This is a genomic window from Pseudomonas sp. JV449, assembly GCF_032424295.1.
In the GTDB taxonomy this organism is placed as follows: Bacteria; Pseudomonadota; Gammaproteobacteria; order Pseudomonadales; family Pseudomonadaceae; genus Aquipseudomonas; species Aquipseudomonas marginalis.
This window is the reverse complement of sequence record NZ_VYKD01000005.1, coordinates 798880-856550: the sequence shown is the minus strand read 5'-3', so window position 1 is coordinate 856550 and position 57671 is coordinate 798880. Positions and strand designations below refer to the sequence as shown.

The window sequence follows — 57671 nt, the reverse complement described above, 5'->3', positions numbered from 1 at the left end:
TGAGCACAAGTTATGCGCTCCTGAATCAATCATTCAGAATCGTGAGTTGTTTGTCTCCTTGCTACCGCAGAATAAGTAATCTAAAGGCTTAGCAACCGGCGAAGCATCCCGTGATTATGGCTCTCGTCGCCTACGCTGCTGCTCATGCACCCAATCTACAATCTCTCCGTCAGGGGAATATCCACTGACGGACTCACGCAATAACTGACGCACCAGTAAATAATTATCATCGTTCACAGCACTGATCAGTTCGCTCAGTTTATTTTTGAGGGTTTCCCAAGAGAGATAGTCTTCATTTGCACTCATGATCATTGGGTGTCTTGTTGCAACGACGTCATCACCAATGAGAAGCTCCTCATACAGCTTTTCTCCTGGGCGCAGCCCGGTGAATTCGATGGCGATATCGCCGTGCGGATTTTTATCTGAACTAACACTTAATCCCGATAGGTGGATCATCTTTTCTGCCAGTTCCACAATTTTTACGGGCTCACCCATATCCAGGACAAACACATCCCCTCCCATTCCCATAGAACCCGCTTGGATAACCAATTGAGCTGCCTCAGGGATCGTCATGAAATAACGCGTAATTTTTGGATGGGTTACCGTTAGAGGTCCGCCAGATTTAATTTGCTTGTAGAATAGTGGAATCACAGACCCCGAAGACCCCAATACGTTTCCGAATCGAACCATCGTAAACCGAGTTTTATTAACCCTTGATACGTTACTCGAATCGCCAAAAAGTACCGGCGCAACTTCTTTACTCAACGCTTGTAATGTCAGCTCTGCGAGTCTTTTGGTACTGCCCATAATATTCGTGGGTCTGACAGCCTTGTCCGTCGAGATCAAAACAAAATTGGCGACCCCAGCCTCCAGAGCCGCCTGAGCAGTGTTGAGGGTGCCAATCACATTATTTAGAATACCTTCCGCAATATTATGTTCTACCATCGGCACATGCTTATAAGCTGCAGCATGATACACCGTGACCACACTCCAGCGTTTCATGACATCAAGGAGCTTCTCCTGGTTTCGCACAGAGCCGAGAATGGGGAGCAATTTTATTGATCTGGATTCCCTTATTACCCGCTGCTCCAGCTCTGACAAGATGCTATAGAGATTAAACTCACTATGATCAAACAGAATCAGCGATGTAGGTCCTAAAGATAAAATTTGCCGGCATAGTTCGGAGCCAATAGACCCTCCTGCACCGGTAACCATAACAACCTGGCCTTTAATGCAGTGTGCGAGCAGGTCTTCTTGGGGAGGGACAGAATCGCGACCGAGTAGATCGGCAATATCCACCTCTTGAATATCATCAACTTTGACCAAACCACTCGCAAGATCCATAAAACCAGGCACGCTCCGTACATGGAATGGAAACCTTTCGAGGTAACTTAAAATTTCACGACGCCTGGCACGAGAACAAGAAGGAATGGCCAAGAGAACCTCCCCCACTCCCGTCTCATCAATCATGCGTTGAATATTTTTTGGTTTGTATACCTGCAACCCGGAAATCACACGATCGGAGATACTGGCATCATCATCGATAAAGGCTACAGGACGCATAAGTCGCCCCATTCTTAAAGCAGCAACAAGTTGGTTGCCAGCGGCTCCCGCGCCATAGATGGCCACTTTGGGCAAGCCATCCTCACGATTAGTGAAAGGAACGTGCTGTGCGGCCGCGAACCAATCCCCAAGAAAATATTGACGCATGGCTAAACGCAGGCCACCGATCATAACCATGCTCAACCACCAGTAATTGAACACTATCGAGCGTGGGACTACAGTTTGGTGGTTGCTGTACACATACACGGCTAATGCCAGTACCAACGCCGAAAGAGTAACAGCCTTTATTATTATAATAAGTGCATCATTACCGAAGTAACGCATCACCGCACGATACATTCCGAGTCGCACAAACAAGGGAATCGCTATCACTGGCGCACTGAGAAACAACCAAAGGTGGACTACAAATGGATTGCTTAGCTCGTCAATTCCCAAGCGTATTACGAACGCCATCCATAGGGCGAACCAAATCAACAGGATGTCAGTCGCTACCTGGAGAAACCGTTTTTGCCGGCGGGACATTCCCACCAGATATGCTCTTATCTTATCCATAACCCTTTGAATTACCTCAGTCCCTAGTAACGACTCAAAAACCAGCACCCTACGTATAGCTCATCTATTTAAAATCGCAGCCGGTACCTATTATGAAGGCGTTTCCAATTCACCGGCATGAAACTTCACGGCTAATATCACCAACGGCACATACGCTATCACCAGGCCAATAAGCCCGTTAAACCCCATGCCGACACACACAGCAATCGGGAGCAGCCAGAGTAAATTGATGAGCATAACGGTGATTGTAACTGGCATATGACGCCCAACTTTACGTGCAGCATACTGATATGCATGACTGCGGTGGGCCTCGTAGATTTTGTCTCCACGCAGTAAACGCCGGCCCAAAGTAAAGGTCGCATCAACGATAAATACGCCCAGCAAAATCAACCAAACCCAAAGCAACTCATTGGCCACCCATGCGGCCTGTAAAGAAAACACTCCAATCACGACACCTAGAAACCCGCTGCCGGCGTCTCCCATAAAGATGCGCGCGGGCGGAAAATTCCAATATAAGAAACCCAGCACTGCAATTGCCAGTAGCCCAGGAGCTATTATGAGTGCGTCGTGCCCAGCCAGCCAATAGACCAAGCTCGCCCCTGTGCAAGCACAAACTGCCTCAATGCTGGCGATGCCGTCGATTCCGTCCATGAAGTTATAGAGATTGAGCATCCAGACCAAGTACATGGCCGCCAACAGGTGTCCAAGCCAACCAAGGCTCAGATCAACCCCCGCAACGTTTAATGTGGGTAACCCCCCCATCCATAACAGTGCCCATGCCGCCGCTGCAAAATGCGCTAGTAAACGCCAACGCGCAGCGACATGCCCGTGATCATCGAGAAAACCGACCAAGGCAATCAATAATCCACTGCCCAGCAAAGGCAGTGCAGTAGCCCAACCTATAAGCCCCATAGATACCATCACACCCAATGCCACCAGGTAAGTAACGACAATGGCGACACCACCACCTCGTGGCGTAGGCACCGAGTGAGAACTGCGACAGTTGGGTATATCCATCAGGCTGCGTGTCAACGCATAGCGGCGTAGAACCCAAGTCAAAAATAACGACGCTATAAGCACCGTTGCAAACACCAACCAAATGGACATGTACGATCAGTTCCTGAAACAGAATGCTGGCAAAAAGAGATGCATCACTCGTCGCCGAGCCAATTCAAGCCGGTAGGGTTATTCGAAAATCGCCTATTTGCCTACTTTTTAACGTGCAAAAAATGCTGAGCAGCCTTTAACAAAGCTTGATCAACACTCACAGGCGCGACCCAGCCCAGAAGTTTCTGGGTTTTACCAATATCGACCTGCAGCGAGCCACAGAGGCGCTGAGAAAGTGCTTTGCGCCCCAGCAACGAGGCCCCGCACTCCAATATCCATGCTGGCACCGGTAATAAGCGTGCCGGAGTCCCCAGTGCAGCAGCCATTCTACGCAACAACTGAGTGGTAGAAAGATCCTCACCGTCACTGACCAGAAACGTCTCATTCGCGGCCAATGGGTGCTCGGCGCACGTCAGGATAAGGTCCACAAGATTATCCAAGGCGACCAGACTGCGCTGGTTATGGATGGCCCCAAAGGGCAGAGGTACACCTTTACTCAACCAGCGCATCATATTGAGAAAGTTGGCCTTCACTCCTGGTCCGTAGACAAGTGTCGGACGGATGATGACAACCTCCATTCCTGTCTGCGCAGCCAATAGCCTAAGAGCCTGTTCAGCCTCCATCTTGGAGATGCCATAAGGATCCACCGGAGCAGGCTCTGCATCAGCGGTGTAAGGCGCGCCCCGTCGCGTGCCTTCACCATTGACCTTGATCGAACTGACAAAGATAAAGCGCTTGGCTCCCGCCTGTGCAGCCTGCCTGGCGAGTTGCAGTGTCCCGTCGACGTTAACCTTGCGAAACTCCGCTAATGGATCAGCACTAGCGTCACTCATCACATGGACGCGCGCTGCACAGTGAACCACAACAGCACAATCGGTTACTGCCTCACTCCAGTCACACGCGGCATCAATCGCGTTTATCTTCACCATCCTAGTCGTACCGGGTAAATCGGAAAGGGCTTTACGGACAGCAATGACCGGCTCGAAGCGCCTATCCTGTACTACACGATCAAGCACGGCTCGCCCGACAAAACCAGATGCACCTGTCAACAACATAATTCTCATGATTTATTGCCCTGTCTCAAAGTGGCTTTTCTGAAAAGCGACTCAAGACGCTCGAACAACTTGGCTTTGGAGAAATGTTCAAGGTAGTAATCCCTACCAGACAGCCCCATACGCTCAAGCTCTGGGGCAGTTAAAGTGCCCATGGTGCGCACGATTTCGGCCAGCCCTCGGGCATCGCCTGAACCACAGGCCATACCGGCACCTGACTCAACAACCACTCTAGCGGCCTCACCATCAATCATCGCAATAATGGGCTTGCCCGAGGCCAGATAGGCCTGAACTTTGCCTGGGATAGTCCTTTCAAAAACCTCGTTGGTTTTTAATGACACCAGCAATGCGTCCGCCACAGAGAAAAGTGCAGGCATTTTTTCGAGTGGATGACGCCCCAACAACAAGACATTGCTCATCTGATGTTCAGATATGTGCTTGGTAAGCCATTCACTGGCCCGGCCATCTCCTACAATCACCCATCGGACCTGAAGATCTCCCTTGAGTGCTTTGGCCGCTTCCAGTATCGCCGGGAAGTCCTGAGCCTCGCCAAGGTTACCGGCGAACAAGATAGTGAAGACGGACTCATCACGTTGAAGCAGTTCGGAGGCTACCTGTACCTCCCCGGCAAAGTCGTCCTCGGCCCAACTTGGGAAGTACACAAGGCGATCGGCCGAAATCGAGCGGGTACAGTACTTTCTGACGTTTTCATCAAAGGCACGTGACTGCAACAATAGGTAGTCGGTGCGATTGTAGATCCAGGACACCACCTTGCCGACCATGCCAAGCAATTTCGGATGTTTGATAATGCCGACCGCGCTCAAGGTTTCCGGCCACAAATCCAAGACCCACACAAATACCGGCACTTTTTTCAGGCGCCCAATCACCAGTGCGGGAATTGCCGCCATAATAGGAGATACGGCATACACGAAGATTGAGTCGAATGACTGACCGCGCAGCTTATAGCTGCCGACTATTGAGGCACTCGTAAAAAAAGAAAAGTAGTTCAAGGCTAGGGTGATGCTGCGCCTGCCTCGCGCCAGCATCGGCACGCGCACAACCCGAGCACCTCGATAATTAGAGAACTGCGCAGGGTCCCCACGGAAATCAGCATAGACCTTGCCTTCCGGATAGTTGGGCACGCCGGTGAGCACAGTCACCTCGTGCCCCATGGCGATAAACCCTTCGACCATGTTGTTGATTCGCATGTTTTCCGGCCAAAAATACTGAGTGACCACCAGAATCTTCAGCGGCTTTTCTTGAGCGAACCTATCCAATCAATATTGCTTCCATACTGTACGCATAACGTAATCACGATAGCTGTGGATAATCCTCACCACTTTTTCGGCAACATTCGGCATGCTGTAATCCGATACGAGGCGAAGCGTGCGCTCGTGACCACTCCCTTGACGTTCCAGGAGTTGCAAGGCTTGCATGACACGGTCCACTTCTAGGCCAACCATCATCACCGCCGCCTCCTCCATGCCTTCAGGCCGTTCGTGGGCTTCACGTATGTTCAGCGCCGTAAAATTGAGGATCGACGATTCTTCATTAATGGTGCCGCTATCTGACAGCACGGCTTTGGAGGTCAACTGCAGTTTGTTGTAATCCTTGAAACCCAGTGGCTTGAGCAGTTGCACGTTCTTGTGAAAGATGACGCCCATTGCGTCTACCCGCTTTTGAGTACGCGGGTGGGTGGTCACAATTACCGGCAGTTCGTAATGGGCTGCAACAGTGTTAAGGACGTCTACCAGCTTTAGAAAGTTCTTGTCCGAATCGATGTTCTCCTCACGGTGAGCACTCACGACAAAAAATTTGCCTGCGTCCAGGCCAAGACGCTCCAATACGCTCGAAGCTTCGATTCCCTCGCGGTAATAATTGAGCACCTCGTACATGGGGCTCCCGGTTTTGATCACCATATCCGGCGGCAGACCTTCACGCAGTAAATAATCGCGGGCAATACTGCTATAGGTCAGGTTTATATCCGCCGTATGGTCAACGATGCGCCGGTTAATCTCTTCCGGCACGCGCATATCAAAACAACGATTACCGGCTTCCATGTGGAACGTCGGGATTTTACGACGCTTGGCTGGAATGACCGCCATGCAACTGTTGGTGTCACCAAGCACCAATAGAGCTTCTGGCTGCTCGTGTTCCAGGACGCGATCTACGGCAATAATCACGTTACCGATAGTCTGTGCACCACTGGCGCCTGCTGCGTTGAGAAAGTGATCGGGCTTACGGATGCCAAGATCTTGGAAAAAAATCTCGTTTAGCTCGTAATCATAATTTTGTCCGGTATGTACGAGGATATGCTCACAGTGCTCGTCCAGCTTCGCCATCACTCGCGACAAGCGAATGATCTCGGGGCGTGTGCCCACAACCGTGACGACTTTTAGCTTTTTCATCTCAACACTCTTCCAAATTCATAAACGTCTGGATCATCAACCTAACCATCGGCTTCACACCTTGACTTCAGGCTTGAGTTCCAACCGGCAGAGCAAAAGTATCCGGTCGCTCGCGGTCGAAAATCTCGTTTGCCCAAAGCATTACGATCATTTCGTCATCACCTACGTTGGTAATATCGTGAGTCCAACCAGGTACAGTCTCTACGATCCGAGGCTCATCGCCGCTAGTGAATAATTCGTAAAAGTCGCCAGAAATGATATGGCGAAAACGGAAACAGGCCAGGCCTTTGATTACCAGGAATTTTTCGGTTTTGCTGTGGTGGTAATGGCCGCCGCGTGTGATGCCAGGATAAGCGGTAAAGTAAGAGAACTGCCCACTGTCTTTGGTCTTCAACATTTCCACAAAAACGCCACGTGGGTCTCCGTACTTAGGAACGTCATAAGCGAACTGTTCGACAGGCAGGTAGCTCACGTAGGTCGAATAGAGCGCCCGCACTAGCCCTGTGCCAACAGCTTCACTGATCAGCGTGTCACGGCTTTTACGGAAGGTATGCAACTGATCCGCCAACTCCCCTACGGTAATGCTGTATACCGGACTTACCTGCGGATTTGAGTCAGCGAATGATCCGCCGTCCATAGCACTGACGAAACAATCAATAACATCATCGATGTAGACCAGGCTGATCACTGACTTAGGGTCATTGATCTGAACCGGCAAGCCCCGAGTGATGTTATGGCAAAAAGTTGCGACAGCTGAGTTGTAATCGGGACGTGCCCATTTGCCAAATACATTGGGTAAACGCAGCACCTGAATGCGAGAACCGTGACTGGTGTGTAGATCCTGCAATAACTGCTCAGCAGCGAGTTTGCTGACGCCATATGGATTATCTCGATCAGCTTGGATCGACGACGTGTAAAGAACAGGTATTGGCTTGCCGCTCACCTTAATTGCTTCGCAAAGAGCAAGAGTCAAATCGGTGTTTCCAGTTTTAAACTCTTGCGGCAATAGCGGTCGATTGACCCCTGCCAAGTGAAAAATAAAATCGGATTCGGCCACCATGAGAGGTAACTGGGCGATGCTGTTATCTCGGGTAAAGGGCACTACCTCGATATCTTTACGCTCGCTCAAGTGCGCTATCAGATTCTTACCAACAAAACCATTAGCCCCGGTGACCAATACCTTCATTACTTACTCCTCCGGCGTAGCATGCTCGCCACGTTGGATAGCCTGCATAAACTCAAGTTTGAGCAAGAGGCGCTGCATACCTGCCACATCCAACCTTTCGGTATTGTGGGAGTTATAGTCTTCCGTACGAGAGATTTTCTCTTCACCAAGCTCCACAAACTTGGAGTAGTTCAGGTCACGTAAATCTGGCGGAATACGATAGTAGTCGCCCTTATCTTCAGCGCACGCCATTTCTTCGCGACTCAAAAGCGCCTCGAACAACTTCTCGCCGTGACGCGTGCCAATGACTTGAATAGGGTGCTCGGGCTTACCAACCATAGCGGTCAGTGCCTTGGCCAAAGTCTCGACGGTTGCCGCAGGTGCTTTTTGCACGAAAAGATCACCGTTACGGCCATGCGCGAATGCGTACAACACCAAATCGACGGCGTCCGCCAGTGTCATCATGAACCGAGTCATATTCGGATCAGTCAGGGTTAATGCCTGTTCTGAACGGATTTGCTCGATGAACAAGGGAATCACCGAGCCACGCGAAGCCATGACGTTACCGTAACGAGTGCCACAAATAACGGTTCTTTTATCATCGACATTACGGGATTTGGCAACCATTACCTTTTCCATCATAGCCTTGGATATACCCATGGCATTGATGGGATAGACAGCCTTGTCCGTACTCAAGCAAACCACACGCTTGACTGCGTTCTGGATTGCAGCTTCAAGAACATTTTCGGTGCCAATGACATTGGTCTTGACTGCCTCCATTGGGTGAAACTCGCAGGATGGGACCTGTTTGAGCGCTGCTGCGTGGAAAATGTAGTCCACTCCACGGGTGGCAGTGAGCACACTCTGATAATCGCGCACATCGCCAATATAGAATTTCAGCTTGGCATTAGCGTAGCGCTTACGCATATCGTCTTGCTTCTTCTCATCGCGGCTGAAGATGCGAATTTCAGCGATATCGCTGCCAAGGAAGCGTTTAAGCACTGCGTTACCGAATGAGCCGGTACCGCCAGTGATAAGGAGCGTTTTTCCGCTGAACATAATGAGTCCTAGGGCAATCCGCACAGCACGACAAGCTTCTAGCCGGCAACTCACCTCAAGACCAGCAGACCGACAAGCCCCCTCGACTCCCCCTGAAAACACGCTACAGATAAGAGTTAATGGGCTCAAGGAAAACGTCGAAGCTTGCCAGCATGCAGACTGAAAATCAGCGTTGTGTTGTGCAGTTAAAGATGAAGGGGGTGACGAAATTGATGAGTATTTTAAGCTCTACATCCTTAAAGTCAAAAACGAACACAAATAGATGACGTGCAAGCTCGCACCCTCATCTTGATCGCAAAACAAAAAGGCCTGCCAACTCGAAGAAAATCCACAGAGACGTCTGCTGCACAGTCTTTTGAATAGGAGACTACAGAACTGCCTGACTCCTCCCACCGACAACGAAAATGACTAGTTTTTTCGATCAGATCTCTTGATACGCGCAATTAAACAGAGCACCGGCCCAACGATCAAACCGAGCATTAATGACAGCGCCATGAACACTGACACTGGAAGCTCAGCCGTAGACCAGCCAAAAAACGACAATGACGTACTTCGCTGGTTCTCCAAGACAAATGCAATTATGAGAAATGTTAAAACCAGCACAACGAACGCTATCAAAACGTGCTTAAACCTACGCATAAGCCCCTCCCAACCCAAAACGTCTCAGACCCCCTCCTCCTCATCCTCATTCACCCGATCCCGCAATTCCTTCCCCGGCTTGAAATGAGGCACAAATTTCCCATCCAGACTCACCGACTGCCCAGTCTTAGGATTCCGCCCTACCCTTGGCGCGCGGTAGTGCAGCGAAAAACTGCCAAACCCACGGATCTCAATTCGATCCCCGGTCGCGAGGCACTGGGACATTTGCTCAAGCATGGTCTTGATAGCCAGCTCCACATCCTTGGATGAAAGCAGCCCTTGATGGGTGACAATTCGTTCGATCAACTCCGACTTCGTCATATTTTTCCCTTCTTTTTCAAGCAGCTAGGAAAAGCGCTTCGAAGGTTTTAGCATGACTTGATGAATTTGAACAGCCCATCTACCAACTTATCTGCCGTTTGAATAACGCCGCCATGAGCGACCCACACTCTCAATTGCAGATCACGAGCATGGTACGAGTGACCGCTCCTGCAGGGTTCCAACCGAACAAGTAATCACCCTCTTCGTCGTTGGCGTCGCTGGACCTGGTGATGACCTTATAGCCCTGCAGCCTGCATTCGCGGGCGGCGCGTTTCTCGCACTTATCCCAGTTGTTGCCCAACCCCGAGCAATCGACCTCAATGCCGCTGACACCGCGCCTCGCGTGAGTTTTGGCGCTGGTAACGGAACAGCCTGCAAGCATTACTACTGCGAACACCACGATAAGCCTGTTCATCGAAATTCTTAAAAACACGGGAGCGCCTTTATCAATACTCTATTCAGCTCTGACACCAAGGCGTCTGCCTTGGTTCTTGCGTGTTGATTCAGCGAATTTCAGGCACAAAAAAGGGCGACCGAAGTCGCCCTTTTTTACAGCCTTACAGAACTTAGTTCTGTTTAGCCATTGCTTCGCGCAGCAGGGAGGCCATGGTGGTCTCGCCTGTTGCAGCTTCCGGAGCCGATTTCAGGCTCTGGATGGCTTCTTTCTCTTCCACTTCGTCTTTCGACTTGATGGAGAGTTGGATCACGCGGCTCTTGCGATCGACGCTGATGATCTTGGCTTCTACTTCCTGGCCTTCTTTCAGAACGTTGCGCGCGTCTTCAACGCGGTCACGGCTGATTTCGGAGGCTTTCAGAGTCGCTTCGATATCGTCGGCCAGAACGATGATGGCGCCTTTGGCGTCAACTTCTTTCACAGTGCCTTTAACGATTGCGCCTTTGTCGTTCTCTTGAACGTACTCGGAGAACGGATCGCTTTCCAGTTGCTTGATACCCAGGGAGATGCGCTCGCGCTCTGGGTCAACCGACAGGATAACGGTGTCCAGCTCGTCGCCCTTCTTGAAACGACGAACAGCTTCTTCGCCAACTTCGTTCCAGGAGATGTCGGACAGGTGAACCAGGCCGTCGATGCCGCCGTCCAGACCAATGAAGATACCGAAATCGGTGATCGACTTGATGGTGCCGGAGATTTTATCGCCCTTGTTGAACTGGCCAGAGAAATCTTCCCATGGGTTAGATTTGCACTGCTTGATGCCCAGGGAGATACGACGACGCTCTTCGTCGATGTCCAGAACCATGACTTCCACTTCGTCGCCGACTTGTACGACTTTCGAAGGGTGGATGTTCTTGTTGGTCCAGTCCATTTCGGAAACGTGTACCAGGCCTTCAACGCCTTCTTCCAGCTCAGCGAAGCAGCCGTAGTCGGTCAGGTTGGTAACACGTGCGGTGACGCGAGTGCTTTCTGGGTAACGGGCTTTGATAGCGACCCATGGATCTTCACCCAGTTGCTTCAGGCCCAGGGAAACACGGTTGCGCTCGCGATCGTATTTCAGAACCTTGACATCGATCTCGTCGCCAACATTGACGATTTCAGAAGGATGCTTGATACGCTTCCAAGCCATGTCGGTAATGTGCAGCAGGCCATCGACGCCACCCAGATCGACGAATGCGCCGTAATCGGTGAGGTTCTTGACGATACCTTTGACTTGTTGGCCTTCCTGCAGGGATTCCAGCAGAGCTTCACGCTCGGCGGAGTTCTCTGCTTCCAGGACGCTGCGACGGGAAACGACAACGTTGTTGCGCTTCTGGTCGAGCTTGATGACCTTGAATTCGAGTTCCTTGCCTTCCAGGTGCGTGGTGTCCCGCACAGGACGAACGTCGACCAAAGAACCTGGCAGGAACGCACGGATGCCGTTAACGTCGACAGTGAAGCCGCCTTTAACCTTACCGTTGATAACGCCCTTGACCACTTCTTCAGCTGCGAAGGCTGCTTCGAGAACAATCCAGCATTCAGCGCGCTTGGCTTTTTCACGGGACAGCTTGGTTTCACCGAAACCGTCTTCAACCGAGTCCAGAGCAACGTGAACTTCGTCACCGACATTGATTGTCAGATCACCAGCATCGTTGTAGAACTGTTCCAGCGGGATCAGAGCTTCAGACTTCAGACCAGCGTGAACGGTTACCCAGCGAGCTTGGTAATCGATATCAACGATAACACCGGTGATGATGGAGCCTGCCTGAAGGTTCAGGGTTTTTAGGCTTTCTTCAAAGAGTTCCGCAAAGCTTTCGCTCATTTTAATTCCTGTTGATAAGGGCGAAGAATACGCCCATCTCCACACCCCAGACGGTGTGGGTCAGTTTCAGTTAAAAGAAGCCACCGCAGGACTATGACTGGTCCCCTGCGGCCTTCTTGATCACCCGGCGATATCGCGAATGGCGATTTCACTCAAGATGCGTTCCAGCACCTGCTCGATGGACAACTCCGTGGAATCCAGCTGTATGGCATCAGCCGCCGGCTTGAGCGGGGCTACTGCGCGCTGGGTATCACGCTCATCGCGTGCACGGATCTCATCTAGCAGACTCGACAGACTAACACCATCGACTTTGCCCTTCAACTGCAAGTAGCGGCGGCGAGCCCGCTCCTCGGCGCTGGCGGTCAGGAAAATCTTCAGCGGCGCCTCGGGAAACACCACCGTGCCCATGTCGCGGCCATCGGCCACCAGCCCCGGCGGCTCCTGGAAAGCCCGCTGACGCTGCAACAGCGCATCACGCACCGCAGGCAGCGCGGCAACCTGGGAGGCCCAGGAGCCGACCTGCTCGTTACGCAGGTCATCGGTCACATCGTCCCCTTCCAGGATGATGCGCTGGGGATGACCTTCCGTCGCGCCGACGAACTGCACATCGAGGTGCGCGGCCAGCAGCTTCAGGGATTCTTCGTTGGTCAGGTCGACGCCATGGTTGCGTGCGGCAAACGCCAGCAGGCGGTACAACGCGCCGGAATCCAGCAGGCACCAGCCCAGGCGCTTGGCCAGGATGCCGGCGATCGTGCCTTTGCCCGAGCCGCTTGGCCCGTCGATGGTAATCACCGGTGCTTTGATATTCACAATTGAGCCTCTTGGGCAACACGGATGCCGACTTGGGCACACAGTGTAAGAAAGTTCGGAAAAGACGTAGCAACATTGGCGCAGTCATGGATACGAATCGGCGCAGCCGCCCGCAGGGAAGCCACGCTGAAGGCCATGGCAATCCGGTGATCGCCATGGGCATGGACTTCACCACCGCCCATCAGGCCACCGTCAATGATAATCCCATCGGCGGTCGGTTCACACTTCACTCCCAACACCTGCAGACCGTCGGCCATGACCTGGATACGGTCGGACTCCTTAACACGCAACTCTTCGGCGCCCCGCAAAATGGTCCGGCCTTCAGCGCAGGCGGCCGCGACGAACAACACCGGGAATTCATCAATAGCCAGGGGCACCAGCGCTTCTGGAATCTCGATACCCTTCAATACAGCTGCCCGCACCCGCAGGTCAGCGACAGGCTCGCCACCCACTTCGCGCGGGTTTTCCAAGGTGATATCGGCCCCCATCAACCGCAGGATATCGATCACCCCGGTGCGGGTCGGGTTGATGCCGACATGCTCCAGCAACAACTCGGAGCCCGCGGCAATCGAAGCCGCCACCAGGAAGAATGCCGAAGAGGAGATGTCCCCCGGCACTTCAATATGGGCAGCCGTCAGTACATGACCCGATTCCACCGATGCGGTAGCGCCTTCCACCGCAACCGGGTAACCAAAACCGCGCAACATACGCTCGGTATGGTCACGGGTCGGCGCAGGCTCGGTCACTGCGGTTTGACCTTCGGCATACAGCCCCGCCAGCAACAGGCACGATTTGACCTGGGCACTGGCCATCGGCATTGCATAGCTCATGCCTTTGAGCGCCTGGCCGCCACGAATGGTCAGCGGCGGACGCCCTTCCGGCCCGGTCTCGATCACCGCACCCATGTCCCGCAATGGCTTGGCCACGCGGTTCATCGGGCGCTTGGACAGGGAAGCATCGCCGGTCAACACGCTGTCAAAGCGTTGTGCCGCCAACAAACCGGACAGCAGGCGCATGGACGTACCGGAATTGCCCAGGTAAATCGGCCCCGGCGCCGGCTTCAAGCCGTGCAAGCCCACACCGTGAATGGTCACGCGCCCATGGTGCGGCCCTTCAATCACCACACCCATGTCGCGAAACGCCTGCAGGGTCGCCAGGGCGTCTTCACCCTCAAGGAACCCTTCCACCTCCGTCACGCCCTCGGCCAACGAGCCGAGCATGATCGAGCGATGGGAGATCGACTTGTCACCCGGCACCCGGATACGCCCGCTCAAGCGGCCGCCCGGGTTGGCGAGGAAAGTCAGGTCATCGGCGTTCACAGCGGTTTCCATATAGGCCCGGCGAGCCAGGATCTTGCTGAAATGCTCACGCGCCACACGCGCACGGGTGAACACGCCCAATAATTGATGGCCATCCCCGGCATCGACCGCGTCGCGCAAGGCGTCGAGGTCACTGCGGAAGGTGTCCAGGGTGCGCAACACCGCTTCGCGATTGGCGAGAAAGATGTCGTGCCACATCACCGGATCGCTGCCGGCAATCCGCGTGAAATCGCGGAAGCCACCGGCGGCGTAACGGAAAATCTCGAGGTTTTCGTTGCGCTTGGCCAGGGAGTCCACCAGGCCGAATGCCAACAGATGGGGCAAATGACTGGTCGCCGCCAGCACTTCGTCGTGGCGTTCGACCTGCATATGCTCCACGTCCGCCCCCAGCTCACGCCAGAGACGATCCACCACCGCCAGCGCGGCCGGATCGGTTTGTTCCAGCGGCGTCAGGATCACTTTATGGCGGCGGAACAGCTGCGCATTGGACGCTTCCACCCCGCTCTGCTCGGAACCGGCAATCGGATGGCCCGGCACAAAACGCGACGGCATGCCGCCAAAAGCCTGTTGCGCGGCCCGCACCACATTGCCCTTGGCACTGCCGACGTCGGTCAGGATCGCCTGGCCCAGGTCCATGCCGGCCAATACCGCCAGCAGTTTCTCCATGGCCAGGATCGGCACAGCGAGCTGGATGACGTCAGCCCCCTGGCACGCCAGCGCCAGGTCCGCCTCGCAGCGATCCACCACACCCAACTCCACCGCCAGCTTGCGCGATTGCGGGTCCAGGTCCACACCGACTACTTCGCCGCACAGCCCGCTTTCGCGCAGGCCTTTGGCGAAGGAGCCACCGATCAAGCCCAGGCCGACCACCACCAGGCGACCGATCATAGGCACGGCAGGTTGCAATGCAGTGACATCAACCACGAGCCAGGACCTTGGCCAGCGCCTCCAGGAAGCGGCTGTTTTCAGCCGGCAAGCCGATGGTGATCCGCAGGTGGTTCGGCATGCCGTAGTTGGCCACCGGCCGCACGATCACACCTTCGCGCAGCAGCCCCTGGAATACCGGGGCGGCCACTTGACCAAGGTCGACACAGATGAAGTTGCCCTTGGAGGGAATCCAGCCCAGGCCCAACGCACGGAAGCCATCCTGCAACTGCAGCATGCCGCTTGCGTTGATGCGGCGACCTTCTTCCAGGTACTCGGCATCCTTCACCGCCGCACAGGCTGCCGCCAGGGCGAGGCTGTTGACGTTGAACGGTTGGCGCACGCGGTTCAGCACATCGGCCACCACCGCTGTCGACAAGCCATAGCCAACCCGCAGCGAGGCCAGGCCATAGGCCTTGGAGAAGGTGCGCGACACCAGCAGGTTCGGGTAGGCCGCCAGGAAATCCAGGCCGTTCGGCAGGTCGCTGCCTTCGGCGTACTCGATGTAGGCCTCGTCCAACACCACCAGTACATGCTCAGGCACGTCCTGCAGGAAGTCGTTGAGCGCCTGCGCATCGAACCAGGTGCCGGTCGGGTTGTTCGGGTTGGCGATAAACACGACGCGGGTCTGGGCGTCGATGGCGGCCAGCATGGCCGGCAGGTCATGGCCCCAGTCCTTGGCAGGAATCACGCGGGCGTCGGCACCGACCGCCTGGGTGACGATCGGGTAGACCGCAAACGCGTGCTCGCTGAACACGGCGTTCAGGCCCGGCGCCAGGTAGGCACGCCCGACCAGCTCGAGTATGTCATTGGAACCGTTGCCCAGGGTGACCTGGTTCAGCTCGACCCGGCATGTTTCTGCCAACAGGGACTTGAGGGCGAAGCCATTGCCGTCCGGGTAACGCGTCAACTCGGCCAATTCTTCGCGAATCGCCGCCAATACCTTGGGGCTTGGGCCCAGTGGGTTCTCGTTACTCGCCAGCTTGACGATCTTGGAGGGGTCCAGGTTCAACTCACGCGCCAGCTCGTCCACAGGCTTGCCCGGAACGTAAGGCGACAGTTGTTGCACGCCCGGCTGGGCCAGGGCGAGGAAGTTGCCACTCATGTTAAAGCCTCACAAAACCGCTTTCGGGTAAGAGCCCAGCACCTTGAGTGCCACGGCTTCCTGACTGATCTTCTCCAGCACGCCCTTGACCAGCGGATCGCGGTGGTGGCCAATGAAGTCGATAAAGAACACGTAAGTCCATTTACCGCTGCGCGAAGGACGTGTCTCGATGCGCGTCAGGTCAATCCCGTTGTCGTGGAACGGCACCAGCAGCTCATGCAGCGCGCCGGGCTTGTTGCTCATGGAGACGATGATCGAAGTCTTGTCGTCGCCGGTCGGCGGCACTTCCTGGCTGCCGATCATCAGGAAACGCGTGGAGTTGTCCGGGCGATCCTCGATTTTCTCGGCCAGGCGCGTCAGGCCATACAGGCCTGCCGCCATATCACCGGCGATCGCCGCCGAATTCCATTCACCCTTGACCCGCTTGGCCGCTTCGGCGTTGCTGGACACCGCCACGCGCTCGACATTCGGGTAATGCGCATCCAGCCACTTGCGGCACTGGGCCAGGGACTGCGCGTGGGAATAGATGCGGCTGATGCTGTCGGTCTTGGTGTTCTCACCCACCAACAAGTGATGGTGGATGCGCAGCTCGACTTCGCCGCAGATCACCATGTCGTGCTCAAGGAAGCTGTCCAGCGTGTGGTTGACCGCGCCTTCGGTGGAGTTTTCCACCGGTACCACGCCAAAGTTCACCGCGCCGGCCGCCACTTCACGGAACACCTCGTCGATGGCCGCCATCGGCTTGCTGATCACCGCATGGCCGAAGTGCTTCATGGCCGCCGCCTGGGTGAAGGTGCCTTCCGGGCCGAGGTAGGCCACTTTCAGCGGCTGCTCGAGCGCCAGGCACGACGACATGATTTCACGGAACAACCGCGCCATCTCTTCGTTGCCCAGCGGGCCCTTGTTACGCTCCATGACGCGCTTGAGCACCTGGGCTTCACGCTCCGGCCGGTAGAACACCGGCACTTCGCCCTCCGCCAGGGACGCCATCTTCACCCGTGCCACTTCCTGGGCGCAGCGCGCACGCTCACTGATCAGCTCCAGGACTTTCTCGTCCAGGCTGTCAATGCGTACACGCAGGGCCTTGAGTTCTTGTTCAGACATTAGCCGTGTTCCTTTTCGAACTCTGCCATGTAGGCAACCAGCGCATTGATCGCGTGAATGTCCACAGCGTTGTAGATGGAGGCGCGCATGCCACCTACCGAACGGTGACCCTTGAGGTTCAGCAGGCCACGGGCGTCGGCACCGGCCAGGAATGGCTTGTCCAGGCGGTCATCGGCCAGGCGGAACGGCACGTTCATCCACGAGCGGTCGGTGAGGTTGATCGGGTTGCTGTACAGGCCGCTGGCGTCGATGAAGTCGTACAGGGTGCGCTTCTTCTCTTCGTTGAGCTTGCCCATGGCCGCCACGCCGCCCTGCTCCTTCAGCCACTCGAACACCAGGCCCGACAGATACCAGGCGAAGGCCGGCGGGGTGTTGTACATCGAGCCGTTGTCGGCCGCGACCTTGTAGTTGAGCATGGTCGGGCACAGTGAACGGGCGCGACCCAGCAGGTCCTCACGCACGATATTGACCAGGATGCCGCTCGGGCCGATGTTCTTCTGCGCGCCGGCGTAGATCATGCCGTAGCGCGACACATCGATAGGCCGCGAGAGGATGTCCGAGGACATGTCGCACACCAGCGGAACGTCGCCGACTTCCGGCACCCAGTCGAACTCCAGGCCGCCAATGGTTTCGTTCGCGACGTAGTGCACGTAGGCCGCGTCCTTGGACAGCTTCCATTCGTTCTGACCGGGAATGGCGAAGTAGTCGTAGGGCTTGGCGGTGCCGGCCACGTTGACGTGACCATAGCGCGAGGCCTCTTCAATGGCCTTCTGCCCCCAGATACCGGTGTCGATGTAGTCGGCAGTGCCGCCTTCCGGCAGCAGGTTCAGCGGGATCTGGGCGAACTGCTGGCTCGCGCCGCCTTGCAGGAACAGCACTTTGTAGTTGGATGGAATGTCGAGCAAGTCGCGCAGATCCTGCTCGGCCTTGGTGGCAATGGACACGAACTCATCGCTGCGATGGCTCATTTCCATCACGGAGAGGCCTTTTCCATGCCAGTCGAGGAGTTCACCCTGCGCACGCTGCAGGACTGCTTCAGGAAGCGCCGCGGGACCGGCACAGAAGTTATAGGCTCTCTTGCTCACATCCAATCTCTCTGATCTGGTGGGACTGAAATCAAACACGGTAGGAGCGAGCTTGCTCGCGAAAAACCCGAGAGCGCAAGGGCACATCAGGCAGCTCGCGTTATCGTTGACGATTTTCGCGAGCAAGCTCGCTCCTACAGGGGGCGGCGTTGTTCTTTCAAAGGGGACAAACAACAAGGGGGCGAATCTTCATCCGCCCCCTGTGTGTCCGCTTATTCCTGCGGTTCTTCTTCGTCTGCGGCAGCATCGAGGGTTGGCTCGTCGACGCTGTCATCGCCGGTTGCGATCACCTCGCCTTCGAACTCCTCACCTTCCAGCTCTTCGCCTTCGACTTCCGATGGTTCCTGGACACGCTCCAGGCCGACCAGTTTTTCGTCCTTGGCCAGTTTGATCAAGGTCACACCCTGGGTGTTACGGCCCAGGCTCGACACTTCGGCCACACGGGTACGCACCAGGGTGCCCTGGTCGGAAATCAGCATGATTTCCTCGCCATCGAGCACCTGGACCGCGCCGACCAGACGGCCGTTGCGGTCGTTGCTGACCATGGCGATAACGCCCTGGCCGCCACGCTTGTACTCCGGGAACTCGCTGATGGCGGTGCGTTTGCCATAACCACGCTCGGAAGCGGTGAGGATCTGGCTGCCTTCTTCCGGGATCAGCATCGAAATCAGCTTCTGCCCTTCCGGCAGGCGCATGCCGCGCACACCGCGGGCGGTACGGCCCATGGCGCGAACGTCGGATTCCTTGAAGCGAGTGACCTTGCCGCCGTCGGAGAACAGCATGACTTCACGCTCGCCATCGGTAATGGCCGCGCTGATCAGCACGTCGCCTTCGTCCAGCTCCAGGGCGATCAGGCCCACGCTGCGCTGGCGGCTGAAGGATTCCAGCGGGGTCTTCTTCACGGTGCCTTTGGCGGTGGCCATGAAGATGAAGTGACCTTCGGTGTATTCCTCGACCGGCAGCATGGTGGTGATGTATTCATCACTGTCCAGCGGCAGCAGGTTGACCAACGGACGACCACGGGCAGCGCGGGAGGCTTCCGGGATTTCGTAGGTCTTGAGCCAGTACACCTTGCCCTTGCTGGAGAACAGCAGCAGCGTGGTGTGGCTGTTGGCGACAAGCAGGTGGGCGATGTAGTCCTCATCCTTCACGCCGGTAGCCGATTTACCTTTACCACCACGACGCTGGGCCTGGTACGCAGCCAATGGCTGGGTCTTGGCATAGCCACCGTGGGAGATGGTCACCACGCGCTCTTCTTCCGGGATCATGTCACCCAGGGTCAGGTCGAGGCGCGCATCGAGGATTTCGGTGCGGCGCACGTCGCCGTATTCGGCGCGGATCACTTCCAGTTCTTCGCGGATCACTTCCATCAGGCGCACGGCGCTGTTGAGGATGCGGATCAGCTCGCCGATCTGGTTGAGGATCTCCTGGTACTCGGCCAGCAGCTTCTCGTGCTCCAGGCCGGTCAGGCGGTGCAGGCGCAGCTCCAGGATAGCCTGGGCCTGTTCCGGCGACAGGAAGTACTTGCCATCGCGCAGGCCGTATTGCGGGTCCAGGGTCTCCGGGCGGCACGAGTCGGCACCGGCACGTTCAACCATCGCCACCACGGCGCTGGATTCCCATGGCATCTTGATCAGGGCTTCCTTGGCTTCCGACGGCGTCGGCGAGGCCTTGATCAGGGCGATGACCGGGTCGATGTTCGACAGCGCTACAGCCTGGCCTTCCAGGATGTGACCGCGTTCACGAGCCTTGCGCAATTCGAACACGGTACGGCGGGTCACCACTTCGCGACGGTGACGTACGAAGGCTTCCAGCAGGTCCTTGAGGTTCAGGATGCGTGGGCGGCCGTCGATCAGTGCGACCACGTTGATACCAAACACGCTTTGCAGCTGGGTCTGGGCGTAGAGGTTGTTGAGGATCACCTCAGGCACTTCGCCACGACGCAGCTCGATCACCACGCGCATACCGTCTTTGTCGGATTCGTCGCGCAGCTCGGTGATGCCTTCGAGTTTCTTCTCTTTAACCAGCTCGGCGATCTTCTCGATCAGACGCGCCTTGTTCAACTGGTACGGGAGTTCGGTGATGACGATCTGCTGGCGGCCACCGACCTTGTCGATGTCCTCGATGATCGAGCGGGCGCGCATGTAAATACGGCCGCGACCGGTGCGGTAGGCTTCGATGATGCCGGCGCGACCGTTGATGATCGCAGCGGTCGGGAAGTCCGGGCCCGGGATGTATTGCATCAGCTCATCGACGGTCAGCTCAGGGTTGTCGATAAGGGCCAGGCAACCGTCGATGACTTCACCGAGGTTGTGCGGCGGGATGTTGGTGGCCATGCCCACGGCGATACCGCTGGAACCGTTGACCAGCAGGTTGGGGATCCGGGTCGGCATGACCGCCGGGATCATTTCGGTGCCGTCGTAGTTCGGCACCCAGTCCACGGTTTCTTTATGCAGGTCGGCCAGCAGCTCGTGCGCCAGCTTGGTCATGCGCACTTCGGTGTATCGCATGGCCGCGGCGTTGTCGCCGTCGACCGAACCGAAGTTGCCCTGGCCGTCTACCAGCAGGTAGCGCAGGGAAAACGGCTGGGCCATCCGAACGATGGTGTCGTACACCGCAGTGTCGCCGTGAGGGTGATACTTACCGATCACGTCACCGACAACACGGGCAGATTTCTTGTACGGCTTGTTCCAGTCGTTACCCAGCTCGCTCATTGCGAACAGCACACGCCGGTGCACGGGCTTCAAGCCATCGCGCGCATCAGGCAGTGCCCGACCGACAATTACGCTCATCGCGTAGTCGAGGTAGGACTGTTTCAGCTCGTCTTCGATATTGACCGGGAGGATTTCTTTGGCCAGTTCGCCCATGAGAAGCCTGATTCCTTTTTCGGGTGAAACCTCGTCGCGTCCATATGGGACGAACGAAGCTCGCCGTCGCCGGCACACTGCCTGACAACGACTTACGACAAATCAACGAGTTATGACACGGATCTGCACGTTATGGACAACCCCTGGGGGCGGCCCTGGAAACCGCCGGATGTTATCACAATCGCCGCCACGCACCTATCCCCCTGATGCGCATGGAGACTAGTAATTTGACGGATGACAGGCTTGAAGAGGACCAGAGGGGCTCAGAGATGGGGTGGTGCTTTTTTTTGAGGGCGGATCCGAGGGTTTTATTGACTTTCCGGGCCAATCGGGGGCAAGCCCCCTCCCACACTTTAATTGTGAACAGTCAAAATGTGGCAGGGGGCTTGCCCACGATAGCCATTTCACAGACACCACAGCCCTCAATGCAGCCGCTTACGGCACATCAGCTTGGCCAATTTCGCCGTATCCGGCCGCTCAACCACGCCCTTCTCAGTCACGATCACATCGATCAGGTCGGCCGGGGTCACATCAAATACCGGATTAAACGCATTGACCTCCAAGCGCTGCCCCATGACCTCCAGCAGTTCACCGGGATCGCGCTCCTCCAGGGCCACATCGTCACCAGTGGCCATCATCAGGTCCAGGCTCGAACTCGGCGCCACCACCATGAAACGCACGCCGTGGTGCATGGCGCACACCGCCAATTGATAGGTGCCGATCTTGCTGATCACATCGCCATTGGCGGCAATGCAATCGGCGCCGACGATCACCCAGGTGATGCCCTTGGTCTTGAGGAGATGCGCGCCGGCGGAGTCGGCATTCACGGTGACCGGGATCCCCTCGCCCGCCAGTTCCCAGGCGGTCAGCCGCGAGCCTTGCAGCCATGGGCGGGTTTCATTGGCGTAGACGTGCTCGACCAAGCCTTCCAGGAACGCCGCGCGAATCACCCCGAGGGCCGTGCCGACACCGCCGGTTGCCAAGGCGCCGGCGTTGCCATGGGTCAAGATCGCCTGGGCATTGCCCTGATGCTTGCGAATCCGCTCAACGCCCAACTGGGCCATGACGAGGTTGGCTTCCCGGTCGCTTTCATGGATAGCGATCGCTTCGGCCTCCAGCACCGCCAGCGGATCGGCGTGCTTCTTGACGCGATCCAGGCGATCGCGCATGCGCTTGAGCGCCCAGAACAGGTTCGAGGCGGTCGGACGGGTATCGGCCAGTAGTGCGTAGTCCTCTTCCCAGGCGGCCTGCCAGTCACCGCCCTCGGCGATACGCTCGCGAGCGGCGAGCACCAGGCCATAGGCCGCGCTGATGCCGATCGCCGATGCGCCACGCACCACCATGGCGCGAATGGCCGCAGCCACTGCATCGACCGTGGAGCAGGCCACCCAGTGTTCCTGGGACGGCAGGGCGCGTTGATCGAGCAGGTGCAGCGTGCCATCACGCCAATCGATGGCCTTCACTTTCTCCGCTGCCAACAGTCGATCGCGCATCCGTCACCCCGTACTCATCAACAAAAGCCGCCGATTATAGCGATCCGCCAGCCAGGACGCTCGGGTATACTTCGCGCTTCTTTTATAGCTGCCCGGGAAGAAGCCTGCGATGACCTCCACTGCCGCCCCGCTCGACTTATTGCTACTGCCAACCTGGCTGGTACCTGTCGAACCCGCCGGCGTGGTGCTCAAGGACCATGGCGTGGGCATCCGCAATGGGCGTATCGCCTTTATCGGTCCACGGGCTGCGGCGTTGAAGCTGTCGGCCACTGAAGTGCGCGAACTGCCGGGCATGCTGCTCAGTCCCGGCCTGATCAACGCCCACGGGCATGCGGCGATGAGCCTGTTTCGCGGCCTGGCCGATGACCTGCCCTTGATGACCTGGCTGGAAAAACACATCTGGCCCGCCGAAGCCAAGTGGGTCGACGAGGCCTTCGTGCGTGACGGCACCGACCTGGCCATTGCCGAGCAGCTCAAGGGCGGCATCACCTGCTTCTCGGACATGTACTTCTACCCCAAGGTCGCCAGCGATTGCGTGCACAACAGCGGCATGCGTGCGCAGATCGCGATTCCGATCCTCGACTTCCCGATTCCCGGCGCCGGCACCGCCGATGAGGCGATCCGCCAGGGCATCGAGCTGTTCGGCGACCTCAAGCACCATCCGCGCATCAAGATCACCTTCGGCCCCCACGCGCCCTACACGGTGTGCGATGCCAACCTGGAAAAGATCCGGGTCATCGCCGAAGAGCTGGACGCCGCGATCCATATGCATGTGCATGAAACCGCTTTCGAGGTACAACAGGCCGTCGAACAGACCGGCGAGCGGCCGTTGGCGCGCCTGGGACGCCTCGGCTTGCTGGGCCCGCGCTTCCAGGCCGTTCATATGACCCAAATCAGCGAGGACGACCTGGCTTTGCTGGTAGAAAGCAACACCAGCGTGATCCATTGCCCGGAATCGAACCTGAAACTGGCCAGTGGCTTCTGCCCGGTGGAGCGTCTATGGCAGGCGGGCGTCAATGTGGCCATCGGCACCGATGGCGCCGCCAGTAACAACGACCTGGACCTGCTGGGTGAAACCCGTACCGCCGCGATGCTGGCCAAGGCCGTCGCGGGTTCGGCCACCGCCCTGGACGCCCACCGTGCGCTGCGCATGGCTACGCTCAACGGTGCGCGTGCCATGGGCCTGGAAAGTGAAATCGGCTCCCTGGAAGTGGGCAAGGCGGCGGATATGGTCGCCTTCGATCTGACGGGGCTGGCGCAACAACCGATCTACGATCCGGTCTCACAGCTTATATATGCCACCGGACGCGATTGCGTGAAACACCTTTGGGTCGCCGGCAAGCAGTTGCTCGACGACCGGCAACTCACCCGCATGGATGAACAACAGTTGACCGCCACGGCCATTGCCTGGGGAAAACGCATCGGCGGGCACACCGAATAACGCTGGCTCTGAACCTGCGTGTTCAGGACCGACAAACCGATTTATCAGATTTAGAGGATTCACCATGAGCAACGTCGACCACGCCGAAATCGCCAAGTTTGAAGCCCTGGCCCACCGCTGGTGGGACCGCGAAAGCGAGTTCAAACCCCTGCACGACATCAACCCGCTGCGGGTCAACTGGATTGACGAACGCGTCAACCTGGCCGGCAAGAAGGTGCTGGACGTCGGTTGCGGCGGCGGCATCCTCAGCGAAGCCATGGCCCAGCGCGGCGCCACCGTGATGGGGATCGACATGGGCGAAGCGCCGCTGGCCGTGGCCCAGTTGCATCAGCTGGAATCCGGCGTGAGCGTGGAATATCGCCAGATCACCGCCGAAGCCCTGGCCGAGGAAATGCCTGAGCAGTTCGACGTGGTCACCTGCCTGGAAATGCTGGAGCACGTGCCAGACCCATCGTCGGTGATCCGCGCCTGCTTCCGCATGGTCAAGCCGGGCGGCCAGGTGTTCTTCTCTACCATCAACCGCAACCCCAAGGCCTACCTGTTCGCGATCATCGGCGCCGAATACATCATGAAGCTGCTGCCGCGCGGCACCCACGATTTCAAGAAATTCATCCGCCCGTCCGAACTGGGTGCGTGGAGCCGCCAGGCCGGGCTGACCGTCAAGGACATCATCGGCCTGACCTACAACCCGCTGACCAAGCACTACAAACTGGCCAGCGACGTTGACGTCAACTACATGATCCAGACCCTGCGCGAGGAGTAAGCCTGTGAAGTTGCGAGCGGTTCTCTTCGACATGGACGGTACCCTGCTGGATACCGCGCCAGACTTTATCGCCATCTGCCAGGCCATGCGGGCCGACCGCGGCCTGGGGCCGATCAACCCCCAGCACATCCGCGATGAAATTTCCGGCGGTGCGAAGGCGATGGTGGCCGTGACCTTTTCCATGGACCCGGAATCCCCAGGCTTCGAGGAGCTGCGCCAAGAGTTTCTCGAGCGCTACCTCAAAGGGTGCGCGGTCCACAGCAAACTGTTCGACGGCATGGCCGAGCTGCTGGAGGACATCGAGAAGTCCAAGTTGGTCTGGGGCGTGGTCACCAACAAGCCACTGCGCTTTGCCGAACCGATCATGCAGCAACTGGGCCTGGCCGAGCGCTCGGCGCTGCTGATCTGCCCCGATCATGTGAAGAACAGCAAGCCGGACCCGGAGCCGATGATCCTGGCGTGCAAGATGCTCGACCTGGACCCGGCCAGCGTGCTGTTCGTGGGCGACGACCTGCGCGATATCGAGTCCGGCCGCGACGCCGGCACGCGCACTGCAGCGGTCACCTACGGCTACATCCACCCGGACGACAATCCGCGCCATTGGGGCGCCGATGTGGTGGTGGATCACCCGCTGGAACTGCGCAAGGTGCTGGATAACGCACTGTGCAGTTGCTGATGGTTCGCTCCCCTCTGTAGGAGCGAGCTTGCTCGCGAAGAACCCGAGATCGCCGCGTTGATCCAGATACCCCGCGTTATCGTTGACGTTTTTCGCGAGCGAGCTCCTACAAGGGGTGCTTGGATTTTCTGTGAATTCTGTCGAGGTTGTTTATGTTTGATTACTCCGCACGTCCAGAACTGCTCAAAGGCCGGGTGATCCTGGTGACCGGCGCCGGTCGCGGCATTGGCGCGGCGGCGGCGAAAACCTACGCCGCCCATGGCGCGACCGTGCTGTTGCTGGGCAAGACCGAAGCCAACCTGGCCCAGGTGTATGACGAGATCGAAGCGGCCGGCCACCCGCAGCCGGTGGTGATCCCCTTCAACCTGGAGACCGCCCTGCCCCATCAATACGATGAGCTGGCAGCGATGATCGAAAAAGAATTCGGCCACCTCGATGGCCTGCTGCACAACGCCTCGATCATCGGCCCACGTACGCCGATCGAGCAGTTGTCCGGCGAGAACTTCATGCGGGTGATGCACATCAACGTCAATGCGATGTTCATGCTCACCAGCACGTTGTTGCCGCTGCTCAAGCTGTCCCAGGATGCGTCGGTGGTGTTCACCTCCAGCAGCGTCGGGCGCAAGGGCCGGGCATATTGGGGCGCTTATGGGGTGTCGAAATTCGCCACTGAAGGCTTGATGCAGACCCTGGCGGATGAGCTCGACACCGTCGCACCGGTGCGCGCCAACAGCATCAACCCGGGCGGCACGCGCACCAGCATGCGGGCCCAGGCATATCCAGGGGAGAATCCGATGGAAAGGCCGGCACCGGAAGAGATCATGCCGGTGTACCTGTACCTGATGGGCCCGGACAGTACCGGCATCAATGGGCAGGCGTTTGACGCGCAGTAATCCCTGACACCCTACCCGCTGTGGGAGTTGGCTTTTGTGGTGAGCGGGCTTGCCCCGCGCCGGGCTGCGAAGCGGCCCCAAAACCTGCCAACGTAATCTCTCTGTCAGATCGCGCTGGCTGAACTGTGGGGCTGCTTCGCAGCCCAGCGCGGGGCAAGCCCGCTCACCACAGGTCTCTTCCCACATTGGGTTTACTTATTTAGTTCTTCACCACTTCCTCAAGGGTGAAGCGCCCCAACGGATTTTGCAGGAAGTTGCTCACATTCTTGCGTGAGATGTTGATGTACGGGCTGTAGTACAGGTCGATCCAGTTCACATCCTGTTTCGCCAGTTTCTGCAACTCGACATACATCTGCTCACGCTTGACCGGGTCGGCTTCGATGCGCGCCGCCGCGACCAAGTCCTTGACCTTGTCGTTCTTGTAGCGGGTCATGTAGTTCTGGTTGGTGTCGTGGCCGAGCACGAAGGTGGTCTTCTGGTCCGGGTCGAGGATGTCGTTGGTCCAGTACATCACCGAAATATCGTACTCACCGTCCACCAGCATCTGCCAGCTTTGGGTCGGGTCGACCTTCTGCAGGTTGGCGGTCACGCCGACCTTGGCCAACTGGTCCTTGATGATCACCGCGATCTGCTCGTCGGCTTCGTTGCCGGCGTTGACCACATAGTTGAGCTTCAAGTCCTTCGCGCCAGCCTTTTCCAACAGTTTCTTGGCGGCGGTCGGGTCATACGGGCGTTGCAGGTTGTTGGCGTAGTGGAACAACGAGCCTTTCGGAATGTAGGAATAGGCCACAGTGCCCTGACCGTAGGTCGCGGTTTTCACCAGCGACTGCTTGTCGATGGCCATGTCCAGCGCCTCGCGTACTTCCTGCTTGGCCAGCAGACCGTGGGCGTGATTGATCAGCAGGTGATCTTCACGGGTGGACGGGTCGGAGTGGATCACCACGTTCTTGTCTTTCTTCAGCTCTTCAACCCGGGAAAACGGTACGAAGATCGCCGTGTCCAGCTCGTTGTTCTGCACCATGCGCATCCGCGTATTGTCGTCGGTCACGGAGACCCACTCCACGCCATCCAGGCTGACCTTCTTGGCCTGCCAGAAGTTCGGGTTCTTCTTCAGGATGACCCGGTCGCCCTTGCGCCATTCGTCCACGGTAAACGCGCCGGAGGTCACCGGATTTTCCGAGTAGGCGTCTTCACCCATTTTGGTCATGGCTTTTTCCGACAGGATCGAGACCGTCGGCGAAGCCAGTTGCGACAGGAAGGCGACCGCCGGAGTCTTCAGTGTGACAACCAGGGTTTTCGAGTCCGTCGCCTTGGCGGTGTCGATCAGGTTGAAGGGATCAGCCCACAACGAAGCCTTGTTATCGCGGATGCGCAACAGGCTGAACGCTGCATCCTCGGCGGTGATCGCCGAGCCATCGGAGAACTTCGCATCGCGCAGCTTGAAGGTGTAGGTCAGGCCGTCCTTGGAAATATCCCAGCTTTCAGCCAGGCCCGGCTCCATCTTGGTGCCCAGGTTGTCCACGCGTACCAGGGTGTCGTAGACGTTGGCAAATACCCAGGTATCGCGGTTTTGCGCGCTTTTGATCGGGTCGAACGTGGTGCTGTCTTCACGGCAGCCGATGGTCAGGACGCCGGCGGCTTGCGCCAATCCGGCAGTGAGGGACCACGCGGTCAACGTAGCAGCGGCGAGCAACTTCAAGTGGCGCGATTGCATGTCATAACTCCTTGTTCATGATGGGCAGGTAGGGTCAACGGTTCTTCAAGCACGCAACTGTATCGATGCTCGTGCAGGGAATGGGTAGGCGGCAATACCACGGAACACATCGTCCGGGCGTACCGGCAACGCGGGTGGAAGGCACAGCCCGTAGGCAAATTCAGCGGGCTCGGCGGCTCGCCAGGTAACGGCTGCGTCGGCAAGGGCCGGTGCGGATCGATCTCCGGAATCGCCTCGATCAACGCCGCCGTATACGGATGGCGCGGCGAGGTGAAGACCGCTTCCACCGGCCCTTCCTCGACGATCTTGCCCAGGTACATCACCGCCACGCGGTCGCACAGGCGCCGCACGATGGCCAAATCGTGGGCGATAAACAGGATCGCCAGGTTCATGCGCTGTTGCAGTTCCAACAGCAGGTTGATGATCTGGCCCTGGATCGATACATCCAGGGCCGCCACGCATTCATCGGCGATGATCAAGCGCGGCTCCACCGCCAGCGCCCGGGCAATACCGACACGCTGGCATTGGCCACCACTGAGGGCGCCGGGTTTGCGACTGGCCAGTTCGGGGCGCAGGCCGACCAGGTCAAGCAGTTCGTTGACGCGAGCCGGGATACGCTCTGCCGGGACTTTGCGCTGCACCCGCAACACCTCGGCGATGGTTTCGCCGATGGTGTGGCGCGGGTTCAACGCGGCGTAGGGATCCTGGAAGATCATCGCCGTTTCCTGGCGCAGGCGCACGATGTCGATCGCGCTGCCATGGGCCATGTCGATGCCATCGAACAGCACCTGCCCGGCACTGATCGGGTTGAGGTGCAGGATCGCGCGGCCCAGGGTGCTTTTGCCGCTGCCGGACTCCCCCACCAACCCCAGGGTTTCACCGGCTGCAAGGTTCAGCGACACACCGTTCACCGCCTTCACCCACTGCTTGTTCAGGCCGAACACCCCCGTGCCGGACGCGGCGAACCGCACCTCCAGATTCTTGATCTGCAACAGGCTCATGGGCGTGCTCCCAACGGGTAGTGACAGGCCACGCGCGCGCCTTCGGGCAACCGTTCGGTGCACAACGCGCCGACCTGCGGGCAACGCGGGTTGAAGCGGCAGCCGTCGGGTAACGCATCGAGCAAGGGCGGCTGGCCGGGGATGGTACGCAGCAACCCAGGACCACTGCCGTGGGTCGGTTGGCAATCAATCAGGCCGGCTGTGTAGGGGTGTTGCGGATGGGCGAGCACGTCGTACTTGCTGCCGTGCTCGCACAGGCGCCCGGCGTACATCACGGCGATGGAATCACAGGTTTGCGCAACCACGCCGAGGTCGTGGGTGATCACGATGAGCGACAGGCCGCGCTGGTCACGCAGGTCCAGCAGCAGGCGCAGGATCTGCGCCTGCACGGTCACGTCCAACGCCGTGGTCGGCTCGTCGGCAATCAATACGTTCGGGTTGCAGCCCAGGGCCACGGCGATCATCGCGCGCTGGCGCATGCCACCGGAAAATTCATGGGGATAGTTGTCGACCCGTGCCTGGGGATCGGGAATGCCCACCTGGCGCAACACTTCGATGGCTTGTCGGCGCGTGTCTTTTTTCGACGCACCCTGATGCAGGCGGATGCCTTCGGCGATCTGATCGCCGATGCGCATCAAGGGGTCGAGGTGGCTGCTGGGGTTCTGGAAGATCATGCCCAACTGCCCGCCACGCACCGCCCGCATGCCGGCGTCATCCAGTTGCAGCAGGTCCTGGCCCGCCAGGCGTACCGCACCGCCCTGCACGCGCAGGTTGGGCGACGGCAACAGGCGCATCAAGCCACGGCAGGCCATGGTCTTGCCCGAGCCGCTTTCACCCACCAGGCCGAGGATCTCGCCTTCGGCCAGGTCAAAGGACACGCGGTCGACCAAGGTCACATCGCGCCCGGCGTTGTTGGCGATCACGCTGAGGTCTTGCACCTGCAGCAGGCTCATGAGCGATCCCCCAGCACTTGCGCCACACCATCGGCCAGCAGGCTGAAGCCCATGGCCAGGGTCACGATGGCCAGCCCCGGAAAGGTGCAGATCCACCAGGCCGTGGTGATAAACGCCTGCCCTTCGGCAATCATCGTCCCCCACTCCGCCGTCGGCGGTTGCACGCCCAGGCCCAGGTAGCTCACGGCGGCACCGTTGAGCAGTACCAGCACCGCGTCAGACATGGAAAACACAATCGAGCCAAACATCGCATTCGGCAGCAAATGTCGGAACAGAATGCGCCCATGGCCAAAGCCCAGGCTCTTGGCCGCCAGGGCGAAGTCGCTTTCCTTGAGCACCAGGATCTGTGAGCGGATCAGCCGCGCATACGACACCCAGCCCACCAGCGCCATGGCGATATAAAAACTCTTCAGGCCCGGACCGAGGATAGCCATGATCGCCAGCATCAACACCAGGAACGGGAACGCCAGGATCACATCGATCACGCGCATGCAGAAACTGTCGAAGCGCCCGCCGATATAGCCGGAAACCGCGCCGACAAACGTGCCGATCATGAACGGGAAAATCACCCCGATAATGGCCAGTTGCAGATCGACGCGCGCGCCCCAGATCACCCTCGAAAGGATGTCTCGACCGTAGTTATCCGTACCGAATGGATGGGCCAGGCTCGGCCCCAGCAAGCTGATGTCGGTGTTCTGCGCGATCGGGTCATAGGGCGCGATCCACGGCGCGCACAGCGCCAGGACCAACCATACCAGCAGGATCAACAGCCCCCACGCGGCCGTCAGTCGGCCATTGCGAAAGCCAAAACGCAGACGCAGGCGCCATGGGGCAATCAGTGGACGGCCGCTCATTGCATTTTCACCCGAGGGTCGAGGGCCACCGTGACCACGTCGGCGATAAAGTTGACCACCACCGTCGCGCACGCCAGCACCATCGCCACGCCCTGCACCACCATGTAGTCGCGGGTAAAAATGCCGCGCACCAGCAACTGGCCGATGCCGGGAATGGCGAACAGGCTTTCGATCACGACGGTGCCGCTGATCAGCCAGCCAATATTCACCGCCAGCAGGTTGACCGCCGGCACCAGGGAATTGGGCAACACATGGCGACGGAACACCGCAGCTTCCGACAGCCCACGGGCCCGCGCGGCAGTGACGTGGTCGGCCTGCAGCTCCATCAACATGCTCGCCCGCAGGTTGCGGACCAGCACCGCCGACAGCGCCAGGGCGATGGTCAGGCACGGCAAGACCATATGGTGCGCCTTGTCCAGCCAGGTACGGCCGTAGCCGGACACCGGGAACAGGCCCCATTGCACACTGAGCAGCAGGATCAGCATCAGGCCCAGCCAGAACGCCGGCATGCCCAGGCCCACGGTGGTGAACACGCGGATCAGGTTGTCCGCCCACCCGCCTTTATTGCGCGCCGCCCACGTCGCCAGCGGCACCGCAATCAGCAGTGCCAGCACCACACTGCCAAGCACCAGCACCAGGGTGGGTTCGATGCGGGTGACGATCAATTTCAAGGCGTCGACTTTGTACAGCAGTGATTGGCCGAGATCGCCCTTGAGCAGGTTCTTCAGGAAATAGAAATACTGCTGCCACAAAGGCTGGTCGAGGCCGTACTGGGCGCGGATTTTCAGCAAGGCATCCGGCGTGCTGCGCGAGCCCAGCAGGGCCCGCGCCGGGTCGCCAGGAATCGAGCGCACCAGCACAAACGTGATCAGGCTGATGCCAAACAGTACCGGCAGCAATTGCAGTGGCCGGGACAGTACAAAACGGTAGCGCGCCAGGTTCATCTGTCAGCCTCGGTGGCGAGCGAGAAAGTCCAACAGTACCGGAAAATAAGCCTGTGGCTCTTCATAGAACGGCATATGGCTACTGTTGGGAAATACATGCAGTTCGGCGTGTCTGGCCGCCATCTTCATGCGCATGGCGCAGGCTGGGGTGAGTTCGTCGTGCTGGCCGGTGGTGATCAGGATCGGCATGTTGAAAGCGGCCATCTCGGGGATCCGGTTCCAGTCCTTGAGGTTGCCGACGTAGAGGAATTCGTTGGGACCCTGCATGGTTTCGTAGGGGCCCATGTTCCAGTCGCCGAGGGAGCGCTTGACCGGTTCGGGCCATTCGTCCAGGCGGCAGACGTGGCGATAGTTGAGCAAGGTGATCGCGGCCTGGTACTGCGGGTGATCCAGGGTACCCATGGCTTCGTGGCGTTGCATCATCGCCACGGTCTCACTGCCCAGCGCGCCGCGCAGGCGTTCGAGTTCTTGAGAAAGATGCGGGATGTCGCCGACGGTGTTCTCGAGGATCAGGCTTTTCAGCCTGTCGGGGTAATGGATGGCGTATTCGATGCCCAGCCAGCCGCCCCAGGAATGCCCGAGCAGGTGCACGCGGCCGAGGCCAAGGGCTTGGCGTACGGTTTCGACTTCTTCGACATAACGGCGGATTTCCCACAGGGAAACATCGGTCGGTCTGGCTGATGCGCCTGTGCCAAGCTGGTCGAATGCAACCACTCGCAGGTCATGGTCCTTGAGCCAGCCATGGGCGTCGCGCAAGTAGTCACACGGCAGGCCCGGCCCGCCGTTGAGACACAAGAGCACCTCATCGCCTTCGCCGAAGCTGTAGACCACGAGGTTGTGGCCATCGACTTGCACGTTGTACTGCTGGTCGGGGGCAATTTCACGCCACATGCATACATTCCTTGTGTTGTATCGGCCTGGCGGGCAGCGGCCGTTTATCAGGCCAACACTACCGAGGATGCCGCGCGTCCATAACCTGGTATTTCTTATAGGTTTGGCCTGGCAGTCCTTCGCCGGGGCGTGGCATTCTACTTGCAGGAAGTGGAGATTCAAATGAATTCGGGAGCAGAACGGATGCTGGCCAAGCTAACTGCCTTCAATCAACGTCTGATGCCGGGCAGGAGCCTGGATGAGCAGATGGACAACACTTTTATCCTCGCCCAGCAATTGGGCTTCGATGCACTGGTATACGACTACACCCCGGTGCCGATCGACCAGGATGGTGCATTGATCACCCCCTCGGTGCTGGAGCTGCGCAACACGCCGACCGATTGGCATGCGCTGTGGTGCAGCAAGGGTTTCTACCAGATCGACCCGGTGCAACACCTGGCTCTGCGCACGGTATCGCCGTTCGTGTGGTCCTACGAAGCCCAGGCTGACACGGCCCTGCAAACCATCATCGACCCCTGCCACGCCCCCGTTTCGTCCTACCTGCACGACCAGCAACTGACCTGCGGCGTCAGCGTGCCGATGCATCTGCCCCGTGGCGGCTTCGCGTCACTGACCGGCTTGCGCACTGGCAAAACGCCTGCCGTGCTGCAGGACGCGCAGCAGACCTTGTCGGACTTCAGCCTGATTTCCCACGCGTTGCAGGAAGCGGCCTACCCGCTGTTCGGCAAGGAGCTGCGCACCTACCCGCACATTCACCTGACCAAACGTGAACGCGAATGCCTCAAATGGGCCGCCGACGGCCTGACCGCCGCCGAAATCGCCACGCAACTGAGCCGCTCACTGGCCGTCGTCACCCTGCACCTGGCCTCGGCGATGCACAAACTGGGCGCCAAGAACCGTGTGCAGGCGGTGGTCCGCGCCACCCATTACCGCCTGCTGGAAGACTGATCCCCCGGCAAAACCTAGCTGTTTTGCTAGTTACCTAAATCTCGCCCGCAGACTATCGTGTCCCTGATCATTTTTTCAGGGCAGGGCAGGAAATGGACTTCATCGAAAAAATCCGCGAAGGGTATGCCGCGTTTGGCGACTACCAGACCTGGTACCGCGTCACTGGCGACCTGGCCAGCGGCCGCACGCCGCTGGTGGTCATCCACGGCGGCCCGGGCTGCACCCATGATTATGTCGACGCGTTCAAGGACGTCGCGGCCAGCGGTCATGCGGTCATCCACTACGACCAACTGGGCAACGGCCGCTCCACGCACTTGCCTGAGAAAGACCCGTCCTTCTGGACCGTCGATCTGTTCCTTAAAGAACTGGACAACCTGCTGGACCACCTGCAGATCAGCGATAACTACGCGATCCTTGGTCAGTCCTGGGGCGGCATGCTCGGCAGCGAGCACGCAATCCTGCAACCCAAGGGCCTGCGTGCGTTTATCCCGGCCAATTCACCGACCTGCATGCGCACCTGGGTCAGCGAAGCCAACCGCCTGCGCAAGCTGCTGCCCCAAGGCGTGCATGAAACCCTGCTCAAGCATGAAGCCGCCGGCACCTACCTCGACCCGGAATACCTCGCCGCCTCGCGGGTGTTCTATGACCAGCATGTGTGCCGGGTGAACCCATGGCCGGAAGAAGTGGCGCGCACCTTCGCCCAGGTCGACTCGGACCCCACGGTGTATCACGCCATGAGCGGCCCGACCGAGTTCCACGTGATCGGCAGCCTGAAGGACTGGAAATCCATTGGCCGCCTGTCGGCGATCAAGGTGCCGACCCTGGTGATTTCCGGCCGGCATGACGAGGCCACGCCACTGGTGGTCAAGCCGTTCCTGGATGAGATCGCGGATGTGCGCTGGGCGCTGTTCGAAGACTCCAGCCACATGCCCCACGTGGAAGAACGCCAGGCGTGCATGGGCACCGTGGTGAAGTTTCTGGATGAGGCGTGCTCTGTTCCGCACACAGTCCGCAAGGCTGGTTGAGTTCCTAATGTGGGAGGGGCGGTGCGACGATTCGACTTGCTCCCGATAGCAGAGTGTCAGCCACTGTATTTGTGACTGACCCACCGCTATCGGGAGCAAGTCGAATCGTCGCACCGCCCCTCCCACATTTTCAGACCTCTGTGGTTTCAGCGTGTGCGGCTTTCCTTGGCTCCTGCGCCACCAATGGAATTTCCTTGCCCTCGGCATCAAATAACTTGCCACCCCTGAAATAGTCCCCATCACGCAACGCCGCTACGTCGTGGAAACACAAACTGCGCTCAGTCCCCGCTACAAACACCGACTGCTGGTCCGAATTGCCTACGGTGAAATGGTTGAACGCCAGGTTCAGCAGGATCGCCATGATCGCCGACGAACTGATACCCGAATGGAAAATGGTCGCGAACCAGCTGGGGAACTGGTCGTAGAAACTCGGTGCGGCAATCGGGATCATGCCAAACCCGATGGACGTGGCGACGATGATCAGGTTCATGTTGTTGCGGTAATCCACCTTGGACAAGGTGCGAATACCACTGGCCGCCACGGTACCGAACAGCACAATCCCGGCACCGCCCAGTACCGAGGTCGGCACCGCCGCGATCACCCGCCCCATAAATGGCAGCAATCCGAGGATTACCAGGAACAAGCCGCCGGTTGCCACCACAAAACGACTCTTCACTCCGGTCACCGCCACCAGGCCAACGTTCTGGGCGAAAGCACTCTGGGTGAACGAACCGAAGATCGGCGCGAACATGCTCGACAGCATATCGGCGCGCAGGCCGTTACCCAGGCGCTTGGAGTCGACCTTGGTATCGATGATTTCCCCCACCGCCAGGATGTCGGCCGAGGTTTCCACCAGTGTCACCATCACCACGATGCACATGGAAATGATCGCCGCGATGTGAAAGGTCGGCATACCGAAATGGAACGGCGCAGGGAAACCGAACATGGGCCCCTGGCTGACCCCGGAAAAATCCGCCATGCCGAGGAACACCGCGATCACCGTGCCGATCACCATCGCCAGCAGGATCGACAGGCGCGAGATGGTCGCGCTGCCGATCTTGCTCAATAGCAGCACCAGCACCAGGGTCAACGCCGCCAGGCCGATATTGGGCATGCTGCCGAAATCCGCCGCGCGGCTGTTACCGCCCATGGCCCAGCGCGCCGCCACGGGCATCAGGGTCAGGCCGATTGTGGTGATCACAATACCGGTCACCAACGGCGGGAAGAACTGGGTGATCCGCGAGAACACCGGGGTGATCAACAGCCCGATAAACGACGCGGCCATCACCGCGCCGAGAATCGCCGGTACCCCGCCGGCGCCATCGCTGCCGACAATCGCCACCATGGTTGCCACACCGGCAAACGACACGCCCTGCACCAGCGGCAACTGACAGCCAAAGAACGGCAGGCCAAGGGTTTGCAACAGGGTGGCAAGGCCACCGGCAAACAGCGACGCGGCGATCAACAGGCCGATATCCGCCGGTGACAACCCGGCCGCCTGGCCCACGATCAACGGTACCGCGACGATGCCGCCGTACATGGTGAGCACATGCTGCAGGCCGTAAGCCATGTTGGCGGCGACGCCTAGATTCTCATCTTCCGGCCGCTGCGGTGACGCCTTCAGGATAGTCATGGTGAGGGGTTCTCTGTTTTTGTTGTGGTGACACTGTATGCAATGTTTAGACTGGATGTCCATAGAGTTGTATACAATCAATCGAACAAGATACCCTCCATCGGCGTTACAAAAACAATCTGGCCGTGATGAGCCAGAACGCCAAAAGGACACTAGAACAATGAAAAAGGCATTACAGGGAGCCACCGTTGCACTCACTCTCCTCGGCGGCGGGGAGGCCGTCGCGGTGGAATGGATGAACAACAGCGTAGGTTTTCGCTACGGCCAGCAATTCACCAATCCGAATAACCCCGACGAATTCAGCAAGCGCATCTACAGCGTTACCCACGCCAGCGGCTACCGGTATGGCAGCAACTTCCTGAACCTGGACGTGTTCCTGTCCGACAGCCGCGACCCGCGCAAGGGCACCGACCACGGTGGCAGCGAGGTGTACGCGGTGTACCGGCATCAGTTGTATGCGTCACGGGTGCTGGATGTGCCACTGGGCACCGGGCTGATCAAGGATTACGCGTTGACCCTGGGCTTTGATGCCAACCGCAACAACAACGTCGCGTCGGCGAAAAAACGCGCACTGGTGCTCGGCCCGACATTGAAGTTCAACACCGTGGGCGTGCTGGACCTGAGCCTTCTGTACTACAAGGAGCGCAACCACACCGGCATCCCCGGTGCACGGGAGTCGAACCACACGTTTGACGACACCTACATGCTCAACCTGACGTGGATGCGCCCTTTCGAGATCGCCAACCATGCGGCGAAATTCCAGGGCTTTGTGAACTACGTCGGGGAAAAAGGCGCGGACTACCATGGCCGTGACACGGCACCGGAAACCCTGATGCGCAGCGCGCTGATGGTCGCGGTGCGACCGGGCAAGAGCGTGAAGCCGAACCTGTACCTCGGGGTGGGTTACGAGTACTGGCACAACAAGTTCGGCGTGGACGGCGGCCGGGGCAGCCGTACGTCAACGCCGACGGTGAACATGGAAGTGACGTTCTAGGCGGCGGCCAGTTCCGACTTGTCTGCTTTCGGCCGCGCCAGCCAATAGCCCAAGACGGCCAAGGGCGCGGTCGCCAGCATCACGATCGTCGTGATCAGCAACGGTTGCTCGATCATCGATGACACCAACAGGCTGCTGAGAAAGCACAGGCCCAATTGCAGGGTGTTTTGCAGTGCCGCCGCCTTGCCGGAATGTTCTGCAAACGGCATCAGCGCATTCGCCACCACGATCGGGTAGCTGGCGCCGTTGACCAGCGCCATCAGGCAGAACGGAATCAGCAAGGTGGTGAGCGTCGGCACGGTCAAGGTGGCGACCAGGTACAGCGCCACCATGCTGATGCAATAGGCCAGCAGCAACCACGGCAACAGCGTCTTGCCCTGGAAACGCTGCAAAGCGCTACGGCAACTGTAGCCACCCACCAGAAACGCCAATGTCGGCAGCACGTAGCTCAGGCCGATGTCATTCGGGCTATAGCCCATGTCGCCGAGGATGAAGGGTGAAGCGGTCAGCCAGGCGAAGAAACTGGCCGAGCAGGCGGCGAAGATCATCACATTGCCGGTAAACACCCGGGAGGTGAGCAACTGCCAATAGACAAGGCGCGAAGGTTCGTCTTCCCGCGTCTGAGGTTTCGACACGGAGCGCAGGAACAACGTCGGCAGCAACAACAGCAACGACACCCCCAGCAATACGCCAAAGATGGCTTGCCAACCGAAGTGGTTCAGCACCATCGCACCCAGCAGCGGCGCCAGCGCCGGTGACAACGACATCAACGGCATGATGCTGGCGAACACGCGGTGGGCCTTGTTGGCCGGGTAGCGGTCGATCACCAGCGCCTGCCAGCTCACGGCCGCAGAACACACGCCAATCGCCTGCATAAAGCGCAAGGCCAGCAACTGCGGCGCGGTCTCGACCCAAAACATCCCCGCGCAACCCACCACAAACAGGCTCAAGCCTGCGAGCAGAATCGGCTTGCGCCCCAGGCGGTCGGACAACGGCCCCCACAGCAACTGCCCCACGGCAAAGCCCGCGAGAAAAATACTCAGGCTGGCGCCCACCGCGCCCGCACCAATCTGCAACTGCTCGCCCATGGCGCCGAACGCCGGCAAATACATGTCCATTGCGAGGTAACCGAGCATGCTCAGCCCCGCCAGATACCAGGTGAAACCAAAAGAATTTTTCATTGAAACCTTGTTAATCCTGCCATCAAACTATTTGCTGATTGCCGCCCATTATGAAGCTGACAGTTTTGCTGTGAAGCGATAATAATTGGCGGCTGTTATCAATAATTTTGAAGGCAACCCTCATGTGGTCCGAATACTCCCTGGATGTCGTCGATGCGGTAGCGCGCCATGGCAGCTTCAGCGCCGCCGCCCAGGAATTGCACCGCGTGCCGTCAGCCATCAGTTATACCGTACGTCAACTTGAAGAGTGGCTGGCGGTGCCGTTGTTTGTGCGCCGGCATCGTGATGTGGAGCTGACACCCGCCGGCCGTCTGTTTATCGACGAGGCCCGCGGGGTAATGAAAAAAATGCTCGGCACACGGCGCCTGTGCCAGCAGGTGGCCAATGGCTGGAGTGGCCAGTTGAAGGTGGCCGTGGATTCCATCGTCAAACCCCAGCGCTGCCGACAGTTGGTGCTGGATTTCTATCGACAGTTTCCCGAGGTGGAATTGCTGCTGGAATACGAGGTGTACAACGGTGTGTGGGATGCCCTGGCGGATGAGCGCACCGATATTGTCATCGGTGCCACCAGCGCCGTGCCAGTGGCCAGTCACTTCACCTTTCGCGATATGGGCTTATTGAATTGGCTGTGCGTGGTCAGCGCACGGCACCCGTTGGCGGCCATGGAAGGGTTGCTCAATGACGACCAACTGCGCCCCTTCGCCTCGCTGTGCATGACCGACACCTCGCGCAACCTGCCCAAGCGCGACACCTGGACCCTGGATAACCAACGCCGGTTGGTAGTCCCCAACTGGGCCTCTGCCATCGATTGCCTGCGCGATGGCCTGTGCGTCGGCATGGCACCGGCGCATCAGGTATTGCCGTGGATCGAACGCGGTGAATTGGTGGCGCTGCAACTGACGCGCCCCTTTCCGGCCAGCCCATCGTGTGTGGCCTGGGCACAGAGCAAACTGTCCCCGGCCATGGCGTGGTTGCTGGAATACCTGGGGGATACCGAAACCATGAACCAGGAGTGGCTCAACGGTCCTGCCGTAGCAGCTGTCGAGCCCTAGCGAGGCTGCGTCAGACGCACTGCCGATTCAAGCCCGAGGCTCGACAGCTGCGGTCAGGAATCTAGTTCAATAGCCGAGTGAGGGCCCGCACGATCATCTCCACCTCCTTGGCATCCAGGGTCAACGGCGGCAGCAGGCGAATGACCTTGCCCCGCGTCACGTTGATCAGCAGCCCATGCTCCTGGGCAGCACGCTGGGCCAGGTCGCGATAGGGGCTGGCCAACTCAACACCGATCATCAGGCCCTGCCCCCGAATCGCCAGCACCTGCGGATGCTCTTCCAATTCCATGCGTAACCGCGCCAGCAAGCGCTCGCCCTGTTGTGCAGCGTTCTGCAACAAGCCTTGCTCTTCGATAATGTCCAACACCGTGCAGCCCACCCGGCACGCCAGCGGGTTGCCGCCAAAGGTGCTGCCATGACTGCCCGGCGTGAAAAGCGCGGCTACCGCTGCCCTGGCCAGGCACGCACCGATGGGCACGCCATTGCCGAGGCCTTTGGCCAGGGTCATCACATCCGGGACAATGCCTTCATGCTGGAAGGCAAACCAGGCGCCGGTGCGGCCGATGCCGGTCTGGATTTCGTCGAGCATCATCAGCCAGCCGTGCCGTGTGCAGTGGTCACGCAGGACTTGCAGGTAACCCGGCGGCGATGGCAGTACACCACTTTCGCCCTGGATGGGCTCCAGCAAGACCGCCGCGATCCGTGTGCCAAACGTCTGGGTGATTGCCTCGATCGCCGCCAGATCACCAAATCTGACCTTGAGAAAATCCCCCGGCAAACGTTGGAAACCCAAGCGCACCGAGGGTCCATCGCTGGCCGCCATGGTACCCAGCGTACGACCATGAAAGGCATTCTCCATCACCACCACCAAGGGCTCTTCGATGCCTTTTTTCCAGCCATGCAACCGCGCCAGTTTCAGCGCCGTCTCGTTGGCTTCGGCGCCGGAATTATTGAAGAAGGCACGGTCCAGGCCGGACAGCCGCGTCAGGCGCTGGGCCAGACGTTGTTGCCAGTCGATGCTGTAGAGGTTGGAGGTGTGCAACAACAGGCCGGCCTGCTCGCTGATGGCCGTCACCAGTTTCGGGTGGGAATGCCCGACGTTAGTCACCGCCACACCCGCCACTGCGTCCAGGTATTCGCGCCCCTGCTGGTCCCACAGGCGCGTGCCGAGGCCACGGGTGAAGCTCAGGGCCAGGGGTTGATAGGTGGTCATCAGGCAGGCGGCGGTCATGGTGGCGGACTCCAGTGCATCGTTGAGATAGCAACAGTATCGTTAGCCATCCCAGCTGGATAAACTGCGCCCTCCTGCAATGACTTTAAACCAGGACTTGATAATGGACCTGTTCCAAGCGATGTCGGTGTACGTGAAAGTGGTGGAGAGCGGCAGCATGACCGCCGCCGCCCACGCCTGCGGGATGTCGACCACCATGGTCGGCAACCACCTGCGCGCCCTCGAACAACGCCTGGGCGTCAGCCTGCTCAAGCGCACCACCCGCAAACAGAGCCTCACGGAGTTCGGCGGCCAGTATTACCAGCGTTGCCTGGAAGTACTCGGGCTGGTGGCAGACTCCGAGCAATGGGCCGAACAGGCCCACGGCGACATCCCCAAAGGTACCCTGCGCATCACCGCGCCACCGGCGTTCGGCACTGAACGCCTGGCGCCGGCCTTGAGCGAGTTTTCCCAACGCTACCCGCTGATCAAGCTGTACGTGGTGCTCAGCAACCAGCGCATGGACATGGTCGACAGCGGCTTTGACGTGGCTATCCGCTTGGGCGAGCTGGAACCCTCAAGCCTGATCGCCCGACCAATGCAGGACTACACCATCACCCTGTGCGCCTCACCGGACTACCTGGCCCGACGTGGTACACCCCAGACACCCGAGGACCTGCAACAGCACGACTGCCTGGCATTCGCCTACCCTTCCACCGATGACTGGCGCAACGCCGACAAGCTGTGGCGCATGACCGGCGCAGTAGGCGAAGTGGAAATCCCGGTGTCCGGCTCGCTGACCATCAATAGCTCCCAGGCCTTGCGCCAGGCCGCCGTGCAAGGCATGGGGATCGTCATGCTGCCGGATGCCCTGGTGCAGCCCGACCTGCAAACCGGCAAGCTGGTGGCCTTGCTGACCACCTATCAACTGCCCAGCCGGCCCATGCATTTGCTGTACGGCCAGGACCGTTATCGCTTGCCGAAGCTGCGCGCCTTTGTGGACTTCGCCATGGAAAAGTGGGCGCGCTAGAAGCCCACGCCCAACTCGCGCAATCGCGCCGCCGTCTGCTCGGCAGACACGTGGTGAATGCCTTGCCAGCCGAGGGCGACGGCCGCTTCGATATTGCCGGCGACATCATCGATAAACACCACCTCCCCCGGCTGGATATCCGGCAGGTACACCCGTACCTGGCTGAGACTGGCGTGGTAGATCGCCGCGTCGGGCTTGATCAGCTTCAACTCGCCAGACACCACGATGTTGCGAAATTTCCGAAGGAAGGGGTAATTGGCGAGCGCATAGGGAAAGGTCTCGGCCGACCAGTTTGTGAGCCCGAACAGTGGCATGTTGGCCTGATGCAGCGCGTTGAGAATCGCCACGCCTTCGGGCAACGGGCCACGCAGCATTTCGTGCCAGCGGCCGTAATAGGCCGTGATCAAGGGTTCATGCTCGGGGTATTGATCGATCAGGATCTGTGTGGCTTCGGCCAGCGGCCGCCCCGCATCCTGCTCGGTGTTCCAGGCCTGGGTACAGATGTTATCGAGGAACCATTGCCGCTCTTGATCGTCGGCAATCAGTTTGCGATAGAGGTGCTGCGGGTTCCAATCGAAGAGAACACCGCCGAAATCAAAAACGACTGCACGAATCGTCATCAGATCCTCCGTTAGCATGGTTTGAGAGCTGAGGGAGTCTGGCAGATTTACAAGGAGGGAGGTGCGCGCCGGAGCGTAAGACGGATCTGAAAAACCAAAAAAACAAATATGGGAGGGGGACACGCCTCCTCCCACATTTTTAACCGCGTTTAGGCTTGGACCAGACCCTTGATCTTCACGGTCGGGTTCACGTCAGCCTCGTAGTCCACACCATCGATTTCAAAGCCGAACAAGCGCAGGAACTCAGCCTTGTAGCCGGCGAAATCACTGATCTCGTCGACGTTCTCGTCGGTGACCTGGTTCCACAGTGCCGCCACGGCGTCCTGGACCTTCGGTTCCAATTCGGCCAGGTCGGCGCGCAGGCGGCCGTCGGCGTCAAGCTTCGGTTCGCTGCCGTACAGGCTGTCCTTGAACAGGCCGTAGACCTGCTCGATGCAGCCTTCGTGGGTGCCCTGCTCTTTCATCACTTTGAACAGCAACGATAAGTACAGCGGCATGATCGGGATCGCGGAGCTGGCCTGGGTGACCACCGCCTTGAGAACCGATACGCGGGCGTCGCCCTTCAGTGCAGCGAGGTTGTCGCGCAGGGTCAGGACTTTCTTGTCCAGGTCTTTCTTGGCTTCGCCGATGGAACCGTTCCAGTAGATGTCCTGGGTCAGCTTCTCACCGAGGTAGGTGAACGCGGTAGTCTTGGCGCCTTCGGCCAGTACGTCGGCATCACGCAGGGCGTCGATCCACAGCTGCCAGTCGGCGCCGCCCATGACATTGACGGTGCCGTCGATTTCTTCCTGGGTTGCAGGCTCGAGGGTAGTGTCGACCACAACGCCTTTGTCGGTATTGATACCGCGCAGGGTCACAGCCTTGCCGATTGGCTTGAGGGTGGAGTTGTAGACTTCACCGGTTTTTGGATCAGTACGCCGTGGCGCGGCCAGGCTGTAGACGACCAGGTCGATCTTGCCCAGGTCTTTCTTGATGGTTTCGATGGTCAGGCGCTTGATCTCGTCGGAAAACGCGTCGCCGTTGATGCTCTTGGCGTACAGGCCTTTTTCAACGGCAAACTTCTCGAACGCAGCGCTGTTGTACCAGCCGGCGGAGCTCAGCTTGCCTTCTTCGCCTTCTTTCTCAAAAAACACGCCCAGGGTGTCGGCGCCGCAGCCAAACGCTGCACTGATGCGCGCGGCCAGGCCGTAGCCGGTGGAAGCGCCAAGGACCAGCACCTTCTTCGGGCCGTCTTTGATGGCGCCGTGCTCAGTTACGTAGTCGATCTGTTCCTTGACGTTCGCTTCACAGCCAACAGGGTGAGCGGTCACACAGATAAAGCCACGAACCCGCGGTTTGATGATCATAAAATTTCTGCCTCTTCCAAGGTGCCGAAGGCCAATGGTGGCCATTCAACTTCAATCGTACCGGTCTATGACGTCCGAAAAACCGAAGCGTCACGATAGTCGCAAATCTTCTGTTTACAAAATCCAATCCACACGAGCCCACCAGGTTTAAAGACTGTGTCGAGCCTTCACAATTTTGCACTATTTAAAACGCCAATCCGCTGCTGGACGCCTTATCATGACGAAGATGTTTCATTATGTTTCAAAACCCCACCACTCGCGGCCACGGATCCGGACCTGTCGAATGGCGTCCTTCTGGAGCTGAGTTGCATGAACAAGTCTGCTTTGCGTAAGAAAGCGGTATCGGTCGCCTGGGTACTCGGCGTGTTGCTGATTATCGATGTGTTCCCCGAAACCACGCTGGTGTTCCTCTGCCTGGTACTGGTGTGCGGCGTTTACGACTTCCTGCGTAACGGCCTGTATGACAAGCCGACCGTCAAGAAATACTTTATCGGCAGCGGTCGCAACACTTGGCTGCTGGCCCCGTTCAACACCCTGTTCGACCTGCTGAGCGCGCGTAACCGTCACGTCTACACGATGGGCGACCTGCCACCGGCCTGGCGCACAGACCTGCAACAGGTGCTCGATGACGCCATGGCCCACAAGGATGAAATCATCGGCTACCTGGATGAACGCATGGCCGAGAAGAAGCGCGGCATGTTGTTTTTCCAGTGGTACGGGCGACCGATCGAAACCACCCTGGATATTCCTGAACTGCGCAAAAAACTGCCGTTCGTGAAAACCATCGGCGTGTCGGTGTTCAACGAGAACCGCTCGACGTCCTTTCACTTCGGCCCCCTGCGCATGATGTTCCGCGTGCTCTACAACATGGCACCGGCGCCCCATCACGATGGCGTGTACATCCAGGTCGGCAAGCACAAGCACTACTGGCACGACGACCCGCTGTTTATCTTTGATGACACGCTGATGCATGCGTCCTTCAACAAGAACGACGCCAAGCGCTACTGCCTGTTTATCGACATCGTACGGCCAACGCCGCTGCCGTCGGTGCTTAACGCCGTCATCGCGGGTTTTGCCGGGCTGGTCTTTACCCTGCGTCGGGTTTTCTACAAAAACTGGAAGCTGATTGAGTAAGTTCTGCGGCATGATGGTGTTGGACGGTATTTGCGCTCGGCCCTGCGCCTGAGGTAAATATCCGGCTCGTGCGCCCTAACCTGCGCCCACCATTCTCACGTCATCGCACCTCGACAGGTGCGGTGGCTGCGTTTTCAAGGAATCAGAATGCCCCAACGCCAAGTCATCAATGCCTCCGTCAGCCCCAAGGGCAGCCTCGAAACCCTGTCCCAACGTGAAGTCCAGCAACTGAGCGAAGCCGGTACCGGCAGCATCTACACCCTGTTTCGCCAGTGCGCCCTGGCGATCCTCAACACCGGCGCCCATATCGATAACGCCAAGACCATCCTCGACGCCTACAAGAACTTTGAAGTGCGCATCCACCAGCAGGACCGTGGCGTGCGCCTGGAGCTGTTGAACGCCCCCGCCGATGCTTTCGTCGATGGCGAAATGATTGCCAGCACCCGCGAAATGCTGTTCAGCGCCCTGCGGGACATCGTCTACACCGAGAACGAGCTGGACAGCCAGCGCATCGACCTGAGCAACTCCCAGGGCATCACCGACTACGTATTCCACCTGCTGCGCAATGCCCGCACCCTGCGTCCGGGCGTGGAGCCGAAGATCGTGGTGTGCTGGGGCGGGCATTCGATCAATACCGAAGAGTACAAATACACCAAGAAAGTCGGCCACGAACTCGGCCTGCGCAGCCTCGACGTGTGCACCGGTTGCGGCCCGGGCGTGATGAAAGGCCCGATGAAGGGCGCGACCATTTCCCACGCCAAACAACGCATTACCGGCGGGCGCTACCTGGGCCTGACCGAGCCGGGCATCATCGCCGCCGAAGCGCCGAACCCCATCGTCAACGAACTGGTGATCCTGCCGGACATCGAAAAACGCCTTGAAGCCTTCGTGCGCGTGGGCCACGGCATCATCATCTTCCCCGGCGGCGCCGGTACGGCCGAAGAGTTCCTGTACCTGCTGGGCATCCTGATGCACCCGGACAACCGCGACGTGCCCTTCCCGGTCATTCTCACCGGGCCGAAACAAGCCGCGCCGTACCTGCAACAATTGCATGCCTTCGTCGGCGCCACCCTCGGCGAAGCCGCGCAGGCGCACTACCAGATCATCATCGACGACCCGGCCGAAGTGGCCCGCCAGATGACTGTCGGCCTCAAGGCGGTGAAGCAGTTCCGCCGTGAGCGCAACGACGCGTTTCACTTCAACTGGCTGCTGAAGATCGACGAAGGCTTCCAGCGCCCGTTCGACCCGACCCACGAAAACATGGCCAGCCTGCAACTGAGCCACGCACTGCCGCCCCATGAACTGGCAGCCAACCTGCGCCGTGCGTTTTCGGGAATCGTGGCGGGTAACGTGAAGGACAAGGGCATTCGCCTGATCGAAGAACATGGCCCGTACGAGATCCACGGCGACCCGGCCATCATGAAGCCACTGGATGAGCTGTTGCAGGCGTTCGTTGCCCAGCATCGCATGAAGTTGCCGGGTGGCGCGGCGTATGTGCCGTGTTATCGCGTAGTGCAGTGAGCTCGCCAGGTAATTTGCTTACAGCCGCCAGGCTTTAATGGCGGTCGGTCATAGTTTGTATCTCTTTGCGGCATGAGTAAGCGTGCGGGAGGGCTGAGTTCGGACTAGGTTTTCATGACCCCGACTCATCCTCCACCTGAAGAGCGACCTATGGACCAACGGATATTGTCCTCCACCACTCCTTACCCTAAGGTAAGGAGCATCATGTTGGAGATCTTTACCATGGCGACCGCCACACTTACCTCAAAAGGGCAAATCACCATCCCCGTCCAAGTCAGGACCGCACTTGGCCTGGAAACAGGCGACCGCGTCGAGTTCGTCGAAACGGAAGATGGCAAGTTTTCCATCATTGCAGCGAGCAAGACTGTCCATGACCTCAAGGGGCTGGTCCGGAAGCCTGCAAGGGTCGTGTCCATTGACGACATGAACCGCACCATCGCAGCACAGGGAGCGAAGGCTGGATGATCGGACTGGATACCAATGTACTGGTGCGCTACGTCACCCAGGATGATCCCGTTCAATCCCCCAAGGCCTGCGAATTGATCGAATCCCTCACCACGCTTTCGCCAGGGTTTGTCAGCCTGGTGTCCGTGGTGGAGTTGGTATGGGTATTACAGAGCTGCTACCAATGTGCCAAAAATGACATTGTCGTCGTTCTGGAAACACTGCTGCGCACCCGTGAATTGACCGTCGAACATGCCGAGGTCATCTGGCAGGCGCTTCGACGGTTCACGGCCAACAACGCCGATTTTGCCGATTGCCTGATAGAGCGCTGCGCCCACGCGGCCGGGTGCGAATACACCGCTACCTTTGACCTCGGTGCGGCCAAGGCAGCGGGTATGAAGCGTCTGGGCTGAGCGGCAACATTGCGGCAAGGGGCAGGCTTTGGTAAAAGTCGCTAATCCCTGAACGAGAGAACGCCCCACGTGCGCACGCTTCTTCTTGCTGCCCTGGCCCTGACGCCGTCCCTCGCCCTGGCCGAGATCATCTGGCCCGACCTGCCAAAGAGCTGCTTCGTCAGCGGGCGTTCTGCCACTAGTGTGGATGTGGACGCCGGCTGCGCAGCGTTCCTGATCAATGTGCAAGGCAAGGCCGCAGGTACGCCGATCAAGGTGGATATTCCCCAATATGCTTTTCACATCGACGAAGCCAGCGGCAAAGAGACACCGGTGATCATCATCCAGGCCGAAGAGAACGGAGAGGTCAAGGCCGTGGGATACAAGGAACTGGGCACCGATCAACTCGGTGCCGCGCTGCTGCGGGAAGTACGGCTCCTGGGTACAAAAAAACCCTCCTAGTCGGGGCTCAACGAACCCAGCCCCCCACCTGCCAGTGATAGCCATCATTGCGCTGCACCCAATGCGGATGCACATAACGATAGCCTTCTCGCACCGGCTCCCAATGGCCGTGTACGGCAACGTAGCGCCCGCCTTCCCAGCGCCAGTAACCACGTGACCATATGTAACCTTCACGTACGGCAGGCTCGACTTCGATGATCTGGGTCGGCGGCGGTTGTGGCGCAACCACCTCGACATATTCACGCTGTACAGGCCGGCGCTCATGCACCACGCGCTCCTGCACACACCCGGACGCCGCGACCACAACGGCCGCTAATGCCGCGTAACGTAACAACATACAACCCCCTCGGGCGTTATCGCCCAACACCTGCACCGGTAAAAATGCCCCCGTGTTTCAGCCGTGCTCCTGCTCAGGCCTGGGTACTTTTTTAACAGGTTGTGTCTGTCGGATTGCTGAAGCAGCACGCATCAAGGGTGACCGAAGCGTCCCAACACCGCTTCGACAAAGCGTCTCAACTTGGCCGTACGCTGGCGGTTCGCCGTGTAGACAAGGTGCATCGGCCGGCTCGGCGCTTCAAAGTCCGGCAGCACTCTCACCAATTCGCCCCCGGCCAATGCCCGGCGCAAGAAGTCTTCCGGACCGAGCACGATGCCAAAACCATCCAGCGCGGCGGACATCAAGGCCCTGCTTTCATTGATCTGCAAGCGACTGGCAACCTGCACCTTATAAGGCGTCGAAGCCTGGTAGAACACCCACTCGCGATCCGCCGGCCGCGACCAGAAGGCGTAGCCGAGACATTCGTGATGTTCAAGGTCCGCCGGGGCCTGCGGGGTACCGCGTGCCGCCAGGTACTCCGGCGACGCGCAGACCACCAGGCGGTAAGGTGCCAGTGGCCTGGCTGTCAGGCCGGTGGTCGCCAGGGGGCCGATACGAAAAGCGGCTTCATAGCCCTCCTCCACCAGGTCCACGAAACGGTCGGTCAAGTGCAGGTCGATTTCCACATCCGGGTTGTCGCGCAGGAACCCGGTAATCAACGGCATCAGGCTGTAGGATCCGAAGGTGACGGGCGCGGTGATTTTCAGCTTGCCGCGCGGCGTGTCGTTCATGATCTGCGCCAGTGAATCGGCAGCCTCGGCTTCTACCAGGATATGTTTGCAACGCTCGTAGTACGCGCTCCCCAGCTCCGTCAGGCTTTGCCTTCGTGTGGTGCGGTTAAGCAAGCGAGCGCCCAGGCGCTGCTCCAGCGCGGTGACATGTTTGGCCACCATCTGCGGCGACATGCCCAAGCGTTCGGCAGCCCGCGCGTACGAGCCCAACTCAGCAGCTATCACAAAGGCATTCATGCTCGACAGGCGATCCATCACTCCCTACTCCCAGTAACAACATCCACACTAAAACGACGATTTATCGCCGATTGGTTGCCAATCATCATAACCGCTCCCCCATTCATTGGAGCAAGACCATGAAGATTGGTGTTATTGGAGCAGGCTTTATCGGGCGCGCCGTGGCCCAACTGGCGCTGGCGGCCGGGCACGAAGTGATGTTGAGCAACTCCCGTGGCCCCCACACCATGAGCAGCGTAGTGAGCGGCATACTCGGCGTGCAGGTGGGCAGTGCCGACGACGCCGCCAAATTCGGCGATGTGGTGCTCGTGGCGATCCCCCTGGAGCATTACCGCAGCGTCCCGGCGCAATGGCTGGAGGGCAAGACTGTGATGGATGCGAATAATTACTACCCGAACCGCGACGGCCATATCCCGGTACTGGATCGCTTCGAATCCACCACCAGCCGGTTGCTCGCCGAGCATCTGCCCCATTCACATGTGGTGAAAGTGTTCAACGCGATCTTCGCTCCCGACCTGACGCAGGACGCGCGCCCCCACGGTGCCCCCGACCGCCGGGCGTTGCCGGTGGCAGCGGATGACGCCGCAGCGAAGGCACGCGTCATCACGCTACTCGACGAATTGGGTTTCGACGCCGTGGATGCCGGCAGCCTGGATGACAGCTGGCGGCTGGAACGCGGCAAGCCTGCCTATTGCGTCCCGCTGGACCAGGCTGGCTTGAAAGCAGCGCTGGCCGCCGCCGAGCGTACGGTTGAACTGCCGCCTGTCGAACGCACCCGCCGTTAGACACGCATCGAAAAAGCCCGCTGACCGTTACCGGTTCAGCGGGCTTTTTGTTACCGGCAAGGTCCTGACCCAGGACCTCCCCAGCGGCTTACAGCGCCAGGTCAGACGCCGGCTTGCTCGGCTCAGCCGCAGGCTTGGCAGCCTCGGGCGCCTTGACAGCAGCCTTTTGCGGAATCACAGGCGGTGCAGGCAGTTGCAGGATATTGGCGGTGTAGGCCCATTCCTTGGCAACAGCCTCAGGACTGTCGTTCAGCTTGGTGCCGTAGCTAGGCACGATCTGGTGCAGTTTTGCCTGCCACTCAGGGGTCGCAACCTTGTCCTTGAACACTTTCTGCAGCACGGTCAGCATGATCGGAGCCGCGGTGGACGCGCCTGGCGATGCACCCAACAGGCCTGCAATGGTGTTGTCGGCGGAGCTGACCACCTCGGTACCGAGTTTCAGGACGCCGCCCTGCTCTTCGTCACGCTTGATGATCTGCACGCGCTGGCCGGCCTGCCACAGGCGCCAGTCGGATTGCTTGGCGTTCGGGAAGTACTCCTGCAGCGCCTTGAAGCGGTCGTCATCCGACAGCATCAGTTGGCCGGCGAGGTACTCGACCAGTGGGTATTCACGAATACCGACTTTGGTCATTGGCCAGATGTTGTGGGTGGTGGTGCTGGTCAGCAGGTCCAGGTACGAGCCTTCTTTCAGGAACTTGGTCGAGAAGGTGGCGAATGGGCCAAACAGAATCACGCGCTTGCCATCCAGCACGCGGGTGTCCAGGTGCGGAACCGACATCGGTGGCGCGCCAACCGAAGCCTTGCCGTAGGCCTTGGCCAGGTGCTGCTCGGCGACGGTTGGGTTATCGGTCACCAGGAACGAGCCGCCGACCGGGAAGCCAGCGTATTCCTTGGCTTCAGGAATGCCCGACTTTTGCAGCAGGTGCAGTGCACCGCCGCCCGCGCCGATGAACACGAACTTGGCGTCGGTTTCAGTCTTGGTGCCGTCTTTCAGGTTTTTGTAGCTGACACGCCACGAACCGTCGGCGTTCTTGGTGATGTCCTGCACTTCGCTCGACAGTTTCAGGTCGAACTTAGGCGTGGTTTGCAGGTGAGCGACGAACTGGCGGGTGATCTCGCCGAAGTTCATGTCGGTACCCAGCGGGCTCCAGGTGGCCGCGATTTTCTGGTTCGGGTCACGCCCTTCCATCATCAGCGGAACCCACTTGGCGATCTGCGCCGGGTCTTCGGAGTACTGCATGCCGGCGAACAGCGGGCTCGCTTGCAGGGCTTCGTAGCGCTTCTTGAGGAACTTGATGTTGTCATCGCCCCACACAAAGCTCATGTGCGGCGTGGAGTTGATGAACGAACGCGGGTTCTTCAGCACGCCCTGCTGGACCTGCCAGGACCAGAACTGACGGGAGATCTGGAACGCTTCGTTGATCTCGACCGCTTTCGGGATCTCAACGTTGCCGTTCTTGTCTTCCGGGGTGTAGTTCAGCTCAGCCAGGGCCGAGTGACCGGTACCGGCGTTGTTCCAGCCGTTGGAGCTTTCTTCGGCGACGCCATCGAGGCGCTCGACCATTTCCATCGACCAGCCCGGCTCCAGCTCATTGAGCCAGACACCCAGGGTTGCACTCATGATGCCGCCGCCGATCAGCAGCACATCGACTTTCTTTGTCTCTTCCGCGTGAACGGACGTGATCCCCATCGACAAAGCCAGCCCCAGCAGGGCAGTGTTTACTTTTTTAAACATCAGTAGCACCTATGATAAAACGCCATCCGCCCCACCGCCCCTGATCATGGGCAACCCTCAATCACGCTGCGCCAGGCAACGCACCGCGGGGTTTGCACATTCACTCGGGGACCGCAGGGTGGGCACACAAGGCCGACGTATCGACCTCACTTTTATGTCCCTTCTGCGCTGACTTCTTATCATTATTGGCTTCAGCTACCTGGGCGACAGCCAAACGCCGGGACGTATACGGGTGTACGTACCGGGGAAAGACCAGACCAAGACGGCGCGCAGAATATCACGCCACACGGCGTTTATGCGTCGTTTGACCAATTGACAACTCTAAATCGCCGGTTTTAACGCGCGAGTGTCAAGTGTGGCAAGCGCGACCTGAGGTCACAGGGCAGGAACTCTCGGGCAAAAGGCTGTTCTAGACTCCTTCGTCGCTGCTTGCGTAGCATCGACGCACTCCCTCGTACCACCTTTCATCACAGAGCGATCCATGTCTATCCACCAAACTCCCGGGCACGTACTGCCCGCGCGCAGCGCCGCCAAAATGGAAGCCGCCATGGCCGTGGGCGCCTTCGCGATCGGTACCGGCGAATTCGCCATCATGGGCCTGATGCCCGACATCGCGCAAAACCTGGGTTTAAGCGAACCCCAGGTTGGCCACGCCATCAGCGCCTATGCCCTCGGCGTCATGGTCGGCGCCCCACTGCTGGCCATCCTCGGCGCCAAGCTGCTGCGCAAACACATGCTGCTGTTGCTGATGGGCCTGTATGCCCTGGGCAACCTCGCCACTGCGTTCACCCCGACCTTCGGCTCGTTGGTGGCGTTCCGCTTTATCAGCGGCCTGCCCCACGGCGCCTACTTCGGCATTGCTGCCGTGGTCGCCTCGAGCATGGTGCCCAACGACAAACGCGCCGGCGCCGTGGCGCGGGTAATGATGGGCCTGACCCTCGCGATGCTGCTCGGCAATCCTATCGCCACCTTCCTCGGCCAGCACCTGGGCTGGCGCTCGGCGTTTGCACTGGTGAGCGTGATCGCCCTGTGCACCATCGCCCTGGTCTGGCAATTTGTGCCCCATCGCCACGACGAACAACGCAGCGACCCGCGCAAGGAACTGCGCGCCTTCACCAAACCCCAGGTGTGGATGGCGCTGTCCATTGGCGCCATCGGCTTTGCCGGTATGTTCTGCGTGTTCAGTTACCTGGCACCGACCATGCTGGAAGTAACCAAGGTATCCCCCCAGTGGATTCCATTTGGGCTGGCAGCATTCGGCGTGGGCGGGATTATCGGCAACATCGCCGGCGGCAAGCTGTTTGATCGCATGCAGTTTCGCGCCGTGGGCTGGATATTGGTGTGGTCGATGGCCGTGTTGCTGTTCTTCCCCTTCGCGGCGGCCTCGCTATGGGGCGTGCTGCTGAGCATGGGCCTGGTCGGCACCATGGTCTCGTTGGCCGCGCCGCTGCAGATCCGCCTGATGGACATCGCCCACGAAGCACCGAGCCTGGCGGCAGCGTCCAACCATGCGGCGTTCAACCTGGCCAATGCGCTGGGGCCATGGTTCGGCGGGATGGCGATTACGGCTGGGTTTGGCTGGACCAGCACCGGCTACATCGGCGCGGCGACGGCACTGGTCGGGCTGGGCATTTATCTGATAGCACGGCGGATGCAGGGAGGGCATTAAGCTCAAGCCCCAGGGCTATCAGCACATTTCAATCGCCATGAACAGTGAAGAATCGGCGCAATGAGACTATTTCATTTCCGTTCAGGTAAAGTTCAGGTTGGATCCAATAAGCACAAGCTGTAACATATCCGTCATATTTATTCCCAATGACAAGGACGTGTTTTGAGCTTTCCTGACACAGGTGTATTGCAAAGTTTTCCGACGACCCTCACTCATCGCAATGCGACGATCTTCACCACCGACACCGCCGACCACAAAACGCAACAGGCGATTCAGGACCTGATCGACACGCGCCACCAACTGACAGATCGCATCAGCGCACCGCTCAAAGGGATGGAAGCCAACCTGTTCGCTAAATCCCAGCCGCTGGACAGCCTCAGGCCCAAATTGCGCGTGACCTTCGGGCGCGCCAAGCGGGACGGTGCGTTTGACTGGCCGGTCGAAGAAGTCATCAACACCCTCGGCGCCCAGAAACGCGGTGCGCCAATTGCTGGCTTATATGGGTTCGGTTATCGAAAGTCAGCGCTTGGCCTGATCCAGGAATTCTTCATCTTTACCGAGATGCTGGAGGGCCACCTCAATGGCCTGGAATGGCTCAAGCAGGAGCGTGACATCCAGAGCCTGATCACCGCGTCGTTCAAACTGTTGCACTGCCTGCACAGCAAAGGCGTGGTGCATATGGACTTCTGGGCAAACAATGTGATGATCAACCTGGAGCAGCCGACACACGCCAAGGCCATCGACCTGGAAAACTGCTTTCTCACGCCAACGGACTACTTGACCGAGGTACTGGCGTTTCAATTTGGGTTCTATTATCGGCGGGAAATTTTCCGGTTCATGATCGAAGAGGATTACGACCGGAGGGTGCTGCAAGAACTTGGCAACTACGACGGCATTGATCGCCGTCGTTTTGACGAAATCTACACCTCAAGCAAACATGAGAACATCAGCCGCCGCGCCAGGCGCGAGATTTTCCATAATGGGGTTGTGGTAACGAGCTGACTCACCTCCCCGGCGACAAGGGCGCCTGCCCCCCGCCGGGCCATATGCGCCATCAATCATCATGCAACAACCCCGTCCCATATTCCCCATAACTACTCCCCAGGCCACTGCCGCCAAAATTGGTTTTGGCAGCCTTGCTGGAGCTGCGGTCACCAAACGCCTGGCATCCGCCTGAAAAGCAAGGGTCGCCACTCATGCCCGGCGCACCCGAAGAACAAGCGCCCAACAGCAACGTGCTCGTAATCATCACGACTTTGACGAGGTTCGAAATCATTTTTTCAGTTCCCTGTGGACTGGACCGTGGGGGCTTCTCTTGAGAAAGATCGTAGACCTCAACGGCGGAAGGAATTATGAAACTTTGCTGGGGGACAGGGAGGGTTCAGGTTGCCGGCTGGTTGATCGACGGAGGCCGGGTCAAACACAACCGCGAATGGGCAGTAGCCAACTGGTCCTACCTGATCGCATGTCGGGCTCGCAGTGATCGCCTATAAATCCTCGGCATATTCCATACACGGCAATGTCCGCGTTCGAAGTGGTGAATACCGCAAAACAAGCGTCTCCCACAGCCTAGATCCATCCCTGATAAACTGCGCCCAATTCGCCTCGTTGACTCAGATCCCCAATGTCCCTACACACTGCTACTTTCTCCCGCCGCTTCTCCGTCGCCCCGATGATGGATTGGACCGACCGCCACTGCCGGTTCTTCCTGCGCCTGCTCTCCAAACGCGCCCTGCTCTACACCGAGATGGTCACCACCGGCGCAATCCTCCACGGCGACCATGACCGCTTCCTGCGCCACAACGAAGCCGAGCACCCGCTCGCGCTCCAGCTCGGCGGCAGTGTCCCCGCAGACCTGGCCGCCTGCGCCCGTATGGCCGAGGCTGCCGGTTACGACGAAGTGAACCTGAACGTCGGCTGCCCCAGTGACCGCGTCCAGAACAACATGATCGGCGCGATCCTGATGGCTCACCCGGCCCTGGTGGCCGATTGTGTGAAGGCGATGCGTGATGCGGTGTCGATTCCGGTGACGGTGAAGCACCGTATCGGCATCAACGGCAGGGACAGTTATGCCCAGTTGTGTGATTTCGTCGGGACGGTGAAGGACGCCGGCTGCACCAGTTTCACCGTGCATGCGCGGATTGCGATTCTTGAGGGCTTGTCGCCGAAGGAAAACCGCGACATTCCGCCGTTGCGGTATGACGTGGCGGCGCAGTTGAAGCAGGATTTCCCGGAGCTGGAGATTATTCTCAATGGCGGGATCAAGACGTTGGAGCAATGCCATGAGCATTTGCAGACGTTTGACGGGGTGATGCTGGGCCGCGAGGCTTATCACAATCCGTATCTGCTGGCGGAGGTGGATCAGCAGTTGTTTGGTAGCGCGCAGCCTGTGATCAGTCGGGCGGAGGCGTTGGCGCAGTTGCGACCCTATATTGCGGAGCATTTGGCGAACGGCGGGACGATGCACCATATAACCCGCCACGTGCTGGGATTGGGGACGGGGTTTCCGGGGGCGAGGAAGTTTCGGCAGTTATTGTCAGTGGATATTCACAAGGCCAGTGATCCGCTGGCGTTGCTGGATCAAGCCGGCGCTTTGTTAGAAGGACGCTGAGTGTCCAGTCATGGGGCAATTGGGTTGAACCTGCTGGCGGTTTTGGCCTCCTATTCAGCAGTACCGCCGGGCATTCAAACGGCTGTTTTCAGGTTGTTGCCCTCGCAAACGATCGAACGCATTTGCGCCCTTGAGCGCCTGCCAGCGCTCGGGTAATGTCATCAGACCCATAGGACAGAGCACGCCCATGACTTCCAAGCTGGAACAACTCAAGCAATTCACTACTGTCGTAGCCGATACCGGCGATTTTTCTACCCTCGCCAAGCTCAAGCCCCAAGACGCCACTACCAACCCTTCTCTGCTGCTCAAGGCCGCGTCGATTCCAGGCTATGCCAAGCTGCTGGATGAGTGCGTGCAGGATTGCAACGGTGATGTCGGCCTGGCCAGCGACCGTTTCGCGGTGGCCGTGGGCCAGGAGATCCTTAAGGTCGTGCCAGGACGCATCTCCACCGAGGTGGATGCCCGCCTGTCGTTCGACACTGATGCCGTACTCAAGCGCGCGCACCGTCTGATCGACCTGTACGACAAAGCTGGGGTTAGCCGTGACCGCGTGCTGATCAAGATCGCGTCCACCTGGGAAGGCATCCGCGCGGCGGAGAAGCTGGAAAAAGAAGGCATCCAGACCAACCTGACCCTGCTGTTCTCATTTGCCCAGGCGGTGGCGTGCGCAGAAGCCGGCGTGTTCCTGATTTCACCGTTCGTAGGCCGTATCTACGACTGGTACAAGAAAGCCAATGGCAACGACTACACCGGCGCTGATGATCCCGGCGTGCAGTCGGTGACACGCATCTACAACTACTACAAGGCTAATGACTACAAGACCGTGGTGATGGGTGCGAGTTTCCGCAACCTGAGCCAGATTGAAGAGCTGGCCGGCTGTGATCGCCTGACCATCAGCCCGGACCTGCTGGAGAAGCTGGCGGCGGATGACGGCAAGCTGGAACGCAAGTTGTCGCCAGGGCACGCCGGAGAAGCGCGAGTGCATCTGACTGAAGCGCAGTTCCGTTGGGAGTCCAACGAGGATGCGATGGCGACTGAGAAGCTGGCGGAGGGGATTCGTCAGTTTGCCCGGGACCAGGAGAAGCTTGAGGCACTGTTGTCCGCCAAGCTGTAAACGGCGCAGGCGGCAAAAAGGGCGGTACCTGTGAGGGTACCGCCCTTTTTTTGCTCTGTTGTCCCCTACGTGCAGGCGATCCCTGGGATCAGTGACGCTCGAGGGCGTTGACGAGGTCGTGGAAGGCTTCGCGGTTGGACTCGTTGAGGCCCATCAGGATCTTGTGCGCTTCCAGCACCTTGACCCGTACGATTTCCTCGGACTGGTCCTGGGACGGCAGGTCGGTGAGGCATTCCGGGCACGGGATCGGGCGATCAACGATGTTGAACACCTGGTCGAAGCCCATGGACTGCAACAGACGGGTGATGTCTTCGTGGGTGGTGACGACGGTCGGCAACAGGCCGACCTTCTGCCGGGACAGAATGGACAACTTGGCCAACAGCCCAAGGGTGGTGCTATCGATGCTGCGGGTTTCGGTCAGATCGATCACGATCGCCGAGAAATTCAACGCCGTGAAAATCCGCTC

At 58.9% G+C, this 57671-nt stretch carries 53 protein-coding genes (2 of these 53 only partly in view); 20 read left to right on the top strand and 33 right to left on the bottom strand.

Features of this window, described 5'->3' with window-relative positions:
• Window positions 1-79: the final stretch of a glycosyltransferase family 4 protein gene (locus tag F6S08_RS09310; protein WP_315871317.1), read on the top strand. 1106 nt of this gene lie to the left of the window's left edge; the window shows 79 of its 1185 coding nt (coding positions 1107-1185); its start codon lies beyond the left edge, outside the window; it ends in the stop codon at window positions 77-79.
• Window positions 80-114: 35 nt separating this feature from the next.
• On the opposite strand, the gene F6S08_RS09305 is transcribed toward F6S08_RS09310, so the two are convergent.
• The 17 genes from F6S08_RS09305 to mtnA all read right to left on the bottom strand — a co-directional run bounded on the left by F6S08_RS09305 (window position 115) and on the right by mtnA (window position 22825).
• Window positions 115-2115 carry a nucleoside-diphosphate sugar epimerase/dehydratase gene (locus tag F6S08_RS09305; RefSeq protein ID WP_315871316.1) on the bottom strand — a complete coding sequence of 667 codons (2001 nt, stop codon included), beginning with the start codon at window positions 2113-2115 and terminating at the stop codon, window positions 115-117.
• A gap of 90 nt (window positions 2116-2205) precedes the next feature.
• Window positions 2206-3222 (bottom strand): MraY family glycosyltransferase, encoded by a 1017-nt coding sequence (locus F6S08_RS09300; RefSeq protein ID WP_065947429.1) that lies wholly within the window; start codon window positions 3220-3222, stop codon window positions 2206-2208.
• A 101-nt stretch (window positions 3223-3323) separates the two neighbouring features.
• Entirely contained in the window at window positions 3324-4286 is a 963-nt protein-coding gene (locus F6S08_RS09295) for a UDP-glucose 4-epimerase family protein (protein ID WP_065947428.1), read from the bottom strand.
• On the bottom strand, window positions 4283-5482 hold the full coding sequence (locus tag F6S08_RS09290) for a glycosyltransferase family 4 protein (RefSeq protein WP_083221176.1): 1200 nt from the start codon (window positions 5480-5482) through the stop codon (window positions 4283-4285). The genes F6S08_RS09295 and F6S08_RS09290 overlap by 4 nt, the downstream gene beginning before the upstream one ends.
• 69 nt (window positions 5483-5551) lie before the next feature.
• Window positions 5552-6682 (bottom strand): UDP-N-acetyl glucosamine 2-epimerase, encoded by a 1131-nt coding sequence (locus tag F6S08_RS09285; RefSeq protein ID WP_065947426.1) that lies wholly within the window; start codon window positions 6680-6682, stop codon window positions 5552-5554.
• Between the two features lie 67 nt (window positions 6683-6749).
• A complete protein-coding gene (gene wbjC, locus F6S08_RS09280) occupies window positions 6750-7868 on the bottom strand; it encodes a UDP-2-acetamido-2,6-beta-L-arabino-hexul-4-ose reductase (RefSeq protein WP_065947425.1) in 1119 nt (372 codons plus the stop codon).
• Between the two features lie 3 nt (window positions 7869-7871).
• The gene (locus F6S08_RS09275) at window positions 7872-8906 is read right to left on the bottom strand and encodes a polysaccharide biosynthesis protein (RefSeq protein ID WP_065947424.1); all 1035 of its coding nucleotides are present in this window, start codon (window positions 8904-8906) and stop codon (window positions 7872-7874) included.
• 663 nt (window positions 8907-9569) lie between these two features.
• Window positions 9570-9866 (bottom strand): integration host factor subunit beta, encoded by a 297-nt coding sequence (gene ihfB / locus F6S08_RS09270; RefSeq protein ID WP_003218804.1) that lies wholly within the window; start codon window positions 9864-9866, stop codon window positions 9570-9572.
• Window positions 9867-9996: 130 nt separating this feature from the next.
• Window positions 9997-10281 carry a hypothetical protein gene (locus tag F6S08_RS09265; RefSeq protein WP_315871315.1) on the bottom strand — a complete coding sequence of 95 codons (285 nt, stop codon included), beginning with the start codon at window positions 10279-10281 and terminating at the stop codon, window positions 9997-9999.
• Between the two features lie 151 nt (window positions 10282-10432).
• Window positions 10433-12118, bottom strand: a complete 1686-nt coding sequence (gene rpsA / locus F6S08_RS09260) for a 30S ribosomal protein S1 (RefSeq protein ID WP_027604177.1) — start codon at window positions 12116-12118, stop codon at window positions 10433-10435.
• A gap of 120 nt (window positions 12119-12238) precedes the next feature.
• Entirely contained in the window at window positions 12239-12928 is a 690-nt protein-coding gene (gene cmk, locus F6S08_RS09255; protein WP_003172653.1) for a (d)CMP kinase, read from the bottom strand.
• Entirely contained in the window at window positions 12925-15135 is a 2211-nt protein-coding gene (locus F6S08_RS09250; RefSeq protein WP_065928289.1) for a bifunctional prephenate dehydrogenase/3-phosphoshikimate 1-carboxyvinyltransferase, read from the bottom strand. Before F6S08_RS09250 ends, cmk begins: the two co-directional genes overlap by 4 nt.
• Window positions 15136-15163: 28 nt before the next feature.
• Window positions 15164-16276, bottom strand: coding sequence for a histidinol-phosphate transaminase (gene hisC / locus F6S08_RS09245; RefSeq protein ID WP_092359025.1), 1113 nt, complete (start codon window positions 16274-16276; stop codon window positions 15164-15166).
• A gap of 9 nt (window positions 16277-16285) precedes the next feature.
• The gene (gene pheA / locus F6S08_RS09240) at window positions 16286-17380 is read right to left on the bottom strand and encodes a prephenate dehydratase (protein WP_003172650.1); all 1095 of its coding nucleotides are present in this window, start codon (window positions 17378-17380) and stop codon (window positions 16286-16288) included.
• Entirely contained in the window at window positions 17380-18465 is a 1086-nt protein-coding gene (gene serC, locus F6S08_RS09235; RefSeq protein WP_065928115.1) for a 3-phosphoserine/phosphohydroxythreonine transaminase, read from the bottom strand. Before serC ends, pheA begins: the two co-directional genes overlap by 1 nt.
• 212 nt (window positions 18466-18677) lie before the next feature.
• Entirely contained in the window at window positions 18678-21332 is a 2655-nt protein-coding gene (gene gyrA, locus F6S08_RS09225) for a DNA gyrase subunit A (protein ID WP_065928116.1), read from the bottom strand.
• A 422-nt stretch (window positions 21333-21754) separates the two neighbouring features.
• Window positions 21755-22825, bottom strand: a complete 1071-nt coding sequence (gene mtnA / locus F6S08_RS09220; RefSeq protein ID WP_315871540.1) for an S-methyl-5-thioribose-1-phosphate isomerase — start codon at window positions 22823-22825, stop codon at window positions 21755-21757.
• 109 nt (window positions 22826-22934) lie between these two features.
• Here mtnA and F6S08_RS09215 point away from each other — a divergent pair, with 109 nt between their 5' ends.
• The 4 genes from F6S08_RS09215 (at window position 22935) to F6S08_RS09200 (ending at window position 26598) form a co-directional block, all read left to right on the top strand.
• A complete protein-coding gene (locus tag F6S08_RS09215; RefSeq protein WP_315871539.1) occupies window positions 22935-24266 on the top strand; it encodes a TRZ/ATZ family hydrolase in 1332 nt (443 codons plus the stop codon).
• A 64-nt stretch (window positions 24267-24330) separates the two neighbouring features.
• The gene (gene ubiG / locus F6S08_RS09210; protein WP_003172645.1) at window positions 24331-25029 is read left to right on the top strand and encodes a bifunctional 2-polyprenyl-6-hydroxyphenol methylase/3-demethylubiquinol 3-O-methyltransferase UbiG; all 699 of its coding nucleotides are present in this window, start codon (window positions 24331-24333) and stop codon (window positions 25027-25029) included.
• A 4-nt stretch (window positions 25030-25033) separates the two neighbouring features.
• The gene (gene mupP, locus F6S08_RS09205; protein ID WP_028619466.1) at window positions 25034-25705 is read left to right on the top strand and encodes an N-acetylmuramic acid 6-phosphate phosphatase MupP; all 672 of its coding nucleotides are present in this window, start codon (window positions 25034-25036) and stop codon (window positions 25703-25705) included.
• Window positions 25706-25857: 152 nt separating this feature from the next.
• On the top strand, window positions 25858-26598 hold the full coding sequence (locus tag F6S08_RS09200) for a YciK family oxidoreductase (protein WP_315871538.1): 741 nt from the start codon (window positions 25858-25860) through the stop codon (window positions 26596-26598).
• Between the two features lie 199 nt (window positions 26599-26797).
• Here the strand turns inward: F6S08_RS09200 and F6S08_RS09195 are convergent, their stop codons facing one another.
• Genes F6S08_RS09195 through F6S08_RS09170 form a run of 6 tightly spaced genes read right to left on the bottom strand, consistent with a single transcriptional unit; the run spans window position 26798 to window position 32955 of the window.
• Entirely contained in the window at window positions 26798-28312 is a 1515-nt protein-coding gene (locus tag F6S08_RS09195; RefSeq protein WP_074844543.1) for an ABC transporter substrate-binding protein, read from the bottom strand.
• The gene (locus tag F6S08_RS09190) at window positions 28294-29313 is read right to left on the bottom strand and encodes an ABC transporter ATP-binding protein (protein WP_065928122.1); all 1020 of its coding nucleotides are present in this window, start codon (window positions 29311-29313) and stop codon (window positions 28294-28296) included. Before F6S08_RS09190 ends, F6S08_RS09195 begins: the two co-directional genes overlap by 19 nt.
• Complete coding sequence (locus F6S08_RS09185) at window positions 29310-30266, bottom strand: ABC transporter ATP-binding protein (RefSeq protein ID WP_315871537.1); 957 nt, start codon at window positions 30264-30266, stop codon at window positions 29310-29312. The genes F6S08_RS09190 and F6S08_RS09185 overlap by 4 nt, the downstream gene beginning before the upstream one ends.
• Window positions 30263-31120, bottom strand: coding sequence for an ABC transporter permease (locus F6S08_RS09180; RefSeq protein WP_315871536.1), 858 nt, complete (start codon window positions 31118-31120; stop codon window positions 30263-30265). The genes F6S08_RS09185 and F6S08_RS09180 overlap by 4 nt, the downstream gene beginning before the upstream one ends.
• Complete coding sequence (locus F6S08_RS09175; protein ID WP_027604190.1) at window positions 31117-32064, bottom strand: ABC transporter permease; 948 nt, start codon at window positions 32062-32064, stop codon at window positions 31117-31119. Before F6S08_RS09175 ends, F6S08_RS09180 begins: the two co-directional genes overlap by 4 nt.
• Window positions 32065-32067: 3 nt before the next feature.
• Window positions 32068-32955, bottom strand: a complete 888-nt coding sequence (locus F6S08_RS09170; RefSeq protein ID WP_027604191.1) for a proline iminopeptidase-family hydrolase — start codon at window positions 32953-32955, stop codon at window positions 32068-32070.
• 183 nt (window positions 32956-33138) lie between these two features.
• Here F6S08_RS09170 and F6S08_RS09165 point away from each other — a divergent pair, with 183 nt between their 5' ends.
• Both F6S08_RS09165 and F6S08_RS09160 read left to right on the top strand, forming a co-directional pair.
• Window positions 33139-33903: a LuxR family transcriptional regulator gene (locus F6S08_RS09165; RefSeq protein ID WP_065928126.1), complete on the top strand. Its 765-nt coding sequence runs from the start codon at window positions 33139-33141 to the stop codon at window positions 33901-33903.
• A 92-nt stretch (window positions 33904-33995) separates the two neighbouring features.
• The gene (locus F6S08_RS09160; RefSeq protein WP_065928127.1) at window positions 33996-34928 is read left to right on the top strand and encodes a proline iminopeptidase-family hydrolase; all 933 of its coding nucleotides are present in this window, start codon (window positions 33996-33998) and stop codon (window positions 34926-34928) included.
• A 130-nt stretch (window positions 34929-35058) separates the two neighbouring features.
• Here the strand turns inward: F6S08_RS09160 and F6S08_RS09155 are convergent, their stop codons facing one another.
• The gene (locus tag F6S08_RS09155; protein WP_315871535.1) at window positions 35059-36561 is read right to left on the bottom strand and encodes a nucleobase:cation symporter-2 family protein; all 1503 of its coding nucleotides are present in this window, start codon (window positions 36559-36561) and stop codon (window positions 35059-35061) included.
• A gap of 160 nt (window positions 36562-36721) precedes the next feature.
• On the opposite strand from F6S08_RS09155, the gene F6S08_RS09150 reads away from it, so the two are divergent.
• The gene (locus tag F6S08_RS09150; RefSeq protein WP_065928129.1) at window positions 36722-37555 is read left to right on the top strand and encodes a nucleoside-binding protein; all 834 of its coding nucleotides are present in this window, start codon (window positions 36722-36724) and stop codon (window positions 37553-37555) included.
• Here the strand turns inward: F6S08_RS09150 and punC are convergent.
• Complete coding sequence (punC, locus tag F6S08_RS09145; RefSeq protein WP_315871534.1) at window positions 37552-38736, bottom strand: purine nucleoside transporter PunC; 1185 nt, start codon at window positions 38734-38736, stop codon at window positions 37552-37554. The genes F6S08_RS09150 and punC overlap by 4 nt on opposite strands.
• Window positions 38737-38858: 122 nt before the next feature.
• Here punC and punR point away from each other — a divergent pair, with 122 nt between their 5' ends.
• Window positions 38859-39788, top strand: coding sequence for a DNA-binding transcriptional activator PunR (punR, locus tag F6S08_RS09140; RefSeq protein ID WP_074844525.1), 930 nt, complete (start codon window positions 38859-38861; stop codon window positions 39786-39788).
• 61 nt (window positions 39789-39849) lie between these two features.
• Here punR and F6S08_RS09135 read toward each other — a convergent pair whose 3' ends face one another.
• Window positions 39850-41019 (bottom strand): aspartate aminotransferase family protein, encoded by a 1170-nt coding sequence (locus F6S08_RS09135; RefSeq protein ID WP_074844523.1) that lies wholly within the window; start codon window positions 41017-41019, stop codon window positions 39850-39852.
• Between the two features lie 103 nt (window positions 41020-41122).
• Between F6S08_RS09135 and F6S08_RS09130 the strand changes: the two genes are divergently transcribed.
• Window positions 41123-42028 carry a LysR family transcriptional regulator gene (locus F6S08_RS09130; RefSeq protein WP_137211411.1) on the top strand — a complete coding sequence of 302 codons (906 nt, stop codon included), beginning with the start codon at window positions 41123-41125 and terminating at the stop codon, window positions 42026-42028.
• Here F6S08_RS09130 and F6S08_RS09125 read toward each other — a convergent pair.
• Both F6S08_RS09125 and fabV read right to left on the bottom strand, forming a co-directional pair.
• The gene (locus tag F6S08_RS09125) at window positions 42025-42648 is read right to left on the bottom strand and encodes an HAD family hydrolase (protein WP_065928134.1); all 624 of its coding nucleotides are present in this window, start codon (window positions 42646-42648) and stop codon (window positions 42025-42027) included. The two genes, F6S08_RS09130 and F6S08_RS09125, sit on opposite strands and share 4 nt — an antisense overlap.
• A 149-nt stretch (window positions 42649-42797) precedes the next feature.
• Window positions 42798-43994: an enoyl-ACP reductase FabV gene (gene fabV / locus F6S08_RS09120; protein ID WP_065928135.1), complete on the bottom strand. Its 1197-nt coding sequence runs from the start codon at window positions 43992-43994 to the stop codon at window positions 42798-42800.
• A 309-nt stretch (window positions 43995-44303) separates the two neighbouring features.
• On the opposite strand from fabV, the gene F6S08_RS09115 reads away from it, so the two are divergent.
• From F6S08_RS09115 to F6S08_RS09095, 5 genes are all read left to right on the top strand, one after another.
• The gene (locus tag F6S08_RS09115; protein ID WP_027604202.1) at window positions 44304-45128 is read left to right on the top strand and encodes an aspartyl/asparaginyl beta-hydroxylase domain-containing protein; all 825 of its coding nucleotides are present in this window, start codon (window positions 44304-44306) and stop codon (window positions 45126-45128) included.
• A 147-nt stretch (window positions 45129-45275) separates the two neighbouring features.
• Complete coding sequence (ppnN, locus tag F6S08_RS09110) at window positions 45276-46649, top strand: nucleotide 5'-monophosphate nucleosidase PpnN (protein ID WP_065928136.1); 1374 nt, start codon at window positions 45276-45278, stop codon at window positions 46647-46649.
• A 207-nt stretch (window positions 46650-46856) separates the two neighbouring features.
• A complete protein-coding gene (locus F6S08_RS09105) occupies window positions 46857-47114 on the top strand; it encodes an AbrB/MazE/SpoVT family DNA-binding domain-containing protein (protein ID WP_137211560.1) in 258 nt (85 codons plus the stop codon).
• Window positions 47111-47506 (top strand): PIN domain-containing protein, encoded by a 396-nt coding sequence (locus F6S08_RS09100; protein WP_053132385.1) that lies wholly within the window; start codon window positions 47111-47113, stop codon window positions 47504-47506. Before F6S08_RS09105 ends, F6S08_RS09100 begins: the two co-directional genes overlap by 4 nt.
• Window positions 47507-47575: 69 nt before the next feature.
• Entirely contained in the window at window positions 47576-47947 is a 372-nt protein-coding gene (locus F6S08_RS09095) for a hypothetical protein (RefSeq protein WP_065928137.1), read from the top strand.
• A gap of 7 nt (window positions 47948-47954) precedes the next feature.
• Here F6S08_RS09095 and F6S08_RS09090 read toward each other — a convergent pair whose 3' ends face one another.
• The gene (locus F6S08_RS09090; protein WP_065928138.1) at window positions 47955-48284 is read right to left on the bottom strand and encodes a YXWGXW repeat-containing protein; all 330 of its coding nucleotides are present in this window, start codon (window positions 48282-48284) and stop codon (window positions 47955-47957) included.
• A 131-nt stretch (window positions 48285-48415) separates the two neighbouring features.
• A complete protein-coding gene (locus F6S08_RS09085; protein WP_137211561.1) occupies window positions 48416-49291 on the bottom strand; it encodes a LysR family transcriptional regulator in 876 nt (291 codons plus the stop codon).
• A 71-nt stretch (window positions 49292-49362) separates the two neighbouring features.
• Between F6S08_RS09085 and F6S08_RS09080 the strand changes: the two genes are divergently transcribed.
• Window positions 49363-50076 carry an NADPH-dependent F420 reductase gene (locus tag F6S08_RS09080; protein ID WP_256097801.1) on the top strand — a complete coding sequence of 238 codons (714 nt, stop codon included), beginning with the start codon at window positions 49363-49365 and terminating at the stop codon, window positions 50074-50076.
• A gap of 88 nt (window positions 50077-50164) precedes the next feature.
• On the opposite strand, the gene mqo is transcribed toward F6S08_RS09080, so the two are convergent.
• Window positions 50165-51811 (bottom strand): malate dehydrogenase (quinone), encoded by a 1647-nt coding sequence (mqo, locus tag F6S08_RS09075; protein ID WP_065928140.1) that lies wholly within the window; start codon window positions 51809-51811, stop codon window positions 50165-50167.
• A 481-nt stretch (window positions 51812-52292) separates the two neighbouring features.
• Here mqo and F6S08_RS09070 point away from each other — a divergent pair, with 481 nt between their 5' ends.
• Together F6S08_RS09070 and F6S08_RS09065 are read left to right on the top strand one after the other, a co-directional pair.
• Window positions 52293-53480 (top strand): MFS transporter, encoded by a 1188-nt coding sequence (locus F6S08_RS09070; protein ID WP_065928141.1) that lies wholly within the window; start codon window positions 52293-52295, stop codon window positions 53478-53480.
• Between the two features lie 162 nt (window positions 53481-53642).
• A complete protein-coding gene (locus tag F6S08_RS09065; protein WP_315871533.1) occupies window positions 53643-54482 on the top strand; it encodes a lipopolysaccharide kinase InaA family protein in 840 nt (279 codons plus the stop codon).
• 52 nt (window positions 54483-54534) lie between these two features.
• Here the strand turns inward: F6S08_RS09065 and F6S08_RS09060 are convergent, their stop codons facing one another.
• Window positions 54535-54756 (bottom strand): hypothetical protein, encoded by a 222-nt coding sequence (locus tag F6S08_RS09060; protein ID WP_083244959.1) that lies wholly within the window; start codon window positions 54754-54756, stop codon window positions 54535-54537.
• Between the two features lie 348 nt (window positions 54757-55104).
• Here F6S08_RS09060 and dusA point away from each other — a divergent pair, with 348 nt between their 5' ends.
• The gene (dusA, locus tag F6S08_RS09055; protein WP_315871532.1) at window positions 55105-56091 is read left to right on the top strand and encodes a tRNA dihydrouridine(20/20a) synthase DusA; all 987 of its coding nucleotides are present in this window, start codon (window positions 55105-55107) and stop codon (window positions 56089-56091) included.
• 187 nt (window positions 56092-56278) lie between these two features.
• Window positions 56279-57205, top strand: a complete 927-nt coding sequence (gene tal / locus F6S08_RS09050; protein WP_065928144.1) for a transaldolase — start codon at window positions 56279-56281, stop codon at window positions 57203-57205.
• Between the two features lie 88 nt (window positions 57206-57293).
• Here the strand turns inward: tal and rssC are convergent, their stop codons facing one another.
• Window positions 57294-57671, bottom strand: the 3' portion of a protein-coding gene (gene rssC / locus F6S08_RS09045) for an anti-sigma factor antagonist RssC (RefSeq protein ID WP_010212025.1). The gene runs 105 nt beyond the window's last position; only the last 378 of its 483 coding nucleotides appear in the window; its start codon lies beyond the right edge, outside the window; it ends in the stop codon at window positions 57294-57296.

Coding starts and splice junctions, on each gene's coding strand:
- fabV (WP_065928135.1), bottom strand. CDS start 43,994: ATGATCATCAAACCGCGGGTTCGTGGCTTTATCTGTGTGACCGCTCAC.
- F6S08_RS09290 (WP_083221176.1), bottom strand. CDS start 5,482: ATGCGAATCAACAACATGGTCGAAGGGTTTATCGCCATGGGGCACGAG.
- F6S08_RS09130 (WP_137211411.1), top strand. CDS start 41,123: ATGGACCTGTTCCAAGCGATGTCGGTGTACGTGAAAGTGGTGGAGAGC.
- mqo (WP_065928140.1), bottom strand. CDS start 51,811: ATGTTTAAAAAAGTAAACACTGCCCTGCTGGGGCTGGCTTTGTCGATG.
- F6S08_RS09115 (WP_027604202.1), top strand. CDS start 44,304: ATGAACAAGTCTGCTTTGCGTAAGAAAGCGGTATCGGTCGCCTGGGTA.
- F6S08_RS09070 (WP_065928141.1), top strand. CDS start 52,293: ATGTCTATCCACCAAACTCCCGGGCACGTACTGCCCGCGCGCAGCGCC.
- F6S08_RS09200 (WP_315871538.1), top strand. CDS start 25,858: ATGTTTGATTACTCCGCACGTCCAGAACTGCTCAAAGGCCGGGTGATC.
- F6S08_RS09060 (WP_083244959.1), bottom strand. CDS start 54,756: ATGATTTCGAACCTCGTCAAAGTCGTGATGATTACGAGCACGTTGCTG.
- tal (WP_065928144.1), top strand. CDS start 56,279: ATGACTTCCAAGCTGGAACAACTCAAGCAATTCACTACTGTCGTAGCC.
- F6S08_RS09160 (WP_065928127.1), top strand. CDS start 33,996: ATGGACTTCATCGAAAAAATCCGCGAAGGGTATGCCGCGTTTGGCGAC.
- F6S08_RS09175 (WP_027604190.1), bottom strand. CDS start 32,064: ATGAACCTGGCGCGCTACCGTTTTGTACTGTCCCGGCCACTGCAATTG.
- gyrA (WP_065928116.1), bottom strand. CDS start 21,332: ATGGGCGAACTGGCCAAAGAAATCCTCCCGGTCAATATCGAAGACGAG.
- wbjC (WP_065947425.1), bottom strand. CDS start 7,868: ATGAAGGTATTGGTCACCGGGGCTAATGGTTTTGTTGGTAAGAATCTG.
- F6S08_RS09265 (WP_315871315.1), bottom strand. CDS start 10,281: ATGAACAGGCTTATCGTGGTGTTCGCAGTAGTAATGCTTGCAGGCTGT.
- rpsA (WP_027604177.1), bottom strand. CDS start 12,118: ATGAGCGAAAGCTTTGCGGAACTCTTTGAAGAAAGCCTAAAAACCCTG.
- F6S08_RS09100 (WP_053132385.1), top strand. CDS start 47,111: ATGATCGGACTGGATACCAATGTACTGGTGCGCTACGTCACCCAGGAT.
- F6S08_RS09195 (WP_074844543.1), bottom strand. CDS start 28,312: ATGCAATCGCGCCACTTGAAGTTGCTCGCCGCTGCTACGTTGACCGCG.
- ubiG (WP_003172645.1), top strand. CDS start 24,331: ATGAGCAACGTCGACCACGCCGAAATCGCCAAGTTTGAAGCCCTGGCC.
- F6S08_RS09180 (WP_315871536.1), bottom strand. CDS start 31,120: ATGAGCGGCCGTCCACTGATTGCCCCATGGCGCCTGCGTCTGCGTTTT.
- F6S08_RS09275 (WP_065947424.1), bottom strand. CDS start 8,906: ATGTTCAGCGGAAAAACGCTCCTTATCACTGGCGGTACCGGCTCATTC.
- F6S08_RS09285 (WP_065947426.1), bottom strand. CDS start 6,682: ATGAAAAAGCTAAAAGTCGTCACGGTTGTGGGCACACGCCCCGAGATC.
- punR (WP_074844525.1), top strand. CDS start 38,859: ATGTGGTCCGAATACTCCCTGGATGTCGTCGATGCGGTAGCGCGCCAT.
- F6S08_RS09305 (WP_315871316.1), bottom strand. CDS start 2,115: ATGGATAAGATAAGAGCATATCTGGTGGGAATGTCCCGCCGGCAAAAA.
- F6S08_RS09215 (WP_315871539.1), top strand. CDS start 22,935: ATGACCTCCACTGCCGCCCCGCTCGACTTATTGCTACTGCCAACCTGG.
- F6S08_RS09155 (WP_315871535.1), bottom strand. CDS start 36,561: ATGACTATCCTGAAGGCGTCACCGCAGCGGCCGGAAGATGAGAATCTA.
- ihfB (WP_003218804.1), bottom strand. CDS start 9,866: ATGACGAAGTCGGAGTTGATCGAACGAATTGTCACCCATCAAGGGCTG.
- F6S08_RS09300 (WP_065947429.1), bottom strand. CDS start 3,222: ATGTCCATTTGGTTGGTGTTTGCAACGGTGCTTATAGCGTCGTTATTT.
- dusA (WP_315871532.1), top strand. CDS start 55,105: ATGTCCCTACACACTGCTACTTTCTCCCGCCGCTTCTCCGTCGCCCCG.
- F6S08_RS09085 (WP_137211561.1), bottom strand. CDS start 49,291: ATGAATGCCTTTGTGATAGCTGCTGAGTTGGGCTCGTACGCGCGGGCT.
- F6S08_RS09190 (WP_065928122.1), bottom strand. CDS start 29,313: ATGAGCCTGTTGCAGATCAAGAATCTGGAGGTGCGGTTCGCCGCGTCC.
- F6S08_RS09165 (WP_065928126.1), top strand. CDS start 33,139: ATGCTGGCCAAGCTAACTGCCTTCAATCAACGTCTGATGCCGGGCAGG.
- pheA (WP_003172650.1), bottom strand. CDS start 17,380: ATGTCTGAACAAGAACTCAAGGCCCTGCGTGTACGCATTGACAGCCTG.
- punC (WP_315871534.1), bottom strand. CDS start 38,736: ATGAAAAATTCTTTTGGTTTCACCTGGTATCTGGCGGGGCTGAGCATG.
- F6S08_RS09250 (WP_065928289.1), bottom strand. CDS start 15,135: ATGATCGGTCGCCTGGTGGTGGTCGGCCTGGGCTTGATCGGTGGCTCC.
- F6S08_RS09170 (WP_027604191.1), bottom strand. CDS start 32,955: ATGTGGCGTGAAATTGCCCCCGACCAGCAGTACAACGTGCAAGTCGAT.
- F6S08_RS09295 (WP_065947428.1), bottom strand. CDS start 4,286: ATGAGAATTATGTTGTTGACAGGTGCATCTGGTTTTGTCGGGCGAGCC.
- mtnA (WP_315871540.1), bottom strand. CDS start 22,825: ATGCGCGATCGACTGTTGGCAGCGGAGAAAGTGAAGGCCATCGATTGG.
- F6S08_RS09150 (WP_065928129.1), top strand. CDS start 36,722: ATGAAAAAGGCATTACAGGGAGCCACCGTTGCACTCACTCTCCTCGGC.
- F6S08_RS09185 (WP_315871537.1), bottom strand. CDS start 30,266: ATGAGCCTGCTGCAGGTGCAAGACCTCAGCGTGATCGCCAACAACGCC.
- F6S08_RS09135 (WP_074844523.1), bottom strand. CDS start 41,019: ATGACCGCCGCCTGCCTGATGACCACCTATCAACCCCTGGCCCTGAGC.
- hisC (WP_092359025.1), bottom strand. CDS start 16,276: ATGAGTGGCAACTTCCTCGCCCTGGCCCAGCCGGGCGTGCAACAACTG.
- ppnN (WP_065928136.1), top strand. CDS start 45,276: ATGCCCCAACGCCAAGTCATCAATGCCTCCGTCAGCCCCAAGGGCAGC.
- F6S08_RS09090 (WP_065928138.1), bottom strand. CDS start 48,284: ATGTTGTTACGTTACGCGGCATTAGCGGCCGTTGTGGTCGCGGCGTCC.
- F6S08_RS09125 (WP_065928134.1), bottom strand. CDS start 42,648: ATGACGATTCGTGCAGTCGTTTTTGATTTCGGCGGTGTTCTCTTCGAT.